This is a genomic window from Microbacterium sp. LjRoot205, from assembly GCF_056175745.1.
The window spans coordinates 286,283-342,550 of the sequence record NZ_JBGFFH010000002.1; the positions used below are offsets into that span (position 1 = coordinate 286,283).

The 56,268-nt window shown below is 67.5% G+C and carries 57 protein-coding genes and 1 tRNA gene (1 of these 58 running past the window's edge); 38 read left to right on the top strand and 20 right to left on the bottom strand.

Features of this window, described 5'->3' with window-relative positions; genetic code table 11:
• The first annotated feature begins 170 nt into the window (after positions 1-170).
• The 3 genes from lepA to hemW all read left to right on the top strand — a co-directional run bounded on the left by lepA (position 171) and on the right by hemW (position 3,984).
• The gene (gene lepA / locus AC04ME_RS07160; protein ID WP_079112964.1) at positions 171-2,024 is read left to right on the top strand and encodes a translation elongation factor 4; all 1,854 of its coding nucleotides are present in this window, start codon (positions 171-173) and stop codon (positions 2,022-2,024) included.
• A 72-nt stretch (positions 2,025-2,096) separates the two neighbouring features.
• On the top strand, positions 2,097-2,750 hold the full coding sequence (locus AC04ME_RS07165) for a DUF1990 family protein (protein ID WP_475434298.1): 654 nt from the start codon (positions 2,097-2,099) through the stop codon (positions 2,748-2,750).
• Positions 2,751-2,766: 16 nt separating this feature from the next.
• Positions 2,767-3,984: a radical SAM family heme chaperone HemW gene (gene hemW / locus AC04ME_RS07170; RefSeq protein ID WP_475434300.1), complete on the top strand. Its 1,218-nt coding sequence runs from the start codon at positions 2,767-2,769 to the stop codon at positions 3,982-3,984.
• A gap of 13 nt (positions 3,985-3,997) precedes the next feature.
• On the opposite strand, the gene AC04ME_RS07175 is transcribed toward hemW, so the two are convergent.
• Positions 3,998-5,413, bottom strand: coding sequence for a carboxylesterase/lipase family protein (locus AC04ME_RS07175; RefSeq protein ID WP_475434303.1), 1,416 nt, complete (start codon positions 5,411-5,413; stop codon positions 3,998-4,000).
• A gap of 91 nt (positions 5,414-5,504) precedes the next feature.
• Between AC04ME_RS07175 and hrcA the strand changes: the two genes are divergently transcribed.
• The 12 genes from hrcA (at position 5,505) to AC04ME_RS07235 (ending at position 15,573) form a co-directional block, all read left to right on the top strand.
• Positions 5,505-6,536 (top strand): heat-inducible transcriptional repressor HrcA, encoded by a 1,032-nt coding sequence (hrcA, locus tag AC04ME_RS07180; RefSeq protein ID WP_042537651.1) that lies wholly within the window; start codon positions 5,505-5,507, stop codon positions 6,534-6,536.
• A gap of 39 nt (positions 6,537-6,575) precedes the next feature.
• Positions 6,576-7,691 carry a molecular chaperone DnaJ gene (dnaJ, locus tag AC04ME_RS07185; protein WP_042537649.1) on the top strand — a complete coding sequence of 372 codons (1,116 nt, stop codon included), beginning with the start codon at positions 6,576-6,578 and terminating at the stop codon, positions 7,689-7,691.
• 14 nt (positions 7,692-7,705) lie between these two features.
• On the top strand, positions 7,706-8,434 hold the full coding sequence (locus tag AC04ME_RS07190) for a 16S rRNA (uracil(1498)-N(3))-methyltransferase (protein WP_079112960.1): 729 nt from the start codon (positions 7,706-7,708) through the stop codon (positions 8,432-8,434).
• Between the two features lie 45 nt (positions 8,435-8,479).
• A complete protein-coding gene (locus AC04ME_RS07195; RefSeq protein WP_475434306.1) occupies positions 8,480-8,827 on the top strand; it encodes an HIT domain-containing protein in 348 nt (115 codons plus the stop codon).
• A 64-nt stretch (positions 8,828-8,891) separates the two neighbouring features.
• On the top strand, positions 8,892-9,917 hold the full coding sequence (locus tag AC04ME_RS07200) for a PhoH family protein (protein WP_228385705.1): 1,026 nt from the start codon (positions 8,892-8,894) through the stop codon (positions 9,915-9,917).
• Between the two features lie 16 nt (positions 9,918-9,933).
• Positions 9,934-10,392, top strand: coding sequence for an rRNA maturation RNase YbeY (ybeY, locus tag AC04ME_RS07205; RefSeq protein ID WP_056307252.1), 459 nt, complete (start codon positions 9,934-9,936; stop codon positions 10,390-10,392).
• Entirely contained in the window at positions 10,389-11,684 is a 1,296-nt protein-coding gene (locus tag AC04ME_RS07210) for a hemolysin family protein (protein WP_475434307.1), read from the top strand. Before ybeY ends, AC04ME_RS07210 begins: the two co-directional genes overlap by 4 nt.
• Positions 11,677-12,573: a GTPase Era gene (gene era / locus AC04ME_RS07215; RefSeq protein WP_042537636.1), complete on the top strand. Its 897-nt coding sequence runs from the start codon at positions 11,677-11,679 to the stop codon at positions 12,571-12,573. Before AC04ME_RS07210 ends, era begins: the two co-directional genes overlap by 8 nt.
• Before the next feature lie 51 nt (positions 12,574-12,624).
• Positions 12,625-13,152: an RNA polymerase sigma factor gene (locus AC04ME_RS07220; protein WP_042537635.1), complete on the top strand. Its 528-nt coding sequence runs from the start codon at positions 12,625-12,627 to the stop codon at positions 13,150-13,152.
• Positions 13,142-14,125, top strand: a complete 984-nt coding sequence (locus tag AC04ME_RS07225; protein ID WP_042537632.1) for a hypothetical protein — start codon at positions 13,142-13,144, stop codon at positions 14,123-14,125. The genes AC04ME_RS07220 and AC04ME_RS07225 overlap by 11 nt, the downstream gene beginning before the upstream one ends.
• Positions 14,122-14,607, top strand: coding sequence for a hypothetical protein (locus tag AC04ME_RS07230; protein WP_042537630.1), 486 nt, complete (start codon positions 14,122-14,124; stop codon positions 14,605-14,607). The genes AC04ME_RS07225 and AC04ME_RS07230 overlap by 4 nt, the downstream gene beginning before the upstream one ends.
• 15 nt (positions 14,608-14,622) lie before the next feature.
• Positions 14,623-15,573 carry a quinone oxidoreductase family protein gene (locus tag AC04ME_RS07235; RefSeq protein WP_475434310.1) on the top strand — a complete coding sequence of 317 codons (951 nt, stop codon included), beginning with the start codon at positions 14,623-14,625 and terminating at the stop codon, positions 15,571-15,573.
• Here AC04ME_RS07235 and AC04ME_RS07240 read toward each other — a convergent pair.
• Entirely contained in the window at positions 15,570-16,208 is a 639-nt protein-coding gene (locus AC04ME_RS07240; protein WP_475434312.1) for a hypothetical protein, read from the bottom strand. The genes AC04ME_RS07235 and AC04ME_RS07240 overlap by 4 nt on opposite strands.
• Positions 16,209-16,405: 197 nt before the next feature.
• Here AC04ME_RS07240 and leuA point away from each other — a divergent pair, with 197 nt between their 5' ends.
• Positions 16,406-18,160, top strand: coding sequence for a 2-isopropylmalate synthase (leuA, locus tag AC04ME_RS07245; RefSeq protein WP_042537624.1), 1,755 nt, complete (start codon positions 16,406-16,408; stop codon positions 18,158-18,160).
• Positions 18,161-18,322: 162 nt separating this feature from the next.
• Here leuA and AC04ME_RS07250 read toward each other — a convergent pair whose 3' ends face one another.
• Positions 18,323-19,018 carry a trimeric intracellular cation channel family protein gene (locus tag AC04ME_RS07250; protein ID WP_042537622.1) on the bottom strand — a complete coding sequence of 232 codons (696 nt, stop codon included), beginning with the start codon at positions 19,016-19,018 and terminating at the stop codon, positions 18,323-18,325.
• Between the two features lie 34 nt (positions 19,019-19,052).
• Between AC04ME_RS07250 and recO the strand changes: the two genes are divergently transcribed.
• Positions 19,053-19,799: a DNA repair protein RecO gene (gene recO, locus AC04ME_RS07255; RefSeq protein ID WP_475434314.1), complete on the top strand. Its 747-nt coding sequence runs from the start codon at positions 19,053-19,055 to the stop codon at positions 19,797-19,799.
• Entirely contained in the window at positions 19,796-20,599 is an 804-nt protein-coding gene (locus tag AC04ME_RS07260) for an isoprenyl transferase (RefSeq protein ID WP_079112953.1), read from the top strand. The genes recO and AC04ME_RS07260 overlap by 4 nt, the downstream gene beginning before the upstream one ends.
• Here AC04ME_RS07260 and AC04ME_RS07265 read toward each other — a convergent pair.
• Positions 20,539-21,153 (bottom strand): P-loop NTPase family protein, encoded by a 615-nt coding sequence (locus tag AC04ME_RS07265; RefSeq protein WP_475434316.1) that lies wholly within the window; start codon positions 21,151-21,153, stop codon positions 20,539-20,541. The two genes, AC04ME_RS07260 and AC04ME_RS07265, sit on opposite strands and share 61 nt — an antisense overlap.
• Before the next feature lie 53 nt (positions 21,154-21,206).
• On the opposite strand from AC04ME_RS07265, the gene AC04ME_RS07270 reads away from it, so the two are divergent.
• Complete coding sequence (locus AC04ME_RS07270) at positions 21,207-21,899, top strand: DsbA family oxidoreductase (protein ID WP_475434318.1); 693 nt, start codon at positions 21,207-21,209, stop codon at positions 21,897-21,899.
• On the opposite strand, the gene AC04ME_RS07275 is transcribed toward AC04ME_RS07270, so the two are convergent.
• Positions 21,896-22,390 (bottom strand): glutathione peroxidase, encoded by a 495-nt coding sequence (locus AC04ME_RS07275; protein WP_475434321.1) that lies wholly within the window; start codon positions 22,388-22,390, stop codon positions 21,896-21,898. The genes AC04ME_RS07270 and AC04ME_RS07275 overlap by 4 nt on opposite strands.
• A gap of 59 nt (positions 22,391-22,449) precedes the next feature.
• Here AC04ME_RS07275 and dusB point away from each other — a divergent pair, with 59 nt between their 5' ends.
• From dusB to AC04ME_RS07300, 5 genes are all read left to right on the top strand, one after another.
• On the top strand, positions 22,450-23,604 hold the full coding sequence (gene dusB, locus AC04ME_RS07280; protein WP_042537612.1) for a tRNA dihydrouridine synthase DusB: 1,155 nt from the start codon (positions 22,450-22,452) through the stop codon (positions 23,602-23,604).
• The gene (locus tag AC04ME_RS07285; protein WP_042537611.1) at positions 23,594-24,988 is read left to right on the top strand and encodes a deoxyguanosinetriphosphate triphosphohydrolase; all 1,395 of its coding nucleotides are present in this window, start codon (positions 23,594-23,596) and stop codon (positions 24,986-24,988) included. The genes dusB and AC04ME_RS07285 overlap by 11 nt, the downstream gene beginning before the upstream one ends.
• Positions 24,988-26,853, top strand: a complete 1,866-nt coding sequence (gene dnaG / locus AC04ME_RS07290) for a DNA primase (protein ID WP_042537609.1) — start codon at positions 24,988-24,990, stop codon at positions 26,851-26,853. Before AC04ME_RS07285 ends, dnaG begins: the two co-directional genes overlap by 1 nt.
• 36 nt (positions 26,854-26,889) lie before the next feature.
• Positions 26,890-27,663 carry an ATP-binding cassette domain-containing protein gene (locus AC04ME_RS07295; protein WP_042537607.1) on the top strand — a complete coding sequence of 258 codons (774 nt, stop codon included), beginning with the start codon at positions 26,890-26,892 and terminating at the stop codon, positions 27,661-27,663.
• Positions 27,664-27,759: 96 nt separating this feature from the next.
• Positions 27,760-27,835: transfer RNA gene (locus tag AC04ME_RS07300), tRNA-Asn, on the top strand.
• Between the two features lie 145 nt (positions 27,836-27,980).
• Here AC04ME_RS07300 and AC04ME_RS07305 read toward each other — a convergent pair.
• Positions 27,981-28,496 carry a septum formation family protein gene (locus tag AC04ME_RS07305; RefSeq protein ID WP_367819885.1) on the bottom strand — a complete coding sequence of 172 codons (516 nt, stop codon included), beginning with the start codon at positions 28,494-28,496 and terminating at the stop codon, positions 27,981-27,983.
• Between the two features lie 118 nt (positions 28,497-28,614).
• Positions 28,615-29,181 (bottom strand): peptide deformylase, encoded by a 567-nt coding sequence (gene def / locus AC04ME_RS07310; RefSeq protein WP_455905066.1) that lies wholly within the window; start codon positions 29,179-29,181, stop codon positions 28,615-28,617.
• Positions 29,182-29,230: 49 nt separating this feature from the next.
• Here def and AC04ME_RS07315 point away from each other — a divergent pair, with 49 nt between their 5' ends.
• Positions 29,231-30,232 carry a DMT family transporter gene (locus tag AC04ME_RS07315; RefSeq protein WP_153302303.1) on the top strand — a complete coding sequence of 334 codons (1,002 nt, stop codon included), beginning with the start codon at positions 29,231-29,233 and terminating at the stop codon, positions 30,230-30,232.
• A 23-nt stretch (positions 30,233-30,255) separates the two neighbouring features.
• Here the strand turns inward: AC04ME_RS07315 and pgl are convergent, their stop codons facing one another.
• Genes pgl through tkt form a run of 6 tightly spaced genes read right to left on the bottom strand, consistent with a single transcriptional unit; the run spans position 30,256 to position 38,355 of the window.
• On the bottom strand, positions 30,256-31,041 hold the full coding sequence (gene pgl, locus AC04ME_RS07320) for a 6-phosphogluconolactonase (protein WP_194285928.1): 786 nt from the start codon (positions 31,039-31,041) through the stop codon (positions 30,256-30,258).
• The gene (locus AC04ME_RS07325) at positions 31,041-31,976 is read right to left on the bottom strand and encodes a glucose-6-phosphate dehydrogenase assembly protein OpcA (RefSeq protein WP_079112947.1); all 936 of its coding nucleotides are present in this window, start codon (positions 31,974-31,976) and stop codon (positions 31,041-31,043) included. Before AC04ME_RS07325 ends, pgl begins: the two co-directional genes overlap by 1 nt.
• The gene (gene zwf, locus AC04ME_RS07330; protein WP_042537594.1) at positions 31,973-33,523 is read right to left on the bottom strand and encodes a glucose-6-phosphate dehydrogenase; all 1,551 of its coding nucleotides are present in this window, start codon (positions 33,521-33,523) and stop codon (positions 31,973-31,975) included. Before zwf ends, AC04ME_RS07325 begins: the two co-directional genes overlap by 4 nt.
• Positions 33,524-33,545: 22 nt before the next feature.
• Positions 33,546-35,153, bottom strand: coding sequence for a glucose-6-phosphate isomerase (locus tag AC04ME_RS07335; RefSeq protein ID WP_475434325.1), 1,608 nt, complete (start codon positions 35,151-35,153; stop codon positions 33,546-33,548).
• Entirely contained in the window at positions 35,150-36,262 is a 1,113-nt protein-coding gene (gene tal / locus AC04ME_RS07340) for a transaldolase (protein ID WP_042537591.1), read from the bottom strand. Before tal ends, AC04ME_RS07335 begins: the two co-directional genes overlap by 4 nt.
• A complete protein-coding gene (tkt, locus tag AC04ME_RS07345; protein WP_042537773.1) occupies positions 36,259-38,355 on the bottom strand; it encodes a transketolase in 2,097 nt (698 codons plus the stop codon). The genes tal and tkt overlap by 4 nt, the downstream gene beginning before the upstream one ends.
• Positions 38,356-38,715: 360 nt before the next feature.
• Here tkt and AC04ME_RS07350 point away from each other — a divergent pair, with 360 nt between their 5' ends.
• Positions 38,716-39,630, top strand: coding sequence for a heme o synthase (locus tag AC04ME_RS07350; RefSeq protein ID WP_376708833.1), 915 nt, complete (start codon positions 38,716-38,718; stop codon positions 39,628-39,630).
• On the opposite strand, the gene AC04ME_RS07355 is transcribed toward AC04ME_RS07350, so the two are convergent.
• The gene (locus AC04ME_RS07355) at positions 39,576-40,016 is read right to left on the bottom strand and encodes a hypothetical protein (protein WP_475434327.1); all 441 of its coding nucleotides are present in this window, start codon (positions 40,014-40,016) and stop codon (positions 39,576-39,578) included. The two genes, AC04ME_RS07350 and AC04ME_RS07355, sit on opposite strands and share 55 nt — an antisense overlap.
• A gap of 99 nt (positions 40,017-40,115) precedes the next feature.
• Positions 40,116-41,219, bottom strand: a complete 1,104-nt coding sequence (locus AC04ME_RS07360) for a COX15/CtaA family protein (protein WP_475434329.1) — start codon at positions 41,217-41,219, stop codon at positions 40,116-40,118.
• 232 nt (positions 41,220-41,451) lie between these two features.
• Between AC04ME_RS07360 and sufB the strand changes: the two genes are divergently transcribed.
• From sufB to AC04ME_RS07395, 7 genes are read left to right on the top strand one after another with little or no spacing between them, the layout of a single operon-like run.
• Positions 41,452-42,870, top strand: a complete 1,419-nt coding sequence (gene sufB / locus AC04ME_RS07365; RefSeq protein ID WP_042537589.1) for a Fe-S cluster assembly protein SufB — start codon at positions 41,452-41,454, stop codon at positions 42,868-42,870.
• Positions 42,871-44,076, top strand: a complete 1,206-nt coding sequence (gene sufD, locus AC04ME_RS07370; RefSeq protein WP_042537587.1) for a Fe-S cluster assembly protein SufD — start codon at positions 42,871-42,873, stop codon at positions 44,074-44,076.
• Positions 44,073-44,399 (top strand): non-heme iron oxygenase ferredoxin subunit, encoded by a 327-nt coding sequence (locus AC04ME_RS07375; RefSeq protein ID WP_042537584.1) that lies wholly within the window; start codon positions 44,073-44,075, stop codon positions 44,397-44,399. The genes sufD and AC04ME_RS07375 overlap by 4 nt, the downstream gene beginning before the upstream one ends.
• The gene (gene sufC, locus AC04ME_RS07380) at positions 44,400-45,170 is read left to right on the top strand and encodes a Fe-S cluster assembly ATPase SufC (protein ID WP_042537582.1); all 771 of its coding nucleotides are present in this window, start codon (positions 44,400-44,402) and stop codon (positions 45,168-45,170) included.
• Positions 45,171-45,180: 10 nt separating this feature from the next.
• Positions 45,181-45,510, top strand: a complete 330-nt coding sequence (locus tag AC04ME_RS07385; protein ID WP_042537580.1) for a metal-sulfur cluster assembly factor — start codon at positions 45,181-45,183, stop codon at positions 45,508-45,510.
• Between the two features lie 2 nt (positions 45,511-45,512).
• Complete coding sequence (locus AC04ME_RS07390; RefSeq protein WP_475434332.1) at positions 45,513-46,667, top strand: MalY/PatB family protein; 1,155 nt, start codon at positions 45,513-45,515, stop codon at positions 46,665-46,667.
• Positions 46,664-48,037, top strand: coding sequence for an MFS transporter (locus AC04ME_RS07395; RefSeq protein WP_475434333.1), 1,374 nt, complete (start codon positions 46,664-46,666; stop codon positions 48,035-48,037). The genes AC04ME_RS07390 and AC04ME_RS07395 overlap by 4 nt, the downstream gene beginning before the upstream one ends.
• Here AC04ME_RS07395 and AC04ME_RS07400 read toward each other — a convergent pair.
• On the bottom strand, positions 48,000-48,599 hold the full coding sequence (locus tag AC04ME_RS07400) for a TetR family transcriptional regulator (RefSeq protein ID WP_042537574.1): 600 nt from the start codon (positions 48,597-48,599) through the stop codon (positions 48,000-48,002). The two genes, AC04ME_RS07395 and AC04ME_RS07400, sit on opposite strands and share 38 nt — an antisense overlap.
• 56 nt (positions 48,600-48,655) lie before the next feature.
• On the opposite strand from AC04ME_RS07400, the gene AC04ME_RS07405 reads away from it, so the two are divergent.
• The 3 genes from AC04ME_RS07405 to AC04ME_RS07415 are packed head-to-tail and all read left to right on the top strand — an operon-like array spanning position 48,656 to position 50,515.
• Positions 48,656-49,243, top strand: a complete 588-nt coding sequence (locus tag AC04ME_RS07405) for a biotin transporter BioY (protein WP_042537572.1) — start codon at positions 48,656-48,658, stop codon at positions 49,241-49,243.
• Positions 49,233-49,925 (top strand): energy-coupling factor ABC transporter ATP-binding protein, encoded by a 693-nt coding sequence (locus tag AC04ME_RS07410; RefSeq protein WP_475434336.1) that lies wholly within the window; start codon positions 49,233-49,235, stop codon positions 49,923-49,925. Before AC04ME_RS07405 ends, AC04ME_RS07410 begins: the two co-directional genes overlap by 11 nt.
• Positions 49,922-50,515, top strand: a complete 594-nt coding sequence (locus AC04ME_RS07415) for an energy-coupling factor transporter transmembrane component T family protein (RefSeq protein WP_042537570.1) — start codon at positions 49,922-49,924, stop codon at positions 50,513-50,515. Before AC04ME_RS07410 ends, AC04ME_RS07415 begins: the two co-directional genes overlap by 4 nt.
• Here the strand turns inward: AC04ME_RS07415 and AC04ME_RS07420 are convergent.
• The 4 genes from AC04ME_RS07420 to AC04ME_RS07435 form a co-directional block, all read right to left on the bottom strand.
• On the bottom strand, positions 50,462-51,778 hold the full coding sequence (locus tag AC04ME_RS07420) for an acyltransferase family protein (RefSeq protein WP_475434337.1): 1,317 nt from the start codon (positions 51,776-51,778) through the stop codon (positions 50,462-50,464). The two genes, AC04ME_RS07415 and AC04ME_RS07420, sit on opposite strands and share 54 nt — an antisense overlap.
• 109 nt (positions 51,779-51,887) lie before the next feature.
• Positions 51,888-52,559, bottom strand: coding sequence for a response regulator (locus AC04ME_RS07425; protein ID WP_042537568.1), 672 nt, complete (start codon positions 52,557-52,559; stop codon positions 51,888-51,890).
• Positions 52,556-53,812, bottom strand: a complete 1,257-nt coding sequence (locus AC04ME_RS07430) for a sensor histidine kinase (protein WP_475434340.1) — start codon at positions 53,810-53,812, stop codon at positions 52,556-52,558. Before AC04ME_RS07430 ends, AC04ME_RS07425 begins: the two co-directional genes overlap by 4 nt.
• A 5-nt stretch (positions 53,813-53,817) precedes the next feature.
• Positions 53,818-54,438, bottom strand: a complete 621-nt coding sequence (locus AC04ME_RS07435; protein ID WP_475434342.1) for a DedA family protein — start codon at positions 54,436-54,438, stop codon at positions 53,818-53,820.
• 111 nt (positions 54,439-54,549) lie between these two features.
• On the opposite strand from AC04ME_RS07435, the gene AC04ME_RS07440 reads away from it, so the two are divergent.
• Positions 54,550-54,852 carry a CHY zinc finger protein gene (locus AC04ME_RS07440; RefSeq protein ID WP_475434343.1) on the top strand — a complete coding sequence of 101 codons (303 nt, stop codon included), beginning with the start codon at positions 54,550-54,552 and terminating at the stop codon, positions 54,850-54,852.
• A 75-nt stretch (positions 54,853-54,927) separates the two neighbouring features.
• Positions 54,928-56,268, top strand: partial view of an ABC-F family ATP-binding cassette domain-containing protein gene (locus tag AC04ME_RS07445; protein WP_042537558.1) — the 5' portion only. The gene runs 258 nt beyond the window's last position; only the first 1,341 of its 1,599 coding nucleotides appear in the window; it begins with the start codon at positions 54,928-54,930; its stop codon lies beyond the right edge, outside the window.

Here is a 56,268-nt window from a genome sequence, read left to right on the forward strand (position 1 = left end):
CAATCACCATCAGCCGATCTGCGCGACACGACGCCTCCACTTGGTCTGTGACGGAGTCTTGTCGCTCACGGGATCCGGTGTCACGGATGGCTCCCGGGCAACCTCGGCAGAATATCACCGGATCGGACGAAGCGGGCATTAGTCGCGCCTCACCGTAGAATCGTCAGGACATGTCACCACGCGCCCTCACTCCGCTTCAGCCTGCCGCGACGCCTTCGGCGCAGATCCGCAATTTCTGCATCATCGCGCACATCGATCACGGCAAGTCGACCCTCGCCGACCGCATGCTCCAGATCACCGGCGTGGTCTCGGACCGCGACATGCGCGCGCAGTACCTCGACCGCATGGACATCGAGCGCGAGCGCGGCATCACCATCAAGAGCCAGGCCGTGCGGATGCCGTGGGAGATCGACGGCGAGACCTTCGCGCTCAACATGATCGACACCCCGGGGCACGTCGACTTCACGTACGAGGTGTCACGTTCTCTCGCCGCGTGCGAGGGAGCGATCCTGCTCGTCGACGCCGCCCAGGGCATCGAGGCCCAGACGCTCGCGAACCTCTATCTGGCGCTCGAGAACGATCTGCACATCATCCCCGTGCTGAACAAGATCGATCTGCCGGCGGCCGATCCCGACAAGTACGCCAAGGAGCTGGCATCGCTCATCGGCGGCAAGCCGGAGGACGTGCTGCGGGTTTCGGGCAAGACCGGTGTGGGGGTCGAGGAACTGCTCGATCGCCTGGTCAAGGAGATCCCGGCGCCCGTCGGCGATGCCGATGCCCCGGCCCGCGCCATGATYTTCGACTCSGTCTACGACGCCTATCGAGGCGTGGTCACCTACGTCCGCATGATCGACGGAAGTCTGTCCCCGCGCGAGCGCATTCAGATGATGTCCACGGGTGCTACCCACGAGGCGCTCGAGGTCGGCGTGTCGAGCCCGGAGCCGGTGCCCACCAAGGGTCTGGGTGTCGGCGAGGTCGGCTACCTCATCACCGGCGTGAAGGACGTGCGGCTCTCCAAGGTCGGAGACACCGTCACGACGGCGCGCAGGCCCGCGACCGAGGCCCTCGCCGGCTACACCGACCCGAAGCCCATGGTCTTCTCGGGCATCTACCCGATCGACGGCAGCGACTATGCGGAGCTGCGCGAAGCGCTCGACAAGCTGAAGCTCTCCGACGCCTCGCTCCAGTACGAGCCCGAGACGTCGGTCGCCCTCGGGTTCGGATTCCGATGCGGTTTCCTCGGCCTGCTGCACCTCGAGATCATCACCGAACGTCTCGAGCGCGAGTTCGGTCTCGACCTCATCACGACCGCGCCCAGCGTGATCTACGAGGTGCTCACCAGCGACACCGGCGAGACCGTGACGGTCACGAACCCAAGCGAGTACCCCGACGGGCGCATCGGCTCCGTGTCCGAGCCCATGGTCAAGACGGCCATCCTGCTGCCCAAGGACTACGTCGGCACCGTCATGGAGCTCTGCCAGTCCCGCCGCGGCTCGCTTCTGGGCATGGAGTATTTCTCGGAGGAGCGCGTGGAGCTGCGCTACATGATGCCGCTCGGCGAGATCGTCTTCGATTTCTTCGATCAGCTCAAGTCCAAGACTCAGGGTTATGCGTCGCTCGACTACGAGCCCGCCGGACAGCAGGAAGCGGACCTCGTGAAGGTCGACATCCTGTTGCAGGGCGACAAGGTCGATGCGTTCAGCTCGATCGTGCATCGCGACAAGGCCTACGCGTACGGCACGCTCATGACGGAGCGACTGCGCAAGCTGATCCCTCGCCAGAACTTCGAGGTGCCGATCCAGGCCGCCATCGGCGCCAGGATCATCGCCCGCGAGACGATCAGAGCGCTGCGCAAGGACGTGCTCGCCAAGTGCTACGGCGGTGACATCAGCCGTAAGCGCAAGCTCCTCGAGAAGCAGAAAGAGGGCAAGAAGCGCATGAAGATGGTCGGACGGGTCGAGGTCCCCCAGGAGGCGTTCATCGCTGCGCTCTCGGGAGATGTCGAAGGCAAGGAAAAGAAGTAGGAGCTCTGCGGGTCGGGCGGTTCCGGCGCGTACAGGGTGATCCTCCAGGGAACGGGAAGTAGGCTCGAAAACATGCGGCGCGGGACTTTCCGAGACGACACGGTGGACTATGCGGCCGTGGGTGCGACCCACGCGCCCGACCTGATGCAGTACCCGCCGGAGCGCAGCATCCCTGCGGAGAACTCCTGGCGGATCGGCAGCGGTGTCGAGCGGTTCCGGTCTGCGGGCGAAGCACTCCTCACCTGGACGGCGCAGCGCGCCTCAGGTCTGAGCGTCGATGATGTCCGTCCGGCTCCCGGCCCCGCGTACGCCGGGGTGAGCTTCGATGCCGAGGGAAATCCGATCGCCCCGAGCAAGAACGACGTCGAGCAGCGTTTCGATGTCGAGGGAACTCCGTTCGCAGGGCCAGGGATGACTCTTCGTCTGCATGGGCGTGTGAGTGGGATGCGAGCGGATGCCGAGCTTCGCGTGATCTCGGTGACCGAGGAGAAGCGACGGATCGGCTTCGTGCTCGGCACCGTCGGCGGGTCGGTCGTGCGGGGCGAGGAGTCGTTCGACATCGACTGGCGCGAAGACAACGACGAGGTCTGGTTCACGGTGCGGGCATTCGACGCCCCCAACTCCCTGCTCTACCGCGTCATCCCGCCTCTCGTGAAGCGTCGCCGACGCGAGCTCTTCGCGCGCTATCTGCGGGCGATCTCGCCGCTGTACGCGACCCCCGTCTGATGGCCGCACCTCTCTGATGGCCGGCCCGCTTCCTCTCGGCGATCCGGCACCGGCCGACGGCCGTCTTCCGTCCGACCTGCCGATCGATCGCGCCGTGCCTTTCTCGGCCTATCTGCACGTCCCGTTCTGCCGGGTACGCTGCGGCTACTGCGACTTCAACACCTACACGTCCGGCGAGCTCCGAGGCGCGAAGCAGGAGGACTACGCCTCGACGCTGATCACGGAGATCGACCTCGCGAGACGCGTGCTCGCGGACGCGGGCGCGCTGCGCCCCATGGACACGGTGTTCTTCGGCGGAGGCACGCCCACCCTGCTGCCGGCCAGCGACCTCGCCCGCATGCTCGACGCTGCGACAGATGCGTTCGGGCTGGTCGACGGCGCAGAGGTCACGGTGGAGGCGAACCCCGATACGGTGACGCCGGAAGTCGCTCGAACCCTCGCGGATGCCGGGGTCACGCGGCTGTCGATCGGCATGCAGTCGGCCGTTCCCCATGTGCTCGCGGCTCTCGACCGCACCCACCGGCCCGAGAACGTGACGACAGCCGTCGCGGCAGCGAAGGATGCGGGTCTCGCGGTCAGCGTCGACCTGATCTACGGAGCGCCGGGGGAGTCGCTGTCCGACTGGGAATCTTCGATCGAGGCGGCGCTGGCGCTCGACTCCGACCACATCTCGGCCTATGCGCTGATCATCGAGGACGGCACCAAGCTCGCCCGGCAGATCCGCCGGGGCGAGGTGCCGTCGCCGGACGACGATCTGCAGGCCGACATGTACGAGCTCGCCGATGCGCGTCTCGCGGCGGCGGGCTTCGACTGGTACGAGATCAGCAACTGGTCTCGCAGCGTGGACCAGCGCTCGCGACACAACCTCGCATACTGGCGGGGAAGCGACTGGTGGGGGTTCGGCCCCGGCGCGCACAGCCATGTCGCTGGTCTGCGGTGGTGGAACGTCAAGCACCCGGCCGCCTACGCTCAGCGTCTCGCGGCCTCGGAGTCGCCCGCGGCGGGCACCGAGCGCCCCGACGAGGAGTCCACGATGCTCGAGCGGGTCCTGCTCCTGAGCCGGATCCGCGAGGGGATCGCGGTCGCCGACCTCCAGGCAGACAAACGCACCAGGGTCGCCGGCCTGATCGCGGACGGACTCGTCGACCCGGCCGCCGCCGTGCGCGGACGCGTTCAGCTCACTCTGCGCGGTCGGCTGCTCGCCGACGCCGTGGTGCGCGCACTCACCGACTGAGCAGAGACGCGCGCTACGGAAGCAAGTCGAGCGCGTCGGTCCGTCGCTGCGGCACCGTGGCGCTGTCGGTGTCGAACAGGCGGGTGGTGCGCTCCGCACCGAAGACCGGCCAGCCGGGGTCTCCGGTCTTGATGAAGGAGACCCACGCGGAGTGCATCTCATCGGCGAGCCCCTGCGGCGCCTCAGCGCCTGCGAGGCGCTTCGCCTCGGGGTCGCCGAGGCGATCGAAGACGAAGCCCAGCTCGAGCGCGTGCGCGGCACGCAGGTCGCGGACGGGACTCCGCCACGCGAACTCGTAGACGTAGGTCGGTGCCGTGCGCGCCCTCGCCAGCGTCGTCAGCGGCCCTCGCAGCATGATGTCGGTCGCGAGCTGGCCGAAGATCTCGCCCGTGGTCGCGCCGGGAAAGGCCGAGCGATAGGCGGCCACCGCTCGGCGGGGGATCCGCAGAGCGAGTCGTCCGAGCAGGAGCTTCATCTCGCTGATCCGGGCGAGGGCTGCGGGTGTGAACCAGAGCCGGTACTCGTCGGTGTTGCTCCCGATGAGGAGCGGCACGTCGGCGCCGGCGAGGACCTCGTGCGGAGAACGCGGCAGAGACCCGGCATCCACAGCGAACTGGAATCCTGGGGCTCCGCCGAGCGGAGATGACCCTGCGGCCTGCTGGCGCCGTGCCTCCAGCAGCTGCTCGGGGGAGACCGTAGCGAAACCCGCTCGGTCGGCGGCGACTCCGAGCCGCTTGGCGAGCTGCGCCGTGACGCGGCCGGCCTTCTTCGCCGTCTGCGCTTCGAGCGGCCCCGACTCGATGATGGCCCGCGCGATCCGCGCCCGAGACGAATCGTTCGCGAGGAGCCCCGCGACGATCGCACCGCCCGCGGACTCGCCCATGACCGTGATCTGCTCCGGCTCTCCGCCGAAGGAGGCGATCTCGCGGTGCACCCAGGCGAGTCCCGCTGCTGCATCCTGCAATCCGAGGTTCCGGGGAGCGTCCTCGAGCACGGAGAATCCCTCGGATCCCAGGCGGTAGTTGATCGACACGAAGACGATCCCGGCGCGTGCGAAGCCGGCGCCGTCATACAGCGGGATGGCTGCGGTGCCTCGTTCGAGCGCGCCACCGTGGATCCAGACGACGACCGGGGCGCGGTCGGCGTCCTGAGGCGTCCAGATGTTGGCGGAGAGGATGTCGTCGCCGGGAATCTCGACCGAGCCCAGCAGCTCGCCGATGGCACCGGGGTAAGGAAGCTGAGGCGCGGTCGGCCCGAACGCCGTGGCATCCCGGATGCCGTCCCATGAAGGAGCCGGCTGGGGCTCGCGGAAGCGATTCGGTCCGAAGGGCGCCGCCGCGTACGGGATGCCGAGGAAACGCCGAACACCATCGACCACCTCGCCGCGCACGATTCCGGCGGAGACCGCGACCTGTGGGGCGACACTCATACCCGTCATCGTATGGCGATCAGCATGTGGTCGGAACGGGCGGGTAGAATTGGCACTCGTAGCCAGTGAGTGCCAAAGGGAGGGAGTTGCGATGGTCAGTGAAAGAGGCCTCCGGGTTCTCCGCGCGATCGTGCAGGACTACGTCGAGACCCACGAGCCCGTCGGCAGCAGGTCGATCGTCGACCGCTACTCCTTCGGTGTGTCGGCTGCGACGATCCGCAACGACATGGCACTCCTCGAAGACGAAGAGCTGATCGCCGCCCCGCATACGTCGTCCGGTCGCGTCCCCACCGACAAGGGGTATCGCGTCTTCGTCGACCACCTCGCGCAGCTGCGGCCGCTCTCGGTCGCCCAGCGCACGGCGATCGAGTCCTTCCTCACCGCTCCCTCTGATTTGGACGACCTGATGGTGCGCACCGTCCGGGTGCTCACCCAGCTCACGGGTCAGGTCGCCCTCGCGCAGTACCCGTCGTTCGCCCGCGCGCACCTGACGCATCTCGAGCTCGTGGCGCTCGCTCCCAATCGGCTGCTCATCGTGCTCGTCACCGACGCGGGCGGCGTCTCGCAGCGGATCGCCCCCTTGCCCGTCGATGTGGATGATGCCGACATGGCGCTGCTCCGTGCGCGCCTGTCTGCGCTGATCACCGGGCGGGCGGTGAGCGATGCGGCTGAGCGGCTGCAGACGCTGCTCACCGACGATGAGCATTCGCACGACATCGTGCTTCGCGCACTCGCGACCATCGTCATCGACGAGCTCGGCGCGTTCCGTCAGGAGCGCCTGGTGATGGCGGGTGCGGCGACCCTCGCGAAGCGCGAGCAGGACTTCCGCGGCAGCATCCATCCCATCCTCGAGGCGATCGAAGAACAGGTGACCCTGCTGCGCCTGATGAGCGAGATGGAGGCGGACTCTCATGGCCTCGCAGCCAGCATCGGCACCGAGAACGCGTCATTCGGACTCGGCGAGGCATCGATCGTCGCCAGCAACTACGCCGCCCCCAGCGGCACGGCGCGCGTCGGCGTGATGGGGCCGACTCGCATGGACTATCCGAGCAATCTCGCGGCGGCACGGGCGGTTGCCCGCTACCTGTCGCGGATGCTCGACGAAGACGAGGCGGCCCGCTGACGCGGCCGCCCAGATGACAGCACACGCAGAAGGGCCATTGTGGCAGACCACTACGAGGTACTCGGCGTCTCTCGCGACGCCTCCACCGATGAGATCAAGAAGGCGTACCGGCGCCTCGCCCGTCAACTCCACCCCGACGTGAACCCGGGTGAAGACGCCGCCGAGCGGTTCAAGCTCGTGACGCACGCCTATGACGTGCTGAGCGACGACGACTCCCGCCGCCGCTACGACATGGGCGGGGGAGACGGAGCGGCGAACGACTTCGGCGGGTTCGGCGGCTTCGGAGACATCTTCGAGACGTTCTTCGGCGCAGGCCAGGGCGGCGGGCGCGGAGCGCGTCCGCGGTCACGGCGTGAGCGCGGCCAGGACGCCCTGGTGCGCGTGACCCTCGATCTCGGCGACGTCGTCTTCGGCGCGCACCGCGACATCGAGGTCGACACGGCCGTGCTGTGCGAGACCTGCAACGGCTCGTGCTGCCAGGAGGGAACGTCGCCYGTCACCTGCGACATCTGCGGCGGTTCCGGTCACGTTCAGCGTCAGGTGCGGAGCCTGCTCGGCAACGTCGTGACGTCTCAGCCCTGCGGCACCTGCGAGGGCTACGGCACCACCATCCCGTACCCGTGCGGCACGTGCGGAGGACAGGGTCGGGTGCGCTCACGCCGCACCGTCTCCCTCGACATCCCTGCCGGCGTCGAGACCGGACTCCGTCTTCAGCTTCCCGGCTCCGGCGAGGTCGGCAAGGCCGGCGGCCCGAACGGCGACCTGTACGTCGAGGTCTCCGTCAACCCGCACCCCTCCTTCAGCCGTGACGGCGACGACCTGCTCGCCACACTCGAGGTGTCGATGCCCGATGCCGTCCTCGGCACCGAGACGACCATCCAGGGGCTCGACGGCGAGGTCGATCTCGAGATCCGCTCGGGCGTGCAGTCGGGCGACGTCCTGACCATCAAGGGCCGCGGCATCACTCCGCTGCGAGGAAACCAGCGGGGCGACCTGCGTGTCGGCGTGCAGGTGGTCACCCCGACCAAGCTGGACTCTGCGCAGCGCGCGCTGATCGAGGACTTCGCGAAGAAGACGAAGGCGCCGGGTCCGCAGCTGGCGCAGTTCCAGCAGGGACTGTTCTCGAAGCTCCGCGACCGCTTCCGTTCGCACTGATCCGGACGGCGATCATGGCACTCCACTTCCTCGTCGAGAACTCCTCGGATGCTGCGGTCGGCGACCTCGTGTCGCTCACCGGGGCTGAGGCCAAGCACGCCGCGGTCGTCCGGCGGCTCCGCGTCGGCGAGGCGGTCACGGTCGGCGACGGTGCAGGGGTGTGGCTCACCGGCGTCGCCGAGGAGGTGTCACCGTCTCGCGTCGAGGTGCGCGTGTCGGCCCGATCCGAAGAATCCGCACCGCATCCGCGGATCGTCCTCGCACAGGCTCTGGCGAAGGGCGATCGCGACGAGCTGGCGGTGCAGGCGGCGTGTGAACTCGGGGTCGACGAGATCGTCCCGTGGCAGGCCAGCCGCAGCGTGTCCCGTTGGGAGGGGCCGAAGGCCGTCAAGGGGCGCGAACGCTGGTCCTCGATCGTCCGAGAGGCGGCCAAGCAGGCGCACCGCGCCTGGGTTCCCGAGGTCTCTCCTCCGGCGACGACGGCAGATCTCGCGGTGCGTGCAGCGTCTCAGCGCCTGCTGCTGCTGGATCCTGGCGCATCGACGCGATTGTCCGAGCTCGAGCCGGACGGCCGCGACATCGTGCTGGTCGTCGGCCCGGAGGGCGGGATCTCCGATGAGGAGCTCACGAAGCTCTCCGACGCCGGTGCGGAACGGGTCCTCCTCGGGGAGACGGTGCTGCGCACCTCCACCGCGGGTCCTGCGGCGATCGCCGTGCTCTCGGTGGCGCTCGGCCGCTGGTGAACGAGGGGACGGGCCGCGCCGGGCTGCGGTCAGTAGACTGAGAGCATGTCCGAGCCCTCGATCTTCACGCGCATCCTCAACGGCGACATCCCGGGTGAGATCCTGCTGGACACCGGCCGGGTGTTCGCGATTCGCGACATCAACCCGCAGGCACCTCTGCACGCGCTCGTGGTTCCCAAGACCGAGGACTACCGAGACGTCACCGAGCTGGCTCAGGGCGACCCGGGGCTTCTCGCCGAGATGGTCGCCGCGGCCAAGCAGCTCGCCGCAGATCATGCGAACGGCGAGTACCGCCTCATCTTCAACAACGGCGCGAGCGCCGCCCAATCCGTCTTCCACGTGCACGCCCATGTGCTCGCCGATATCGAGGAGAACAAGCTCGTTGGCTTCTGACGAAAACGACCCTGTCACCGCATCCGACACCGCTGTCGAGAAGATCTATGCCGACGGCGTCGCCATGGTGCAGCTGCTCGGACCGCAGGACCGCCTGCTGCGGATGCTCGAGAAGGAGCACCGCGACGTGCAGGTGCTCGTCCGTGGCAACGAGATCACGCTCACGGGCACGTCGGACGCCGTCGCGAAGGCGAAGAGTCTCGTCGACGAGCTGATGACCATGACCAAGGCCGGCCACGACCTCGCTCCCAGCGACGTCACGAGCTCGGCGCGCATGCTCCGCAACGACGGAGGACCCCGCCCGAGCGAGGTGCTCGGCGAGGCCATCCTGTCGACTCGCGGCAAGGTCATCCGGCCCAAGACCCTGGGCCAGAAGGAGTACGTGGACGCGATCGAGGAGAACACGATCGTGTTCGGCATCGGTCCGGCCGGAACGGGAAAGACCTATCTGGCGATGGCGAAAGCCGTCCAGGCGCTGCAGCGCAAGGAGGTCACCCGGATCATCCTGACGCGCCCCGCTGTCGAAGCAGGGGAACGTCTCGGCTTCCTCCCCGGCACTCTCACCGACAAGATCGACCCGTACCTGCGTCCGCTCTATGACGCGCTCAACGAGATGATGGACCCCGAGATCGTCCCTCGCCTGATGGCGACGGGCACCATCGAGGTCGCGCCGCTCGCGTACATGCGCGGCCGCACGCTGAACGACTCGTTCGTGGTTCTCGACGAGGCGCAGAACACGACGCCCGAGCAGATGAAGATGTTCCTCACCCGTCTGGGCTTCGGCTCGAAGATGGTCGTCACCGGTGACATCACTCAGGTCGACCTCCCGCAGGGATCCTCGGGGCTCCGCCTCGTGACCCGAGTGCTCGACGGCATCGACGACATCCACTTCGCACGACTCACGAGCGACGACGTCGTGCGGCATTCGCTCGTCGGACGCATCGTCGACGCGTACAGCGAGTACGACGAGCGCCGCACTGCGCAGCGGTTCGAGCGCGAGCAGGCCGCGGAGTTCGCCAATCGCGCCGACCGCCGAGGCGCACAACGACCAGGACCCCGGGACCGGATGCCGAAGCGAGGCCTCTCCTGATGAAACGAGCACAGTCATGATCGAGATCAACAACGAGTCGGCGATCGATGTCGACGAGACCGTGCTGCAGCGGCTGACCGACTTCAACCTGGCGCAGATGCACGTGAGCCCGGATGCCGAGGTCGCGATCGTCCTCGTCGACGAGGGCGCCATGGAGGCCCTTCACGTGCAGTGGATGGACGAGCCGGGTCCGACCGACGTTCTCAGCTTTCCGATGGATGAGCTGCGCCCCGGCACCGAAGATCGCCCCACGGCACCAGGGCTGCTCGGAGACATCGTGCTGTGCCCTCAGGTCGCCGAGGCCCAGGCGCAGGCAGCCGGCCACACTCTGATGGATGAGTTGATCCTGCTCACCACCCACGGGCTGCTGCATCTCCTGGGCTTCGATCACGCCGAGCCCGACGAGGAGCGCGAGATGTTCGGACTGCAGAAGGAGCTCATCCAGGGCTTCGCCGCGGCTGAACGTCGACGATGACCGCCGCTCTCCTGCTCGCAGGCGCTGTTCTGCTCGTCGCGTTCGGCGGTCTCATGGCGGCGATCGACGCCGCCTTCGGTGTCACGTCCCGCTCGGACATCGAGGAGATGGGAACCGAGGGGCGCAACGGCCCTCAGCTGGCGCGCATCGCCGCCGACCCGGACGCACACGTCAACGCGGTCGCATTCATCCGCGTGCTCGCCGAGACCGCGGCCGCCGTGCTCGTGACGGTCGCGTTCAGCATCCTGATCGACAACATCTGGTGGGCGATGCTCGCCGCCGCAGTGCTGATGACGGGCATCAGCTTCGTGCTGGTGGGGGCGAGCCCGCGTTCGTTCGGCCGGCATCACGCCGAAGGCATGCTCCGCGCGAATGCGCGGATCGTCCGCGGGCTTCGCATCATCCTCGGACCGCTCGCCCAGGGACTGGTGCTGCTCGGCAATCGGGTCACCCCCGGACGCGGCCGCAGCTCGTTCACGTCCGAGGAGCAGCTGCTCAGCATGGTCGACGAGGCCGCCTCGAACGACCTGATCGAGGCCGACGATCGCGACCTCATCCACTCGGTGTTCGACTTCACCGACCAGTTCGTCCGTGCCGTGATGGTGCCGCGGACCGAGATGGTGACGGTCGATGCGACCGCGACGACGAGCGAGGCCATGACGCTGTTCCTGCAGCGTGGTGTGTCACGCATGCCGGTCGTAGACGACGACGCCGACGACGTCGTCGGCGTGCTGTACCTGAAGGACCTGGTGCTGTTCGCCTTCCGCGATGAGAACGCCTGGCGCACTGCGTCCATCCGCCCCATCTCGCGTCCGGCCACCTTCGTGCCCGAGTCGATGCGCGCCGAGACGCTGCTTCAGCAGATGAAGCGCGACGCCGTGCACGTGTGCCTCGTGATCGATGAACACGGAGGCATATCGGGCCTCGTCACCCTGGAGGACCTCATCGAGGAGCTCGTCGGCGAGATCTCCGACGAGTACGATCAGGTATCAGCTGAAGTCGTCGAACTGGGCGACGGACGCTACCGCGTGAGCTCCCGACTCTCGCTGGAGGACGTCGGCGATCTGTTCGGTCTCGAACTTGAGGATGAAGACGTGGACTCCATCGGCGGTCTGCTGGGCAAGGCACTGGGCCAGGTTCCGCAACCGGGATCGACGGCGACGGTGGAGGGGCTGACCCTCACCGGCGGCGCGTCTCGAGGGCGCGGCCGTGGAATCGCGACCGTGTTCGTCGAACGCGCGGCAGACGACGCGGATAACGCCGCAGATGAGAGAGACAGAAACGATGACTGAGCAGACGCGAAGCGGGTTCGTGACCTTCGTGGGGCGCCCGAACGTCGGAAAGTCGACTCTCACGAATGCGCTGGTCGGCGAGAAGATCGCGATCACGAGTGAGAAGCCGCAGACGACCCGCCGTGCGATCCGCGGGATCGTGAACCGCCCCGCGGGGCAGCTCGTCATCGTCGACACCCCCGGCATCCACAAGCCCCGCACGCTTCTGGGCGAGCGCCTGAACGACCTCGTCGAGCAGGTGCTCGGCGACGTCGATGTGATCGGCTTCTGCGTGCCGGCGACCGAGAAGGTCGGACCGGGCGATCGCCGCATCGCTGCCTCGCTCGACGGATACCGTCGCGCCAAGAAGATCGCCATCGTCACCAAGACCGATGCCGCGAGCCGCGACGAGATCACCGAGCGTCTCCTGGAGGTCGATGCACTGCGCGAGGACTGGGATGCGGTGATCCCGATCTCGGCGCTCACGAACGACCAGCTCGAGGTCCTCGCGGATGAAGTCCTCTCCCTCATGCCGGTGGGCCCCGCCCTCTACGGCGAGGGAATCACGACCGATGAGTCGGAAGAGGATCGCATCGCAGAGATGATCCGCGAGGCGGCGCTCGACGGGGTCCGAGACGAGCTTCCCCACTCGATCGCGGTCGTGATCGACGACATCGCCCCCCGCGAAGGAACCGACCTGACCGATGTGCATGCGTCGATCGTGGTGGAGCGCGACAGCCAGAAGGCGATCATCATCGGTCACAAGGGCAAGCGTCTGGCTGACGTCGGACGCCGTGCCCGTGCCGGCATCGAAGAGCTCCTCGGCACGAGGGTCTTCCTGGGCCTGCACGTCAAGGTCGCGAAGGAATGGCAGCGCGACCCGAAGCAGCTCGGCCGCCTCGGCTTCTGACATGCGACTCCGAGACGCGACGCGGATCGGGTGCTCCGGCGGACGAGAGAGATGAGCGCCCGCGGTGAGAACCGTGAGACCCAGAGGGACGAAGCCTTCACCCGGCTCTTCGACGCCAACTGGGCGGCGGTCAGGCATCATGTCGAAGGAGTGGTCGAGGACCCCGCTGAGGTGACGGAGATCGTCTCCGAGATCTTCCTCCTGGCATGGTCCCGGCTCGTTCCGACGAAGCCGATGGATCGGATCTGGTTGATCCGCGCGGCCGATCGGGTGCTCGGAGGGCGATCGGGTCGGTCGACGCTGCGGCGCACGGCCATCGACGCCGTGCACGGTGGTGTGTCCGGAGAGAAGGACCCGCCTGCCCTGGCCACTCGCGCGAGGGTGCTCGCAGCTCTGGGTGTCCTCACCGGGCGTGAGCGGCGTATCATCATGCTGACGTACTGGGATGGGCTCGCAGTGGGGGAGATCGCCGAGTTGCTGCGCAGCCCGCGTGTCCGGGTACGGAAGACGCTCTCGCGTGCGCAGGCGAAGTTGTGTGCGGAGCTCGGACTGGAGGGGCGGAGGGATCATGACGGATGACCATGCTCTCCTCGAACGCGTCCTGACGGAGGCCGATCCCGCCCGGACGCCGCGCGATGCGAAGCCGGACCCCGCGGCGGAGCGGACAAGGGATCGGATCATCCGCACCGCTTCGAAGCCTCGGCCTCAGCGGAGGCGTGCTCTCGGATGGGCTTCCGGCATCGCGATGGCGGCCGCGGCCGTGGTCGTGGCCGTCGCCGTCCTGGTTCCCCAGGGGGCGGCGGTCGCAGGCTCGCCCGCACCCCTGGACTTCGCTGCGGGGGAGGGCACGGCAGAGACGCTCGACACGGCGCAGGCGACACTCATCGCGACGCCTGGACCTGCCGATCCGGAGCGCGTCGTGAGGTCGGCGACGTGGGGGCTGGACATCAACGGCAGCACCGGGGCGACGAAGGTGGTCCCGCAGCTCAACACCCTTCGCTGGGAATCCGACCTCTCGGGGCGGATGGTCTCGGTGAGGGGTGTGCCGTATGACCCGACCGACGCGTCTGCGAACGTCGGCGCGGAGATCAGCAGCTCGGGCGAGGTCGTCGTAGACCTGCCCATCGAGCCCGGTCAGTTCTCGACCCCCGTTCCCGACGTCTTCGGCGATTCCCGCGAGGACGTGTCCGCGGCCCTCATGGCGTTCGGTATGCCGTCGGATCCGACCGGGTCCGAAGTCGTCGCCGCCGCGACATCGGTGCTCGAGCAATGGACCCTCACGAACGCTCAGGAGTCGCAGGTGCTCGATATCCTCGCGGATGCGGACGGAGTGGAGGCGCTCGGCACGACTGCCGACCGCCTGGGACGGCAGGCCGCAGGACTGCGCGTGATCACGGCGGACGGGGCTGCGAGCGACCTCGTGCTCCTGTCTCTCGACACCGGGAGGATCATCGGCGTCGAGCGGACCAACCTCATCGCGAACGATCTGATGGCCGGTGGTGCGATCATCTCGTACACGATGTGGGACGTCGATGAGGATCTCGTGAGATGAGACGTCGGGGGGTGCTCGCCGCAGTCGTCGGCGGATTGCTCAGCATACTGATGCTCGGCGCACCGGCATTGGCGGACGCCGCAGCCGACACGGGCGAGAGCATCGACCCGCTGATCCTCGCCGTGATGGCGGAGGTTCCCGGCGGGGTGATCGTCGATGCGCAGCATGCCGTGTGGCCCAGGCTGGGGATGGATCTCGTCGTGCTGGAACAGCGCAGCGCTGTCTCGGCGGCGTCGGTGGGCAGCTGCGCCACAGGCACCGTGTGCGTCTATACCGGATCGTCGTTGAGCGGCGCGAAGTTGAGCTGGAGCATCTGCGGGATACTCTCGATCCCGTCGTCGTTCTCGGCGAAGTCGATCGCGGATGCGCGGTCGGCGGGCTATGCCCAGGCACGCAACAACTCCACGGTGCTCGCCACCGCACCCGCAGGAGGGTGGGCCAACATCGCCGGAACGGCGACCAATGTCCGGTGCGTCTTCTGAGGGTAGGGTCGCGACATGACAATCGCCGAGCATTGGATCGCGTCGTCGTGGGGCGCCCCTGACACATGGGAGTTCGTCGAGCACGAGGTCTCACCCCCGGGCCGCGGGGAGGTCACGATCCGGGTGCACGCGGCCGGCGTGAATCCGGCGGACGCCAAGCATGTCGCGTCCGCCCGCTCCGGGGCGCAGCTCCCGGTTCCGATCGGCTACGAGGTCTCCGGACGCATCAGCGCGCTCGGGCCGGACACCCGTATCGGATCCGGTGACGCGGCCGTGGGCGACGAGGTCGTCGCTTTCCGGGTGCGCGGGGGCTATGCGACCGAGCTGACCGTCCCCGCCGACAAGGTCTTCGCGAAGCCGACCACGCTCACTCACCCGGAGGCGGCGAACCTGCTGCTGGCCGGAACCACGGCGGCCGAGATGCTCTGGGTCACGGGCTCTGCCCCGGGCGAGACGATTCTGCTCCACGGCGCATCAGGTGCGGTCGGGGTGAGCGTGCTTCAGCAGGCGGCACTCCGCGGCATCCGCGTGATCGGCACCGCGAGTGCGAAGCGATTCGACGTCGTCGAGCGCTTCGGCGGCATCCCCGTCACCTACGGCCCGGGGCTGGCTGACCGCGTGAGAGCGGCAGCGGCCGGCGGCGCGGTGGTCGCGGCGCTCGACGCCGTCGGTACCGATGAAGCCATCGACGTGTCCCTCGAACTGGTCGACGAACGCCGCCGAATCGTGACGATCGCCGCGCCCCAGAGGGCCGGCGCCGACGGCATCCAGGTGATCGCAGGATCCATGCCTGAGAGCGCCCGGTTCCGCGACGACATCCGTGCCGAGCTGGTCGCGCTCGCGCAGAACGGCGACCTCRTCGTCCCCATGGCGCGCACCTTCCCGCTCGACGAGGCGCCTGCTGCACTGCGGCTGCTCTCCGGCGGTCACCCCGGCGGCAAGCTCGCGCTGATCCCGTCGTCCTAGTCGATCTGGCGCAGAGCCGACGTCACGAGGACGACTCCGTCGCCGTATGCCTCATCGACGGCATCCTGCAGCGTGCCGTCGTCCCAGACGACGCTGACCCAGACATAGCCGCGCTCGGTCCAGAGGGTCAGGGCATCGCGTCCCAGTGACGTCGACAGGTCATCCTGTACTCGCATCAGGTCGGCCTCGGAGCTCGTGCCGTCGACACCGTTCGCCGGGTCTTCCGGGCGGACGGGATCGTAGAGCGCGAGCATGATGGGCGGGTCGGTGACGGTGTACCGCTCGCCGTCGAAGGTGCCGTAGACGGCGTAGGTGCCCCACGTCGTGTCTCCGCTGGTCTCGCTGCCGTCGACACCCTCCCACGTCCAGCCATCGAGCGGGATCCCCGTGCACTGAGGCGGGTAGGACTCGGCGACGACTCCGAGACACAGCTGCGCCTCGCCGGCGACGTCGAGAACAGTGCCCGTGCCGATGACGCGGCCCTCCGGCGGTGCCGCGTTCGCGGCATCCCACGTGGGCGATCCCGAGCTCGTGGGCACGGGGGAGGAGCCGATGCCGGCGGTGCACGCGGCGAGGCCGAGTGCCCCCACGAGTGCGACGACGGCGAGAAGCATGCGACTGCGCGATGTGCTCATGTCTGACAGTGTCTCGTGTCGGTGGATCGTCTCAGCAGCGAGTCGGACGACTTCCGGATCCCTGCTACCATGGCCGCATGCCTTTCGGCGGTCTGCTTCTTCTTAGCTGCCGCGACGAGTCCTAAAGCTAGGGCCTTCCTCGTCGCGGCGCTTGTGTTGGCCCGTTCACATTTCTGACGAAGAGAAGAAGCCCCATCATGCAGAACACTCAGCGCCCGTCCGCGATGCCGATCCACAAGTACCGGCCGTACCACGAGCAGATCACGGTCAACCTGCCCGACCGCACCTGGCCTGACGCCCGGATCACCGAAGCTCCTCGCTGGTGCGCGGTCGATCTCCGCGACGGAAACCAGGCGCTCATCGACCCGATGTCGCCCGAGCGCAAGCGCGTCATGTTCGAACTGCTCGTCAGCATGGGCTACAAGGAGATCGAGGTCGGGTTCCCCTCGGCCAGCCAGACTGATTTCGACTTCGTCCGTCAGCTCATCGAAGAGAACCTGATCCCCGACGACGTGACGATCCAGGTGCTGACGCAGGCTCGCGAGCACCTGATCGCGCGCACCTACGAGTCGATCGCCGGCGCGAAGCAGGCCATCGTGCACCTCTACAACTCGACCAGCGTGCTGCAGCGTGAGGTCGTGTTCCGCACCGACAAGCAGGGCATCATCGATATCGCGCTCGAGGGTGCACGTCTGTGCCGTCAGTACGAGAAGACGATCCCTGACACCAAGGTCTACTACGAGTACTCGCCCGAGAGCTACACCGGCACCGAGCTCGAGTTCGCTGTCGATGTCTGCAACCAGGTGATCGAGGTCTTCGAGCCGACTCCCGACCGCAAGGTGATCATCAACCTCCCCGCCACTGTCGAGATGGCCTCGCCGAATGTCTACGCAGACTCGATCGAGTGGATGAGCCGCAACCTCGCACACCGCGAGAACGTCATCCTCTCGCTGCACCCCCACAACGACCGCGGAACCGCGATCGCCGCCGCCGAGCTCGGATACATGGCCGGCGCCGACCGCATCGAGGGCTGCCTGTTCGGCAACGGCGAGCGCACCGGCAACGTCGACATCGTGGCGCTGGGCATCAACCTGTTCACGCAGGGCATCGACCCGCAGATCGACTTCAGCGACATCGACCAGGTCAAGCGCACGGTCGAGTACTGCAACCAGCTGCCGGTGCCTGAGCGCAGCCCGTGGGCCGGCGACCTGGTCTTCACGGCGTTCAGCGGATCGCACCAGGATGCGATCAAGAAGGGCTTCGAGGCGATGGCCGCCCGGGCCGAGGCCGAGGGCGTCACGGTCGACGACATCGAGTGGGCCGTGCCGTACCTGCCCGTCGACCCGAAGGATCTCGGCCGTTCGTACGAGGCCGTGATCCGCGTCAACTCGCAGTCCGGCAAGGGCGGTGTCGCCTACCTGCTCAAGGCCGACCACGCGATCGACCTGCCCCGCAAGCTGCAGATCGAGTTCTCGGGTGTCGTCCAGACCAAGACCGATGCCGAGGGCGGCGAGGTCACGAGCGAGCAGATCTGGTCGATCTTCAACGACGAGTACCTGCCGGCGGCCGATGAGGCAGCCAAGTGGGGTCGCTTCGAGCTGCTGGCCACGCAGACCCGCAGCGACATGTCAGGAGATGTGGTGCTCGACGTCGTGCTCCGAGACGACGACCAGCAGGTGGCCGTCGCCGGCAACGGCAACGGCCCGGTCGCCGCGTTCGTCGAGGTGCTCCGCGGACAGGGCTTCGACATCACGGTCTACGACTACGTCGAGCACGCTCTCAGCGCCGGTGGCGATGCGCAGGCCGCTGCCTACGTCGAACTGCAGGTCGGCGACCAGCGCCTGTGGGGTGTCGGCATCGACGGTGACATCTCGACGGCGTCGCTCAAGGCGATCGTCTCCGGCGTGAACCGCTCGATCCGCACGCGTCAGCAGGAGCTCGCAGCCGTCTGATCCCCGGCTCGAGTAGGCACCTGTTGCCGGTATGTGTGCGTGATACCGGCAGCAGGTGCCATCTCTGCTTGAGGGGATCACCTCGACCTGACACCGGCGGTCGGAATACGCGTTCGATTCCGACCGGAGGCGCCCACTCGACGGCGGCGCAGCAGACGGGCTTCAGTCCGCGCTCGGCTTGACGACCTGGATGACTCCGGTCTCAGCGGCGACCTTGCGACGGTAGAGCCGCCTCTGCTCGGGCAGGGACACGTCGAAGCTCACGGCGAGCACGCGGATGACAGCGGTGACGATGATTCCCAGCACGGCGGCGAGGGTGATCGACATCCCCAGGCTGTTCGCGGTCGCGATGAAGACGCATCCGGCACCGGCGGCGACGGCGTAGAGCGAGCCGACATGCATGATCGACGTCGGGAGCCCCATGAGCATGTCTCGCAGCACACCGCCTCCGACGGCGGCGCAGACGCCGATGAAGACGGCGGGCACGGGAGGGATGCCGAACGCGATCGCCTTGCTCGTGCCGAACGCACCGAACATGCCGATCACGACGGCGTCGAGCACCACGATCACGGTGTTCAGTCGATTGAAGAGTCCCGCGAGCAGCATCCCCAACAGCGACGCGCCCGTGGCCGTCAGCAGATACCAGTTGCTCTGCAGCGTCGCGGGGGTCTGGCCGAGAAGGATGTCGCGGATGAGGCCGCCCCCCATGCCGATCATGATCCCGATGATCGCGACTCCGAGCCAGTCGAGGCGTCGCTGGCCCTGGAATCCCGAGGCGAACATCGCGCCCTGGACACCGCCGAGGCCTACGCCGAGCAGGTCCGCCCAGAGCGGAATGATGAAGAGCGGTTCGGTCACGCCTCTATTCTCCTGCACGGAGGATAATCGAACGGTGCCCACCTACCGAGACGAAGCGGTGATCCTGCGCACCCACAAGCTGGGTGAGGCCGATCGCATCGTCACCATGCTCTCTCGGCGACACGGCAAGATCCGCGCAGTCGCGAAGGGCGTGCGACGCACGTCGTCGAAGTTCGGGTCGCGTCTCGAGCCGTTCATGGTCGCCGATGTGCAGCTCTACCAGGGGCGCACTCTCGACATCGTCCAGCAGGCCGAGTCGCTCGGCTCGTACGGATCCGACATCGCGGCCCACTACGACCGATTCACCTCTGCGAACGCGATGGTCGAGACTGCCGACCGGCTCAGCGACTCCGAGGCGACGCCCGATCAGTACCTCCTGCTGGTCGGTGGCCTGCATGCGCTGTCTCGGGGCGAGCATTCGCCCCGCAGCATTCTCGACTCCTATCTGCTTCGGGTCATGGCGCTGTCGGGGTGGGCTCCGTCGCTCGGCGACTGCGCGCGATGCGCCAGCCCGGGGCCTCACGCGCATTTCGTCGGGCAGCTCGGCGGGGCCGTCTGCCCGAACTGCGCGCCGGCGGGCAGCCCGAAGGTCGCGGAGAAGACCCTGTCGCTGCTGCGGTCGCTCATGGCCGGTGAATGGGAAGCGATCGACGCTGCTCCGCACGCCGACAACGCCGCAGCATCCGGCCTCGTCGCCGCCTACGCCCAATGGCATCTGGAGCGCGGCATCCGCTCACTCGAGCACCTGGTGGCAGACATCCCCCGAGAAGGAGCACGGTGAGTCCCAAGCCCTACACGCACAAGGATGCCGTCGCGTATCGCCCGCTCGACTGGACGGGCGTCTATCCGCCGAGCTTCCGATCGGTTCCTGAGCACGTCGCGATCGTCATGGACGGCAACGGTCGCTGGGCCAACCGTCGGGGACTCAGCCGCGTCGAAGGGCACAAGGCAGGGGAGGAAGTGCTTCTCGACGTCGTCGCCGGTGCGATCCAGGCCGGCGTGAAGCACCTCTCCGTCTACGCGTTCTCCACCGAGAACTGGGCGCGCTCTCCTGACGAGGTGCGCTTCCTCATGGGATACAACCGAGATGTCCTGCATCGCAGACGCGATCAGCTCAACGAGTGGGGCGTGAGAGTCCGATGGGCCGGGCGCAAGCCACGGTTGTGGGGCAGCGTCATCAAGGAGCTGCAGTACGCCGAGCAGCTGACCAAGAACAACGACGTCCTCACACTCACCATGTGCGTGAACTACGGCGGCCGCATCGAGCTCGTCGACGCGATGCGCTCGATCGCCGCCGAGGTCGCGGCCGGTCGGGTGAAGCCGAACGCGATCTCCGAGAAGATGATCCGTCGCAACCTCTACGTGCCTGACATGCCGGACGTCGACCTGTTCCTGCGCAGCTCGGGTGAGCAGCGCACCTCGAACTTCCTGCTGTGGCAGGCGGCGTATGCCGAGATGGTGTTCCTCGACACTCTCTGGCCAGATTTCTCGCGCGAAGAGCTGTGGCGCGCGATCGGGGTCTATCTGTCGCGTGACCGTCGCTTCGGTGGAGCGATCGACGCGCCTGACGCCTCTGCCTGAGCGCGCAGCCATCTCTCCGTCTCGCGGGGATGCCGCAGCCGCACGATCGTGAGGTGCGGGAATCGTTCCTGCTTCTCAGGCATCTGAGTCGTCCAGAACATCCGCGTCTTCGACTGCCAGGAGAGGATGTTGCGCTCCGCATCCCGCGTGGCCAGCAGATGCCAGATGGGTTTCTCGACGTTCCCGTTGTACATCTCCGTTCGCAGGATGCTGCGGCTGAGAGTGCGTCGGACAAGCCGGCCGCGGACGACCGGCCAGGGATAGTCGAGCCAGACAGCCAGCTGCGCGCGAGGCGTCATGATCTCGTCGGTGCCCTTGCTCGTGTACTGCCACTCGGTGACCCAGCGGTCCGTGGCGGCGAACTCGCGGACGTCGTCGAGGAAGGAGGGACGCGGGGTCCAGTTCTCGCCGTGGAACAGTCCGTCGATCTCGATGTGTCGAAGCTGCCACAGCTCGGCAACGCGCCGCGTGAGCGTCGTCTTGCCCGACCCGGTGACGCCCGCGATCAGAACGCGCGCAGGCCGGAACGGCAGCGGATCGACGGCGGAGAGCATCTGAGAATCCTAACGACGGAATAGCCCATAGGTGCATACGGTTGGATGTCATTGTGAGTGAAGCCATCTCGATTGACATCTGGTCCGACATCGCCTGCCCCTGGTGCTACATCGGCAAGCGCAACCTCGAGAAGGGGCTCGAAGCCGTCGCCGGCGACGAAGACGCCCCACAGGTGAACATCACCTTCCACTCGTTCGAGCTCTCGCCCGACACTCCCGTCGACTTCGACGGCGATGAGATCGACTTCCTCGCAGGTCACAAGGGGATGCCGCGCGAGCAGGTCGAGCAGATGCTCTCGCACGTCACCGGCGTCGCCGAGAACGCCGGTCTCGCGTACCGCTTCGACCTGCTGCAGCACACCAACACCGTCAAGGCCCACGAGCTGCTGCACTTCGCCAAGGCGCAGGGACTGCAGCACGAGATGGAAGAGCGGCTCATGTCCGCGTACTTCACCGAGGGCAAGCACGTCGGCCGCATCGACGACCTGGTCGAGCTCGCCGTCGAGGTGGGTCTCCACCCCGATGACACCCGCGAGGCCCTCATCTCCGCCCGTCACCTTGCGGATGTCCGACAGGACCAGGCGCAGGCTCAGGCCTACGGCATCCAGGGTGTGCCGTTCTTCGTGATCGACGGGCAGTACGGCATCAGCGGCGCGCAGCCGCCTGCCGCATTCGAGAACGTACTGCGCGACCTCTGGGCCAAGCGCGGCGACGCCGAGGCCGAGCCCGAGGCCGAAGCCGTCTAGCGGGTCAGCGCGGCTTCGATCGCGCCGACGATCTCGGGGTCGTTCGGCTTCTGCTTCGGGCGGAACCGGACGACCTCGCCGTCGGGCAGAACGAGGAACTTCTCGAAGTTCCACTCGACGCGGCCGGCTTTGCCTCCGGCATCCGGAGTCTCCTTCAACGACTTGTAGAGGTCGGTGGCGTTCTTGCCGTTGACCTTCACCTTGTCGTTGATGGGGAACGTCACCCCGTAGGTGGTGGAGCAGAACTCGAGGATCTGATCGACCGAACCGGGCTCCTGACCGAAGAACTGATTGCACGGGAACCCGACGACGCTGAACCCGCGGTCGCCGTACAGACGCTGCAGTTCTTCGAGCTGCTCGTACTGCGGAGTGAGGCCGCACTTCGAGGCGACATTCACGACGAGCACCACGTCGGCACCGAGATCGTCGATCGTCTTCTCGTTGCCGTCGGCGTCGATGAAGGGGATGGAACGCACTGCGGGATCGGTCATATTCACAGCTTAGATCGGTGCGCCGATACCGGCTCCGGGTCTGGGAGAATGGAGGGGATATGACTGTCGCCACCGCATCCGCTCGCACCCTCAACATCGGCCCGATCGCTCTCGACGTGCCGGTCGTGCTCGCACCCATGGCGGGCATCACCAACACCGCGTTCCGTCGCCTCTGCCGCGAGTACGGTGCGGGGCTCTATGTGAGCGAGATGATCACGTCGCGGGCGCTGGTCGAGCGCAACGAGACGACGATGCGGCTGATCCGCCATCACGAGTCCGAGACCCCGCGGTCTATCCAGCTCTACGGCGTCGATCCGCACACCATCTCCGAGGCCGTCCGGATCATCGTCGCCGAAGACCACGCCGACCACATCGACCTGAACTTCGGATGCCCGGTGCCCAAGGTCACGCGCAAGGGCGGGGGAGCAGCCCTGCCGTGGAAGAGCTCCCTGTTCTCGCAGATCGTGACGCAGGCGGTCAAGGCAGCGGGCGACGTGCCGCTGACCATCAAGATGCGCAAGGGCATCGACCCCGACCACCTCACCTTCCTCGATGCGGGTCGCGCCGCCGAAGATGCGGGTGTCTCGGCGATCGCGCTGCACGCACGCACAGCGAGCGAGTTCTACTCCGGCTTCGCCGACTGGAACGCGATCGGCGAGCTCAAGCAGGCCGTCACGAGCGTTCCGGTGCTCGGCAACGGCGACATCTGGTCGGCCGACGACGCCGTGCGCATGATGCAGCAGACCGATTGCGACGGAGTCGTCGTCGGTCGCGGATGCCTCGGCCGGCCGTGGCTCTTCGGCGAACTCGCCGCGGCCTTCGGTGCGGAGTCGCACCCCGTCGATGCGACCCTCGGCTTCGTGGCCGATGCGTTCCGTCGTCATGCAGAGCTCCTCGTCGAGTTCTTCGAGGACGAGGATCGAGGATGCCGCGACGTCCGCAAGCACGTCGCCTGGTACTTCAAGGGCTACCCGGTGGGAGGCGACATCCGCACGGGGCTCGCGACGGCATCCAGCCTGGCTGAGATCGACGAGCTGCTCGGTCAGCTCGACCACACGGCGCCGTATCCCGGTGCGGATGCCGAGGGCCAGCGCGGTCGGTCCGGACGCCCGAAGCGACCGGCGCTGCCGGACAAGTGGCTGGAGTCGCGCGAGCTCGCGGCATCGGCATCCGAGATGATGCGAGGGGCGGAGATCGAGAACAGTGGCGGCTGATCCTCAGGCACACCCGGCGCGCGGTCGCTCGGACGGATACGACCCGCGCGATGCCGAGCGATTCTTCGCCGAGACCCATCGATCCGAACGCGACGACTTCGCCCGCGATCGCGCGCGCGTGCTGCACTCCGCGGCGCTTCGACGCCTGGCGGCCAAGACACAGGTGCTCAGCCCCGCGAGCACAGCGGATTTCGCCCGCAACCGTCTGACGCACTCGCTCGAGGTCGCTCAGGTCGGACGCGAACTGGCGACTGCGCTGGGTGTCTCGGCCGATGTCGTCGACACGGCCTGCCTCAGCCACGACCTCGGACACCCTCCGTTCGGTCACAACGGCGAGCGTGCGCTCAACGAATGGGCAGAGCCGATCGGCGGTTTCGAAGGCAACGCGCAGTCGCTTCGCATTCTGACCCGGCTCGAGGCCAAGGCGATCGACGACAACGGGCAGTCGGTCGGCCTCAACCTGACCAGGGCGAGCCTCGACGCGACCTGCAAGTACCCGTGGACCGTCGACAGTCCGGTTCCTGACCCGGGCGGGCGCCTCAAGTTCGGTGTGTACCCCGAGGACGAAGCCGTGTTCCGCTGGATGCGCGACGGCGTTCCCGGGCGTCGACGCTGCATCGAGGCCGAGATCATGGATCTGTCCGACGACATCGGCTACTCCGTGCACGACTTCGAGGATGCGATCCTCAACGGCTACGTCGACGTCTCCCAGCTCGCCGATCCGCAGGCGCACGACGCGCTGATCGATCGCATCCAGCAGTGGGTGGGCTACGACTTCACGCGCGACGAGCTCGCCGACGCGCTCTACCGGCTGGCATCGCAGCCCATGTGGCTGCAGTCCTTCGACCGGTCGCGGCGAGATCTCGCTCGACTCAAGAACCTCACGAGCGACTTCATCGGTCGCTTCGCGCGGGCAGCCGTCTCGGCCACGCGCGAGGCATATGCCGGCCCTGCGCTCGTGCGCTACAACGCGCACGTCGTCGTGCCGCGCGTCATCGAGGCCGAGATCGCCGTTCTCAAGGGCATCATGGGGCAGGCGATCGTCACCATCGAGGCCCGCAAGGGCGTCTACAAGGAACAGCGCCGTGTGCTCAAGAGACTTGCCGACGCGCTGTGGTCCACAGACACGCTCTGGTCGGCAGGCGCGGATGTGCTCGAGCCCGCCTTCTCCGCCGACTTCGTCGCCGCGACGACGGATGCCGAACGCGCACGCGTGATCGTCGATCAGATCGCGAGTCTGACGGATCAGAGCGCCATCGACTGGCACAACAGGCTGGTCGGCGAGATCGACCCCGCAGAGGTCGGCATCTGGACGCCACGACACGCGCGACCGGGTGCGCGGGAGCACACGCCGCGGCAGGCGGTCGTCGAAGGGGCCGGCTGATGCCCCGCATCCGCCAGGCCGACGTCGACGAGGTCAAGGCGCGCATCAACATCGCAGACATCGTCGGGGAGCGCGTCGCGCTCAAGTCCGCAGGCGTCGGCTCGCTCAAGGGCCTGTGCCCTTTCCACGACGAGAAGAGCCCGAGCTTCCACGTGCGGCCGCAGGTCGGCTACTACCACTGTTTCGGATGCGGAGAGTCCGGCGACGTCTACTCGTTCCTCCGCGAGATGGACCACGTCAGCTTCACCGAGGCCGTCGAGCGTCTCGCAGGCCGCATCGGATACTCACTGCACTACGAAGACGGCGGGTCGGCTCCGGAGACGAGTGGGCGCAGCCGTCTGTACGCCGCCAACACCGCTGCCGCGGAGTACTTCCGGGCGCAGCTGCTCACCGCCGACGCCGAGGCAGGACGACGTTTTCTCGGCGAGCGAGGATTCGACGCGGGTGCCGCCGCGCATTTCGGTGTCGGCTTCGCACCGCGCGGGTGGGACAAGATGCTGAAGGCTCTCACCGCGCAGGGGTTCACCCGCGACGAGCTGAGTGCCGCCGGTCTGGTGTCGACGGGGCAGCGCGGCGTCTACGACCGTTTCCGCGGTCGCCTCGTCTGGCCGATCCGCGACGTGTCCGGTCAGACCATCGGGTTCGGCGCGCGCAAGCTGTTCGACGACGATCAGGGCCCGAAGTACCTGAACACCCCCGAGACCCCGATCTACAAGAAGGCGCAGGTGCTGTACGGGCTCGACCTCGCCAAGCGCGACATCTCGCGGGGTGACCCTCGTCGGGTGGTGGTGGTCGAGGGATACACCGACGTCATGGCCTGCCACCTCGCGGGCCTCACGACCGCGATCGCGACCTGCGGCACCGCGTTCGGAACCGATCACATCAAGGTGCTGCGTCGCGTCATGGGCGACGACAACGCCTCGGGCGAGGTCGTCTTCACGTTCGACGGCGATGAGGCAGGCCAGAAGGCGGCTCTTCGGGCCTTCACCGAGGACGACCGCTTCAACGCCCAGACGTTCGTCGCGGTGGCGCCCGACGGGCTCGACCCGTGCGACCTCAGGCTGCAGCGCGGCGATGCCGCCGTGCGCTCGCTGATGGAGACGAAGCAGCCGATGTTCGAGTTCGCGATCGACAGGAAGCTCAGCGGCTTCGACCTCTCGACGGTCGAGGGTCGTGTCGGCGCTCTTCGCGCGGCAGCGCCGATCGTCGCCGAGATCCGCGATCGGCTGCTGCGCCCCGGTTATGAGCGCGTGCTGGCTCGGCGCCTGGGTATGGACCCCACCGAGGTGCGCAACGAGGTCGAGCGTGCCGCCCGAGGGGGATCGCAGTCGTCGAGACACGAGCCGACCAGGCGCGAGAGTGCGAGTGACTCCGCATCCGGTGTTCCAGGGGTGACTCCGGTCACCCTCGCGAGCCTGCCGCGCACTGCCGATGCCGCCGTGGAGCGCGACGCTCTGATGGGCGCGCTTCAGTACGGACATCAGATCGATCAGGCGCTGCTCACGCGGGCCCTCAGCGCGCCGTTCCGCACACCGGGGCTGGACGCCGTCCGCGAGGCCGTCGCGTCCGCGCCTGATCGGACTCGAGCCGGATGGGTGACGGACACCGTGAACTCGGTGCGGGAGCCCTACCGATCGCTCGCGGGCGAACTGCTGATGACCCCCTTCCCGGCGCGCAACGAAGAGGGCGCCGTCGCCTCGACGACCGACCTGGCCAAGCGACTCATCATGCGCATTCTGGAACACGAGAAGCAGGAGCTCCTCGGAGCGGTGCAGAGGGTTCCGGCGGACTCCGACGGCGGGCGTGCTCTGCGCATGCGCCTTCGTGACATCGACGTCGAGCGTCAGCGGTTCGCCGAGTCGTAACGGCGGCAGTCAGGCGCGGCAGGGCAGGATGGAGGAATGTTCTCTCGGCCCGAATCGACCAATGCGATCGACAGCTCAGATCTGGTGATCGACCGCATCGGGCACAGCGGCCCGACCCGCGCCATCGACGGGGTCAGCTTCTCACTCGCGCCGGGCGAGCTCATCTGCGTCGCAGGTCCGACCGGTTCGGGCAAGTCCACCCTGGTCGCCGCCTTGGCGGGTTCGACCGACCCGTCCGTGCGCGTCGTGGGCGGCAGTGCGCAGGTCTGTGGAGTCGACATCCGCCGCCCGGGGCGCAAGCATCGCCTGCTCACATATCGCACGGGCTTCGTGCCGCAGGGAGCCGGTGCCGACCTCCCTCCGCAGCTCACGGTCAACGAGGTCATCGCCGAGCCGATCCTGATCCGTGAGAAGCGGGTCAACACCAAAGCCCTGTCCATCCGAGTCGCGACGCTTCTCGACGAGCTGCACCTGCCTCTCGGAACAGCCTCGAAGTTCCCGTATGAGCTCAGCGCCGGAATGCGCCAGCGCGTCGCGATCGCCCGGTCGTTCGTTCTCGAGCCCCGGGTGCTCATCGCCGACGAGATCCTCGCGAACCTCGACCTCGAGGTGCGACCGGTGGTCTTCGACGCTATCACCCGCCGCCGCAAAGAGCAGGGGATGGGTGCGCTGCTGGTCACGAACGACGCCGATTTCATCCGCGAGCTCAACGCCGAGACCCTGATGCTGCGCGGTGGTCATGTGGTTGCCCGCGGCGTCGGCAAGGATCTGCTGTGGGCTCCCAATGCCGAGGCGGATTCCGGGCACTGACGGGGTCGCCGGCGACACGCCCGACCTGCGGCCGGTGTCACGAGCAGGGTCCGGAGTTTGCTAGGATTGACGAGTTGCCCGCGCAGCGGAGCACATTCCTCGGTAGCTCAATTGGCAGAGCAGCCGGCTGTTAACCGGCAGGTTCTTGGTTCGAGTCCAAGCCGGGGAGCCAATGAAAAGCCCCTCTTCGGAGGGGCTTTTCCCTTTGTGTGGCATGTCCTCGGTCGCCTCCATCGAGCGGGGTGGAATGCCGCCTCGATGAACGCGAACGAGGCCCCGTCGACTGACGGGGCCTCGTTGTGCGAATCCGAGTCAGATCAACGTGCAGCGCCCTTGAGCGAGCCGGTGGTCTGTCCAGCGGGGTCGGAGATGACACACTGCACGACGCGGTCGTTCAGTTCGTCCCAGGTCTGCTGGGTCGGCGTGATCGGGTAGACCTCGAGCACGGAGTCGTTGAACGCGATGCCGACGAAGCTCGTGTAGGCGTCGCCGATGCACTCCTGCGAAGCGGCGTCGATGTTCTCCTCCGAGTACTCGCCGTCGTCCATCGTGATCTCGTAGTAGACCTCTTCGTCGTGCGGCTGGTCGCACGGCACGACGTCGGCGTCCTCGATCAGGCCGGTGTCGCTGGCCATCTTGCAGTCACCGAGCTTCAGCGAGAAGATGTCGATGTTCGCACTCTCGGTGACCTGGCCGGATTCCTCGTCGCGGTCTGCGTCGCCGGAGCCTCCGCCCAGAATTCCGTTGAGCGCGCTACAGCCGGTCAGTGCGACCGACAGCGCTACGGCAGAACCTGCCAGCGCCAGTGCGCGTCGCGTGCGCATCTTCATCATTTCGTCCCCTCCAGAGCCTTCGTGAGCGGGCATATCGATATCCCGCCTCAAGCACGCTATCCGGCTCCGAGTCTGTGATGCAACTCCGAGAACGCTTTGACTGGGCTGAAAGGTTAGGTCAGCCTTCCAGATCGTCGATGCCGGGGACCCAGCTGGCGCCGGGCTTGCCCCATCCGCGCTTCTTGGCGATCTTCTGCACGGTCTTCCAATCGCCGTCCGAGAGGCGGTCGATGTAGAGGATGCCGTCCAGGTGGTCGAACTCGTGCTGCATGATGCGCGCACGCCAGCCATCGACGGAAATCTCGACAGGCGAGCCGTCGAGATCGGTTCCTATGACGCGCACCCGTTCGGAGCGACGCAGCGGGAATCGCTCGCCGGGGAACGAGAGACATCCTTCCGATTCGAGCTCGTCGTCAGGCTCGCCGGGCTCCAGCGGCACCATCCAGAGTTCGGGGTTGATGATGACTCCGCGCCACGGCTGGTCGTCGTCGTCGACGTACGCATAGGTGTAGATGCGCAGGGGCACGCCGACCTGGGGCGCGGCCAGACCGACGCCGGGAGCGGTGTCCATCGTCTCGAACATGTCGGCGACGAGCGTTCGGATGTCGTCGGTGATGTCCTCGACGACGGATGCGGGGGAGTGCAGGACGGGATCGCCCATGATGCGAATAGGAAGAACAGCCACGCCATAACCCTACTCGGCGCACATCGCCGGGTAGGGTCGAAGCGTGAGCATCTCCGTATGGACGACTGGGGCGGAAGACGTCACCGACCAGTTGGTAGGCGCGTTCCAGAACCCGGGACTGCTCCTCGGCATCCCCCTCGCACTCGCGGGTGCGGTCTTCATGTCGCTCGGTGCGCAGTATCAGCATCGCGGCGTGGAGAAGATGGAGCGACTGAGCGGCGCGGACGGCGCATCCGGCCTTTCGATGGCCCAGGTCCGCGGGTTGCTGACGCGGCCGTCGTGGCTCGTAGGGACGCTGATGCTCGGCTTGGCCATCGTGTGCCAACTCGCAGCTCTCACTGTAGCGCCCCTGATCGTCGTTCAGCCGCTCGGTGCGATCGCTCTCGTCATGACGACGCTGCTCAACGCCCGCATCTCAGGGCACTCACCGACCAAGCAGTCGATCACCGCGATCGTCTGCTGTGTAGGTGGAATCTTCCTCTTCGTCTTCTTCGCGGCGATCTTCGCCACCGAGAAGGAAGTCACCGACACCGAGCTGTTCACGATCCTGGCGATCCTGTTGGTCGTGATCATCATCCTCGGCGCATGCTGGCTCGTCCTTCGTCACCGCATGCGCGCGCTCTTCTACATCGTCGGTGCGGGCATCCTCTACGGATTCGTGGCTACGCTCGCGAAGGTCGTCATCAAGCGCGTCCAGGCGGGCAACTTCGACTGGATCACCATCGTGTGCGTGATCGCTCTGATCGCCGCTGCGGCTGTCGGAGCCTACTTCGTGCAGACCGCCTACAGCTCGGGCCCGCCGGATCTCGTCATCGCCGGCCTCACTGTCGTCGACCCTCTGATCGCCGTGCTCATCGGCATGGTCGTCCTCGGTGAGGCGGCCGCCGCGCCGCCGTGGGTTCTCGTGATCTTCGCGATCGCGGGAGCAATCGCCGTGTGGGGCGTCGTCGGACTGGCTCGCTATCACCCTCAGGTGCTCAGCGACAGCCAGGACCTCGGTATCACTCGCGGAAGCGACGACAGCACGGGCAGTGGGTCGAAAGACGCCTGAGATCGTTCGCTGGCCGGTCAGGCTCAGTAGGCGGGATCGATGAGGTCGGGTGAGACCTCTGAGGCTGCTGCCTCGTCGACGAAGAACACCGTGCGCTTGCGACCCTTGGCGCCGGCTGCCGGGACGTTCGTGTAGCTCGCACCGGCGAGGGCGAGGCCGAGCGCCGACGCCTTGTCTGCGCCCGTGAGAACGAGCCAGACACGCTTCGAGGCGTTCAGCACCGGTCGCGTCAGTGTGACTCGCTCAGGCGGCGGCTTGGGGGAGTCACGCACCGGCAGAGCGGCGGCATCGGTCACCGTGACCTCGGTGCGATCGGGGAAGAGCGAGGCGATGTGGCCGTCAGGCCCCACGCCGAGGAAGCAGACGGCGAACGATGGCCACGGGTGGTCCTCGGTGCCGTAGCGTGCGAGCTCCGCGGCATAGGCGGCGGCAGCCTCGTCGAGGGTCAGACCCTCGCCCGCGGCTGCGACCTCGTGAACGTTCTCCGCAGGAACCGGGATGTGGTCGAGGAGAGCCTCCCGCGACTGCACGGCGTTGCGGTCGGCGTCGTCGCGAGCGACGAAGCGCTCATCGCCCCACCAGAAGTGCACCAGCGACCAGTCGATCTGAGCCGACCGAGCGTCGTCGCGCGTCGCGCGCAGGACCGCGCCGCCCATCGAACCGCCCGTGAGGGCGATATGAGCGATGCGGCCGTTGCGCGTGCGGGCACGAAGGCGCGTCAGGAATCGGTCGGCCACGCTCGCGGCGAGTGCCGCCGGCGTCGGTTCGACCACGACCCGCTTCTCAGCGGATGCTGTCTGCGTCGACATCATTCTCCTGTCTCGGGCGGACCCAGCTTCTCCCAGCCCTCGGTGATCACTCGACCGTACAGGACGTCAGGGTCGAGGCGACGCAGCTCCTCGGCGAGGCACTCGCGCAGCGTGCGGCGAGGGAGGTGCAGATCGTGGTCGGGCTGATCAGGCTGCGTCAGCACCGCCACGCCGGGCGTCGGGCGCTCGAGCAGGATGTCTCCGGACGAGCGGTGCAGCCGCACCGACTTGATGCCCTCCTGCCAGTGCTCCGGGTCTTCGTACGACCACTTGACCGGCACGTCGAGGGCCATCTGCAGCCATGCTGCCAGCAGCGCGGTCGACGGCGAGGCGGATCCGCCACGCACCTCGACTGCGGTCACCTCTTGGAACGGTGGCTGATCGAGCACGGCTGCGAGCTGCTCGCGCCAGTGCGTCAGACGCGTCCAGGCGAGGTCGGTGTCTCCCGGAGCATGCGTCTCGCCGAGCTGCGCGAGGCGTTCGCGCACGTCGGGTGCCGTCGCGGCATCCGTGATGCGTCGCTGCGCGATCTTGCCGAGCGGCGACGCGGCGGGCGACGTCGGCGCCTCTTCGGGCCACCAGGCGACGACAGGGGCGTCGGGCAGGAGCAGTCCCGTGACGAGGCTCTCCTCGTTGCTCGCAGCGTCGCCGTAGGCGTGGAGGACGACCACCTCGGATGCTCCGGCGTCGCCGCCGACGCGGATCTGCGCATCGAGTCGCGATTCGCCGTCGCCCGTGGTGAGCACGATGACGCGCATGGGGTGCTCGCGCGAGGCGTCGTTGGCCGCGTCGATCGCGGCTTCAGCCACGCCGTTGCGGGCCGAGATGATCAGCGTGAGCACACGGCCGAGCGCGACGGCGCCGCCTTCTTCGCGCACCTTGACGAGCTGCTTGGCGACCTGGCTGACGGTCGTGTCGGGAAGGTCGATGATCATGGGCGTCTCCAGACTCGTCCGTCACGGGCAAGGAGGTCGTCGGCGGATGCCGGACCCCATGAACCGGGTGCGTACTGGTCGACCGGGCCGCCCTCGGCTGCCCAGTACTCCTCCACGGGGTCGAGGATCTTCCAGGAGAGCTCGACCTCCTCGTGACGCGGGAACAGCGGCGGATCGCCCAGGAGGACGTCGAGGATCAGCCGTTCATATGCCTCGGGGCTCGCCTCGGTGAACGCGTGGCCGTAGCCGAAGTCCATCGTGACGTCGCGCACGTTGGTTCCGTTGCCCGGCACCTTCGAGCCGAAGCGGATCGTGACGCCCTCATCGGGCTGCACGCGGATCACGAGCGCGTTCTGGCCGAGCTCCGACGTGTTGGAGCGGCCGAACAGATGCTCCGGAGCCTTCTTGAACACGACGGCGACCTCGGTGACACGTCGACCGAGACGCTTGCCCGTCCGGAGGTAGAACGGGACACCGGACCAGCGACGGGTGTCGATCTCGAGCTTGATCGCGGCATATGTCTCGGTGGCGGATTCCGGGTTCATCCCGTCCTCGTCGAGGAAGCCCGTGACCTGCTCGCCACCCTGCCAGCCGCCCGCGTACTGACCGCGGGCCGTGGCGAGTGCGAGGTCCTCGGGAACGTGCACCGCCGCGAGCACCTTCTCCTTCTCGGCACGCAGGTGCTCGGCGGACAGACTGATCGGCTCTTCCATCGCGGTGAGCGCCAGCAGCTGCAGCAGGTGGTTCTGGATGACGTCGCGCGCCGCGCCGACTCCGTCGTAGTAGCCCGCACGGCCGCCGACACCGATGTCCTCGGCCATCGTGATCTGCACGTGGTCGACGTAGTTGCGGTTCCAGATCGGCTCGTAGAGCTCGTTCGCGAAGCGCAGCGCCAGGATGTTCTGGACCGTCTCCTTGCCGAGGTAGTGGTCGATGCGGAAGATCGAGTCGGCCGAGAACGCCACTTCGAGGGCGGCGTTGAGCTCGCGCGCCGACTCGAGGTCGTGGCCGAACGGCTTCTCGATCACCACACGGCGCCAGCGCTCGTCGTCATCGTCGTTCGCCCCGACGAGGCCCGAGTCCTTGAGCTGCTTCGCGACGAGAGGGAAGTCCTTCGGCGGGATCGACAGGTAGAACGCGTGGTTGCCCATCGTGCCGCGTTCGACGTCGAGCTGGTCGACGGTCTCACGGAGCTTGCGGAACGACTCGGGGTTGTCGAACTCGCCCGAGACGAACCGGATGCCCTGGAGCAGCTGCGCCCACGTCTCCTCGCGGAACGGCGTGCGCGCGTGCTGCTTCACGGCGTCGTAGACGACCTGGGCGAAGTCCTGGTCCTCCCAGTCGCGTCGGGCGAAGCCGACGAGAGCGAACCCGGGTGGCAGGAGCCCGCGGTTGGCGAGGTCGTAGACGGCGGGCATGAGCTTCTTGCGTGACAGATCTCCGGTCACACCGAAGATCACGAGAGCGCTGGGCCCTGCGATCCGGTTGAGACGGCGATCATCGGGGTCACGCAGCGGGTTGTGCCCGCGCGAGATGGGAACAGACATCAGTGGGGGATTCTCCTGGCTGTTACTTCTGTGCGGCTTCGAAGAGGGTGAGGACGTCGGCCGACGAATCGGTGATCGTCAGGGAGACGACCGGGCGGCCGTGCTCGGCCAGGACGCCGGCATCGCCGGCCGCCTGTGCCTCGATGAGCTGGCCGAACGTGAACGGTCGCTCGGGGATCTCGAGATCGACGTCGGTGCGCTCCAGGATCTGCAGGAACACGCCCTGCGCCGGTCCGCCCTTGTGATACTGGCCGGTGGAGTGCAGGAACCGGGGTCCCCAACCGAAAGTCGTCGGCCGACCGGAGTCCGCGGCGACGAGCTCGCGGAGCCCCTGCAGCTGCGGGACGTCGAGCCGGTTGACGTATGCCTGGATCGACACGTATCCATCTTCCGGCAGTGCCGCCCACAGCGCGTCGAGCACGCCCTCGACGGTTCCGGACGCCGCGAGAGCGGGGTCGGATACGCGAACCTCGACGCCGTTCTCGACGAATGCGGGAGCGGTTGGCGCGGGACGGGCGTCGAGCAGGCCGCGAGCCGCCACCTTGGCGGACTCGACGTCGGGCTGGTCGAAGGGGTTGATGCCGAGCAGGTAGCCCGCGATCGCCGTCGCGTACTCCCACACGACGAGCTGAGCGCCCAGCGATCCGCTGACCAGGATCTCGCCCTCGTGCCGTTCGCGGAGGTGGAACTCGTTCGCGTCGTCGACCAGACGCACGATCTGCAGGTCCGACGGCTTCGCGTCGAGCTCGGGCGACACAGGCAGGAGGACGACGGGCAGGATGCCGGTGCTGTCCTTGCCGGTGGATTCGGCGATGAGCTGCTCGATCCAGTCGGGCAGGCCGTTGATGTGCGTGCCGTCGGTGATCAGACCCAGCTTGTCGCGGCGAGGCGACGTGGCGGAGATCGCGGCAGCGAGCCGCAGAGCCGGGTTGTCGGCGGAGTCGATCGCGACCTCGAGGAGCGAGGCGTCGGCCTCGTTCAGGAGCTCGTCGATGTCGGCTCCGGCGAGCCCGGACGGGACGAGACCGAAGGCGGTGAGCGCCGAGTAGCGTCCTCCGACGTTCGGGTCGGCGTTGAAGACGCGGTACCCCGCCTCGCGAGCCGAGACATCGAGCGGCGAGCCCGGGTCGGTGACCACGATGATGCGCTCGAGCGGATCGATGCCCACGTCGCGGAACGCGGCTTCGAACGTGCGACGCTGCGAGTCGGTCTCGACGGTCGAGCCCGACTTCGACGACACCACGAGTGCGGTGTTCTGCAGGCCCTCGTCGAGCGCGGCGAGCACCTGGCCGGGGGCGGTCGAGTCGAGGATCGTCAGCGGGACACYGGCGGTCTGGGCGATCACCTCGGGGGCGAGCGACGATCCGCCCATGCCCGCGAGCACGACGCGCGTCACGCCTTTCGCCTGCAGGTCGGCGCGCAGGGCGGYGATCTCGGCGACCAGGGGCCGCGAGACGGACACCGCCTCGACCCACCCCAGGCGGATCGACGCCTCCGATTCGGCTGCCGGGCCCCACAGGGCCGCGTCGCCGCCGGTCACACGCGAGGCGACGAGGTCGTGGACGAGAGCGGGGACCGTCTCGTCGATCGCGACCCGAGCCGCGCCGGAGGCGTGGATCGCAAAGGTCATCGCTGCGCCTCGAGGCCCTCGGCCACCTGCGTCAGCAGGTCGTGCCACGAGTCGATGAACTTGGCGACGCCCTCGTCCTCGAGCACCTGGGTCACGTCGGTGAAGTCGATTCCCAGAGCCTCGAGGCCGGCGAACACCGCTCGCGCGTCCTCGTAGCCACCGGTGATGGTGTCACCGGTGACGACGCCGTGGTCGAAGGTCGCTTCGAGCGTCTTCTCGGGCATCGTGTTGACGACGTCCTTCGCGACGAGCTCGGTGACATACAGAGTGTCGGGCAGCGCCGGATCCTTGACACCGGTCGAGGCCCAGAGCGGACGCTGAGTATTCGCGCCGAGCTTGATGAGGTCCTGCGCGCGCTTCTCGGCGAACTTCTGCTCGTAGAGCTCGTAGGCGAGACGCGCGTTCGCGAGTCCGGCCTTGCTCTTGAGCGCCTCGGCCTCGTCGGTGCCGATCGCCGAGAGGCGCTTGTCGGTCTCGGTGTCGACGCGCGAGACGAAGAACGAGGCGACGGAGTGGATGCTCGACAGATCGAAGTCGGCGCTGTGCGCGCGCTCGAGTCCGGTCAGGTAGGCGTCGATGACCTCGGCGTAGCGCTCGAGGCTGAAGATCAGGGTGACGTTGACGCTGATGCCCGCCGCGATCGCCTCGGTGATGGCCGGCAGGCCCGCCTTCGTAGCGGGGATCTTCACGAGCAGGTTCGGGCGGTCGACCTTGGCCCAGAGCTTCTTGGCCTGCTCGACGGTGCCCTCGGTGTCATGTGCGAGGTCGGGGGAGACCTCGATCGAGACGCGGCCGTCGACGTGACCCGACTTCTCCCACACGGGGCGGAAGATGTCGAGCGCGGCGGCGACGTCCTGCGTCGTCGCGGCGAAGACGGCTTCTTCGGCCGTCGCGCCGGACGCAGCGAGCTCGGTGACCTGTGCGTCGTACGAGGTGTTGTTCTTGTCGGTGATCGCGTTGGCGAAGATCGTCGGGTTGGTCGTGACGCCGACGACGTTGCGGGTCTCGATCAGCTCGGCGAGGTTGCCGGAGGAGATGCGGGTGCGTGACAGGTCGTCGAGCCAGATGCTGACACCGGCTGCTGCGAGGTCTGCGGTGGGGGTGCTCATGCGTTCTCCTTGATGGTCTCGCGTGCGGCCGCGATGACGGCCTCGGTGGTGATGCCGAACTTCTGGAACAGGGTCTTGTAGTCGGCGGAGGCGCCGAAGTGGTCGATGCCGACCGAGCGGCCCCGGTCGCCCACGATGCCGCGCCAGCTGAGCACGGAACCCGCCTCGACCGAGACACGCGCCGTGACGGCCTTCGGCAGGACCGACTCGCGGTATGCCTCGTCCTGCTCCTCGAACCATTCCAGGGACGGAGCGGAGACGACGCGCACGTTGACGCCCTCCTCGGCGAGTGCCGCGCGGGCGTCGACGGCGAGCTGCACCTCGGAGCCCGTCGCGATGATGATCACGTCGGGGGTGCCGTTCGGAGCCTCGGCGAGCACATAGGCGCCCTTCGCGACGCCGTCGGTCGATGCGAAGACATCTCCCTCCGCTGTGCCCTGTCCGCGCTCGAACACCGGGATGTTCTGTCGGGTCAGGGCGATGCCGGCCGGGCCCTCATGCCGACGGAGGATCTCGAGCCATGCGGCTGAGGTCTCGTTGGCGTCGGCAGGGCGCACCAGGGTGAAGTTCGGGATGGCGCGCAGCGTCGCGATCTGCTCGATCGGCTGGTGCGTGGGCCCGTCTTCGCCGAGTGCGACGGAGTCGTGCGTCCAGACGAAGATGCTGGGGACGTTCATGAGGGCGGCCAGACGCACCGGCGGGCGCATGTAGTCGCTGAAGATCAGGAACGTGCCACCGAAGGCGCGAGTCGGACCATGCAGCACGATGCCGTTGACGATCGCGCCCATGGCATGCTCGCGGATGCCGAAGTGCAGCACACGGCCGTAGGGGTCGCCCGACCACTCGTGCGTCGACCACTCGGCGGGGATGAAGGACTTGGAGTCCTTGATCGTGGTGAGGTTCGATTCGGCGAGGTCGGCCGAGCCGCCCCAGAGCTCGGGAAGCTCGGCGGCGAGGGCGTTGATGACCTGCCCTGACGCCGCGCGGGTCGAGACGTCCTTGCCGCTCTCGAACACGGGGAGCGCCGAGGCGATGTCGGCCGGCAGCTCCTTGGCCTCGAGGCGGTCGAGGAGGGCCTTGCGCTCGGGGTTCGCGGCGGCCCACGCATCGAACGACTGCTGCCATGCGGCACGGCTCTCGGCGGCACGCTCTGCCAGGCCGCGTGTGCGGGCGAGGACGTCGTCGGCGATCGCGAAGTGCTCGTCGGCGTCGAATCCGAGGACCTTCTTGGTCGCGGCGAGCTCGTCGCCACCCAGTGCCGATCCGTGGATCTTGCCGGAGTTCTGCTTGCCCGGCGACGGCCAGCCGATGATCGTCTTCAGGATGATGAGCGACGGCTTGGAGGTCTCGCCCTTGGCGGCCTCGATGGCGGCATGGAGCTCGGCGACGTCTTCGACGTACTCGCCCGACTTCTTCCAATCGACGGTCTGTACCTGCCAGCCGTAGGCCTCGTAGCGCTTCGCGACGTCTTCAGTGAAGGCGACGTTCGTGTCGTCCTCGATCGAGATCTGGTTGGAGTCGTAGATCGCGATGAGGTTGCCGAGCTCCTGGTGGCCCGCGAGCGAGGACGCTTCGCTGGTGACGCCCTCCTGGAGGTCGCCGTCGCCGGCGATCACGTAGACGAAGTGGTCGAACGGGCTGGTGCCCGCGGCCGCCTCGGGGTCGAAGAGACCGCGCTCGTAGCGAGCGGCGTAGGCGAAGCCCACCGCGGAGGCGAGTCCCTGGCCGAGCGGGCCGGTGGTGATCTCGACGCCCTTGGTGTGGCCGTACTCGGGGTGCCCGGGGGTGAGCGAGCCCCAGGTGCGCAGCGCCTTGAGGTCGTCGAGCTCGAGGCCGAAGCCGCCCAGGTAGAGCTGCACGTACTGGGTGAGGGAGGAGTGTCCGACCGAGAGGATGAAGCGGTCGCGGCCGAGCCAGTCGGTGTCGGTCGGGTCGTGACGCAGCACCCGCTGGTAGAGGAGATACGCGGCCGGAGCCAGGCTCATCGCGGTGCCGGGGTGGCCGTTGCCGACCTTCTCCACGGCATCCGCAGCCAGAAGACGCGCGGTGTCCACCGCGCGTCGGTCGATCTCATCCCACTGCAATTCCGACACTGTGAAGCCCTTCTGCAACTGTTCGAGAGCGCCCGGATTGCACGATCGCAGTCCGCAACGCTACGGAAGGGTGTGTGATGTGCGCTGGGCGCGCGAGTCATTTCAGCATAGCGCCGAGGTCCGACCCATTACCCCCCTTTACAACGCTCCGCCCTTCCAGTAATTCCATGGATCTGTGGTGGCTTCTGCAGCACGGTGGGACTGGGGATCATCGTTCCTGGAACGCGATTCCGTGACGGCCGCGTGAGGCGGACGCAGAGCGTGAACCGGGGCTGACGCCCGGACGGCGGGCGAGCCCATCGTCCCGCGTGCTCTAGACTGGGGAACGCTGTCGTGACGCGTGTGGAGGAGGCGATCGAGATCTCGACGATGTCTGATCAGACCGTTGTGAAGAAGTCCATCGGTCGCACCGTGAAGGCGTACGTCGCCCTCACCAAGCCGCGCGTCCTCGAACTGCTGCTGGTGTCGACCGTCCCGGTGATGTTCCTCGCCCAGGGCGGACTGCCCGACATGTGGCTGGTCCTCGCCACCGTCATCGGCGGATCGTTGAGCGCGGGCTCCGCCGCGGCGTTCAACATGTACCTCGATCGCGACATCGACGCCCACATGCACCGCACCGAGAATCGTCCTCTCGTGACGGGAGAGATCACGCCTCGCGGCGCGCTCATCTTCTCGTGGACCCTGGCCGTGGTCTCGACCGTGTGGCTGTGGTACACCACGAACTGGCTGGCGGCCACGCTGTCGGCATCCGCGATCTTCTTCTACGTCGTGATCTACACGATGATCCTCAAGCGCCGCACCGAACAGAACATCATCTGGGGCGGTATCGCCGGATGCTTCCCGGTTCTCATCGGCTGGGCGGCTGTCACCGGTTCGCTCGACTGGCCGGCGCTCATCCTCTTCGCGCTCATCTTCCTCTGGACTCCGCCGCACTACTGGCCGCTCTCCATGAAGTACAAGGACGACTACGAAGACGTCGACGTGCCCATGCTCGGTGTGACCCGCAACGCCTCGCAGGTCGGTCTCCAGGTCATCCTGTATGCCTGGGCGACCATCGCCTGCTCGCTGCTGCTGATCCCGATCGCGAACATGGGCCTCGTCTACACCGTCTCCGCCCTCGTGTTCGGAGGGTGGTTCATCTATGAATCGCACCGTCTGTACAACCAGGCGGTGCGGGGGAACGAGGCGCGGCCGATGCGCGTCTTCCACGCCTCGATCACCTACTTGACGCTGATCTTCGTCGCCGTCGCCGTCGACCCGCTGCTGCCGTTCTGAGCCTCGTCGTCCTCGGCGATCTGCTCGGCATCCGCGTGGGCCGGGCTGTTCTCGACCATCGTGGTCTCGTCGTCGGCGGCGTCTGATTCGGTGTCGCCGTCGATCGGCTCGACGACGACGGGAGCGGGGGAGGGCAGAAGCGCCTGCACGGCGCTCAGCGCCACCGCGACGAGGATTCCGATGACGCCCGCGCCCAGAAGTGCGGCGCCGACGACGACGAGCGACTGCCCGACGTAGACCTCGATGCCGGTGGCCGTCCCGTCGAGCAGAGTGCTCGTCATGGTGCCGATCTGACCGGCGATGAGCCACCCGCCCACACCAGCCGAGGCGAGCGAGAGCACGAGGAGGAGCCAGAAGCCGATGCTGCGTGTCAGTGACTTTTTCATGTCGGCCACGATGCACGACCAACTGATGAGCCTCTGATGCCTCAGCTGTGCATCCACTGTGCCGAGGGCTCGGAGCGCGCCGACCTCACGGCGGGTTCGTCACTCCCTGGGCGCGACGGGCTTCTTCAGATGCAGCACCACGACCGTGTACGTCGCCGCCGAGAGCGACGCGAGCACCATGTGGATGCCGACGAGCAGGGGAGGGAGGCCCTCACGCGCCTGCCAGATGCCGACACCGACCTGCACGAGGATCGCGAGCACGAGCACGAGCAACCACTTGCGGGGATCGAGCCGCAGCACCCATGCGGAGATCGTGAGCGTGGCGACGAGCGCGGCGAGGATGTATCCGGGCCAGGCGTGGACGTGCGCCAGCACGGTGGCGTCGAACCCGTGACGGAGCACGTCGGCATCACCAGAATGCGGGCCCGAACCGGTGGTGAGCACACCGAAGACGATCGTGACGGCGAGAGCCAGGCCCGTGACGTGGCTCAGGATCGCGAACCACTTCGGGACCGCGCGCTCCCTCGGACCCGGCTGCCCGTACAGGCGCACCAGGAACGCCGCGGTGACGCACACCAGCAGCAGGGAGGAGACGTAGTGGAACCCGACGATGAGGGGGTTCAGGCCGGTGAGCACGGTGATGCCGCCGACGAGCGCCTGTGCGACGACTCCGAGCAGGACGATCCAGGCGAGGACGACGAGATCACGACGGTCCGTCGTCAGACGGAAGGATCGCACCATCGCCGCGATCACGGCGATCAGCAGAGCGCCCATGGCGAACGGAGTCGCGGGAAGCGAGAACAGCGACACGATCACGAAGGTGATGACGGCCGCGAGAATGCCGGCGCCCGCGAAACGCAGGGCGGAGAAGACCAGCAGTCGGCCGCCGACACGCGCGAGCACGAGCAGCAGGACGGCGAGGGCGATGATGCCGACGACGCCCGTCATGACGCGGTTGCCGAACTCGATGATGCCGTGGATGCCCTGATCGGCATATATCGGCACGAGCGACTCGGGGGTGCAGAGCGGCCATTCCGAGCACCCGAGGCCGGAGCCCGTGAGGCGCACTGCGCCGCCGGTGCCGATGATGATCGTCTGAGCCAGGAAGGACAGCCAGGCGAACACGCGGAGAGCTCGTCCCCAGAGGATCGCATGAGCCGAGGCCGGTGCGTTCACGGGGGAGGAGATCGAGGGCTGGGGCATAAGTCTTCTCCGAACCGCCCGGACACGGCGGGCGGCCCTGTCTTCAGGCGGAACCTGTAGAATCGGATTGTTGTGATGAGCGCTTACCGCGCTGAAGCATCACTAACAGTTTAGGCGCGATGGATGCGCCGGTGATGAGGGCCCACCAACGGCACCCGCTCCCGCAGACTCGACGGGGATCAGGTGTGTCGGGGCGGATGACACCGTTTGGGACCTGTGAGGAGAGTGTGTGATGTCGGATGTGCTGATCGACCGCCCGGAGCTTGACGGCCTGGGGGTGTACGAATTCGGATGGCATGACGAAGATGCCGCCGGAGCCATCGCCAAGCGTGGAATCTCCGAAGAGGTGGTTCGCGGGATCTCGGCGCTCAAGCACGAGCCCGAATGGATGCTGAAGACCCGTCTCAAGGGTTATCAGCTCTTCGGACGCAAGCCGATGCCGACGTGGGGTGCAGACCTCAGCGAGATCGACTTCGACAACATCAAGTACTTCGTGCGCTCCACGGAGAAGCAGGCGCAGTCCTGGGAGGACCTCCCCGCGGAGATCCGCGAGACCTACGAGCGCCTCGGCATCCCCGAGGCCGAGCGCCAGCGCCTCGTCGCGGGCGTCGCCGCTCAGTACGAGTCCGAGGTCGTCTACCACCAGATCCGCGAGGACCTGGAGGAGCAGGGTGTCATCTTCATGGACACCGACACCGCTCTGCGCGAGCACCCCGAGTTCTTCGAGGAGTACTTCGGCTCGGTGATCCCGGCCGGTGACAACAAGTTCGCCGCCCTGAACACCGCCGTGTGGTCCGGAGGCTCGTTCGTCTACGTCCCCAAGGGCGTGCACGTCGAGATCCCGCTCCAGGCCTACTTCCGCATCAACACCGAGAACATGGGTCAGTTCGAGCGGACGCTGATCATCGCCGACGAGGACAGCTACGTCCACTACATCGAGGGCTGCACGGCTCCGATCTACAAGTCGGACTCGTTGCACTCGGCCGTGGTCGAGATCATCGTGAAGAAGAACGCCCGCGTTCGGTACACGACGATCCAGAACTGGTCGAACAACGTCTACAACCTCGTCACCAAGCGTGCGGTCGCGCACGAAGGCGCGACGATGGAATGGGTCGACGGCAACATCGGCTCCAAGGTGACGATGAAGTACCCGTCGATCTACCTGATGGGCGAGCACGCCAAGGGCGAGACGCTCTCGGTCGCCTTCGCAGGCCCGGGGCAGCACCAGGACGCCGGCGCGAAGATGATCCACATGGCGCCGTACACCCAGTCGTCGATCGTGTCGAAGTCGATCGCCCGTGGTGGCGGTCGTGCGGGATACCGCGGCGAGGTCCGAGTGGACGCCAACGCGCACCACTCCGCGAACACCGTGCGCTGCGACGCCCTGCTGGTCGACACCAAATCGCGCTCCGACACATATCCCGCGATCGACATCCGTGTGGACGACGTGCAGCTCGGCCACGAGGCGACAGTCTCGAAGGTCAGTGAGGAGCAGCTCTTCTACCTGCAGTCTCGCGGCATGCCCGAGGACGAGGCGATGGCGATGATCGTGCGCGGCTTCATCGAGCCGATCGCACGGGAACTGCCCATGGAGTACGCGATGGAACTGAACAAGCTCATCGAAATGGGCATGGAAGGATCGGTCGGCTAAATGGCGGCCTCGACGACAGCGCCCAGCGAGGCGCAGCACACGAACGCGCACATCGACCCCGCAGCACAGGTCTCCTCCGCCGGATTCGTCCCGGTGCAGACCCGCTCGGAGCGCCCCCACTCCTTCGACCCGGATGACTTCGGTGCTCCCACCGGTCGCGAGGTCAACTGGAAGCACACCCCGGTCGCCAAGCTCTCGCCTCTCTTCGAGGTCGCGGGCGCGGGCGACGGCGTGAGCTACTCCTTCAACTCGGGAGAGCAGTACGTGTCGGCGCCGCTGGCCGCCGGCGACGCACCGCGCGGGGAGGTCTTCCTTGCGGAGGACATCACCGCCGCGATCGCGTGGCAGGGCGCAACCGAAGCGCTCCACATCCGCATCCCGCGTGAAGAAGAGGTCGCTGAGCCGGTCTTCCTCGCGATCGACGGACTCGGTGCAGACCGACGGGCCGACGCCCACATCGTGATCGAGGCGCTCGAGCACAGCTCCGCAACCGTCGTGCTCCAGCACACGGGCGCGGCGCAGTACTCGCAGAACGTCGAGATCATCGTGCGTGACGGAGCGAAGCTCACCGTCATCAGCCTGCAGCAGTGGCAGGACGAGGCCGTGCACACGTCCGCTCACCAGGCTCGCGTCGACGCGGATGCCACGCTCAAGCACTTCGTCATCAGCTTCGGCGGCGGCGTCGTCCGTGTGAACCCGAGCGTCGAGCTCGCGGGTGCGGGCTCGGAGGGATACCTCTACGGCCTCTCGTATGCCGACGCAGGCCAGCACCTCGAGAGCCAGGTCTTCCTGCACCACAAGGGGCCGCACACCAAGGGCGACGTCCTCTACAAGGGTGCGCTCCAGGGCCAGGGCGCGCACAGCGTCTGGATCGGCGACGTGCTGATCGGCGCCGACGCGAACGGCACCGACTCGTACGAGGCGAACCGCAACCTGGTGCTCACCGAGGGCGCTCGCGCCGACTCGATCCCGAACCTGGAGATCGAGACCGGAGACATCCTCGGCGCGGGCCACGCCAGCGCCACCGGTCGTTTCGACGACGAGCAGCTGTTCTACCTGCAGGCCCGAGGGATCAGCGAAGAGGAAGCGCGCCGCCTCGTCGTGCTCGGCTTCCTCACCGACATCGTCCAGCGTCTGGGGATCCCCGCGCTGGAGGCCGAGCTTCTCGCCGCGATCGAGACGGAGCTCGCCGAGGTGAACGCATGACCGCAGAGCGCGTCTGCGGCGTCGCCGAGCTCGAGCAGGACATGCCGCTGCGTGTCGAGCCGAACGGCGTGCCGATCACCGTCATCAAGGACTCCGAAGGCGTCATCCACGCCATCGGAGACACCTGCACCCACGGTGACATCTCACTCTCCGAGGGCTTCGTCGAAGGAGAGACAGTGGAATGCTGGGCCCACGGCTCCGCGTTCTCGCTGCTCACCGGCAAGCCCCAGAATCTCCCTGCTTATGAGCCCGTTCCGGTCTACGTCGTCGAGATCGACGGCGACGACGTGCTCATCGACCCGACTGTGACGAAGGAAGTCTGAATGTCTGTTCTCGAAATCCGCGACCTCTACGTGACGGTCGAGACCGAGGCGGGAATCACCCCGATCCTCAACGGAATCACCCTCACGATGAACACGGGTGAGACGCACGCGATCATGGGCCCCAACGGCTCAGGCAAGTCGACGCTCGCCTACACGATCGCCGGTCACCCGAAGTACACGGTGGCGTCCGGCTCGATCACGTTCGACGGCCAGGACGTCCTCGCGATGAGCGTCGACGAGCGAGCTCGTGCGGGACTCTTCCTCGCGATGCAGTACCCGGTCGAGATCCCCGGCGTGACGGTGACGAACTTCCTCCGCACTGCCAAGACCGCGATCGACGGCGAGGCGCCGGCGATCCGCGGGTGGACGAAGGACGTCAAGACGGCCATGTCCAACCTCCGTATGGACCCGAAGTTCGCCCAGCGCAACGTCAACGAGGGCTTCTCCGGCGGCGAGAAGAAGCGTCACGAGATCCTTCAGCTCGAGGTGCTCAAGCCCAAGTTCGCCGTCCTCGACGAGACCGACTCCGGCCTCGACGTCGACGCGCTGAAGATCGTCTCCGAGGGCGTCAACCGCGCCAAGGAGGCCACGGGTCTCGGCGTGCTGCTGATCACGCACTACACCCGCATCCTCCGCTACATCCGCCCTGACTTCGTGCACGTGATCGTTGCGGGCAAGATCGTCGAAGAGGGCGGCCCGGAGCTCGCCGACCGGCTCGAGGACGAGGGATACGACCGTTTCCTCGACCCCGCAGCCCCGATCGAGGCGTAGGCTGATTGGCATGACAGCCACCCTCACCGACGAGAAGTACGACGAGGTCACCGAGGCTCTCAAAGACGTCATGGACCCGGAACTCGGGATCAACGTCGTCGACCTCGGCCTCATCTACGATCTTGCGTGGGATGACGAGAACGATGCTCTCGTCATCCACATGACGCTCACCAGCGCAGGCTGCCCGTTGACCGACGTGCTCGAGGACCAGACCGCTCAGGCTCTGGACAGCGTCGTCGATCGCTTCCGCATCAACTGGGTGTGGATGCCGCCGTGGGGCCCGGAGAAGATCACGGACGACGGGCGCGACATGATGCGCGCTCTCGGCTTCGCCATCTGAGGATGCTCGAGGTCAAGGCCCTGCCTCTGGCAGAGCTTCGCGAGCGCAGCAGCGAGAAGTGGCGGGAGTATCCCGCCGATGTCCTGCCGCTCTTCGTCGCGGAGACCGACTTCCCGTTGGCGCCGGCGATCTCCTCGGCTCTTCGACGCGCTGTCGACAACGGCGACACCGGATACATCGCATCGCGGACGCCTCTTCCCGAGACCTATGCCGCCTTCGCGATGCGTCGCTACGGCTGGCATGCGGATCCGTCGCGGATGCGCACGACCGCCGATGTGAGCATGGGGATCGTCGAGATCCTGCGCCGCGTCACGCAGCCGGGGGAGCGCGTGGTCGTCACCACACCGGTGTACCCACCGTTCTTCGACCTGGTCTCCGAGGCCGGGGCAGAGGTCGCGCGGGTGCCGCTGCTCGACACCGGCACGGCGTGGGAACTCGATCTCGACGGCATCCGCGCGGCTTTCGACGACGGCGCCACGGCCATGCTGCTCTGCAATCCGCACAACCCGACCGGCACGGTGCACAGCCGCGACTCGCTGACCGCTCTCGCCGAGATCGCCGATGAGTTCGGTGCTGCGGTGATCTCGGATGAGATCCATGCACCGCTCGCGCAGCCGGGCACCGGGTTCACGCCCTTCCTCGACACGGGCGAAGCTGCGGAGCGCGTGGGCTACGCCGTCGTGAGTGCGAGCAAGGCCTTCAATCTCGCGGGTCTCAAGTGCGCGCTCATGGTGACTGCGTCCGATCGCACCAGCGCCATCGTGCGCGGGCTTCCTATCGAGGTCGAGTGGCGCACCGGGCAGTTCGGCCTCCTCGCGGCTGTGGCCGCATTCTCGGAGGAGAGCGACGAGTGGCTCGATGGGCTGCTCAGAACGCTCGACGAGAATCGCGTGCTGCTCGAGGATCTGCTGGCGTCGAAGATCTCTGCCGCGCGCTATCGGATCCCCGATGCCGGATACCTGGCCTGGATCGACCTCTCGGGACTGGAATGGGGAGACAACCCCGCGCGACGGATCCTGAAGGAGGCCGGAGTCGCCCTGCACTTCGGCCCCGCCTTCGGCGAGCCGGGCAGGGGTTTCGTCCGACTGAACTTCGGCACGAGCCCGGAGATCATCACCGAGGCCATCGAGCGCATCGCGACGCTCGTGGGCCGATGAYGACCGAGCAGCGGCCGACCGCCTCGATCTGGGACCGAGAACGACTCTGGGTCACTGCCGGTGCGTTCGCGCTGATCTTCCTCGCCGCAATCGAGGCGCTGGCTGTCACGACCGTCATGCCGATCGTCAGTGAGGCGCTCGACGGACGCGATCTGTACGCCGTAGCCTTCGCCGGCACGCTCGCGACAAGTGTGATCGGGATGGTCGCCGCGGGTGCCTGGTCGGATGCTCGAGGGCCCCGTGGTGCCCTGTACGCCGCGGTGTCGCTGTTCATCGCCGGTCTGCTGCTGTCGGGCTTCGCCGTGACGATGGACCAGTTCCTCATCGGGCGCCTGGTGCAGGGGCTCGGCGCGGGAGGACAGACCGTGGCGCTGTACGTCGTGGTCGCTCGGCTGTATCCACCGCAACTTCACGGCAGAGTGTTCGCGGCGTTCGCCGCCGCATGGGTGGTGCCGTCGATGATCGGTCCCTTCCTCGCCGGGGCGGTCGCCGAGTACCTCGATTGGCGCTGGGCCTTCCTCGGCGTCGCCGTGCTGACGGGCGTCGCCTTCGTGATCGTCGTGGCGCGGCTGCGAGGCGTCGACCTCGGACGCGGCGAGCCGCAGAATCGCCGGGCGCTCGTCATCCGCCTTGTTCTCGCGGTGGTCGTCGCTGTCTTCGCCGTGCTGATCGGCTTCACGGCGGAGATGACCGTGCGCCTCGCATGGCCGGTGGCGATCGGATCCGTCATCGTGATCGGTGTCGCGCTGCTGCCGCTCGTTCCCCGGCGCACCCTCCGTGCCGGGCGCGGTCTGCCGAGCGTCGTCCTCATGCGCGGCATCGCCGCAGGCGCGTTCTTCGCGGCCGAGGCATACGTCCCCTATCTGTTGATGGAGCGCTTCGACTTCACGGCGACCTGGGCGGGGATCGCGCTCATGCTCGCCGCCTTCGCATGGGCCGGAGCTTCGCAGCTGCAGGGGGCCTTCGGAGAACGACTGGGCAACACCCGCATCACCGTGATCAGCCTGTCGCTCCTCCTCGTGGCGCTCGTGCTCGTGCTCGCTGCGGCGCAGTGGGGAGTGTCGCCGGTATTCGTCGTCGTGGGGTGGGGCTTCGCCGGCGGCGGCATGGGGCTGCTGTATCCGCGCCTCACTGTGCTCGCCCTCGCCTATTCGAACGAGGGCAATCAGGGCTTCAACTCGTCGGCGCTGTCGATCTCCGACGCCGCGGGCTCAGCTGTGGCGATCGCGCTGGCCGGATTGCTCGTCGCTACGCTGGGCGGCGAGGCCGCATCGTTCGGGGTGGTGTTCGCGTTCTGCCTCGGTCTGGTGCTGCTGGCGTCGGTGCCGGGGCTCAGACTGGGCCATGCCGCGGAGTCGTCCGAGGGCTGACCACTGCACCGAGCGAGTCCCCTGCGAGCGCGGTGACGCCCAGGTCGAAGACCCGATCGAGGCCGGCGGTGACATCGTCCGTGCCGTCGGTGAGAGCGGCCCCGTGGCTGTCGGCGTGCATGCGCTGCTGAACGAGTGTCGCGTGCCCGAGCACGAAGTGCAGCATCGCCGCTGCCCGATCGGCGGCTTCTGCGTGCCCGTGGCGCGCGAGCGCGGCCTCGAGCGCGGTCTGGGCATACGACGAGCCGAGCCGCAGGGCATAGGTGCTGAGCACGAGCTCCGCACCGTCGCGGTAGGTGAACAGGGCGTCGCGGATGCCGCGCGCGGTGGTCAGCACGTCGGCATCGTCGCGGGGGATCCCCGCGGTGATCCGGTCGGCGAGCTCTGCCAGCAGTTCCTGCTTGCTCGAGAAGTGCCAGTAGAGAGCGCTCGGCTGAACATCGAGCCTGCCTGCGATCCGGCGCATCGACAGGTCGGCGAGGCCGACCTCGTCGAGGAGGGCCAGCGCCACGCGTGCGACGCCATCGCGGTCGTGACGGGCGGAGTTGTGCTCTGGGCTCATGTGATCACTATAGTGAACACCGTTCAGGTGAACAATGTTCAGGAAGGTGTCGGATCATGACCCAGCAACGCGATGACCTCGGTCGCGAACTAGCAAGAGTGGCGATCTTCGCCGCGCTCATCATCGTTCTCGGCATGGTGACGGTGCCGATTCCCGGCGGTGTGCCGATCACCGCGCAGACATTGGGGGTCATGCTCGCCGGTGCGGTGCTCGGACCCCGACTGGCTCCGCTCTCGATTCTTCTGGTGCTCGCTCTCGCGGCGATCGGACTGCCCGTCCTCGCCGGTGGGCGCGGCGGCCTCGGTGTCTTCGTCGGCCCGACCGCCGGATATCTGCTCGGGTGGGTGGCAGGCGTCATCGTGATCGGTCTCATCGTGGGCCGCGGTCGGCTCAGCTGGTGGCGAATCGCCCTCGGCGTCGTCGTCGGAGGCATCCTGGTGGTGTATCTCTGTGGGATCCCCGTGACAGCGCTCGTTCTCGGGCTCGAACTCGGCCCGACCGCGCTCGCGAGTCTGGTGTTCCTCCCCGGCGATCTGCTCAAAGCGGCCGCGGCGACGGCGCTCGTTCTCGCGCTGCGACGCGCGTACCCCCGGGCGTTCGCCGCGCGTTCGATCGCAGCGCCCGCATCCGTCCGTGCGATCTGAGACTGCGGTCGGATCGATCTCGCTCGACGGTGTCGCCGTCGAGAGGGAAGGGCGGGCGATCCTGCGCGACGTGAGTGTCGAGCTCACGGCGCAGAGGATCGCGGTGATCGGCGCGAACGGGTCGGGGAAGTCCACCTTCGCGCGTCTGCTGAACGGCCTCGTGCTGCCGGATGCAGGGCGAGCCACGGTTCACGATCTCGATTCGCGGCGGGACACGAAGGCTCTTCGACGTAGGGTCGGTTTCGTCTTCACCGACCCTCAGTCGCAGATCCTGATGCCGACGCCCGCTGAGGATCTCGCGCTCTCGCTGCGCGGTTCGCCCCGCACGGAGATCGCCAGCCGGGTGGCCSGGGCACTCGCCGAGCACGGGCTGACCGACAGGGCGGACGTGCCCGCGTCCGACCTGTCCGGCGGTCAGAAGCAGCTGCTGGCTCTCGCGTCGGTTCTGATCGCCGAGCCGCGCCTGATCGTGGCCGATGAGCCGACCACGCTGCTGGATCTGCGCAACTCCCGAAGGGTCTCCGACCTGCTGCTGGCACTGCCGTCGCAGGTCGTCATCGTCACCCACGACCTCGACCTCGCGGCGAGATGCGACCATGCGGTGCTCTTCGACGCGGGTTCGCTCATCGCAGCGGGCACCCCGGACGAGGTAATCGCCGAGTACCGCGGGCGGTGCGGATGATCCAGTCGTACCGGCCAGGGGCCAGCATCTTCCACCGGATGTCGGCGGGGCCCAAACTCGCGCTCTTCGCGGCGCTCGCGCTCGTGTCGTCCGCGTACCCGCATGACGGATGGAGCGTCACCGTCTCGCTCGTCGTCGTGTGCACGCTCTATCTCGTCGCCGGGCTTCCGGTGAGGGTCCTGATCGTCGAGATGTGGCGGCTGCGCTGGCTCGTGCTGGTGCTCGGGACGGCGCTGTGGATCTTCGTGTCGCCGCTGACCGCGTGGATCAGCACGAGCAGAGTCGCGTCGCTGCTCCTGCTGGCTGCGCTTCTCACGATCACCACCCGGATGGGTGATCTGCTCGCCGTTCTGCATCGGATGCTGCGGCCGCTGCATCGGCTGGGTGTCGATGCCGATGCGGTCGCGATGACGATCTCGCTGACGCTCACGATGATTCCGGTGGTCGCCGGATTCGCCCATGCTGTGCGGGAGGCGCAGCGGGCTCGCGGCGTTCGTCCGGGCCTTCGAACCACCGTGCCGCTGATGGTCAGGACGCTACGCCACGCGGACGAGGTCGGCGACGCTCTCGCCGCCCGCGGTCTGGTGTGATCGGCGTGCGAGGCGTTGGGAGAGCAGCATTCCGCCGGCGGCGAGTGCGGACGTCAGAACCGTCGTTCCTGCTACGAGAAGCAGCACGACCGAGGCGACGCCGAGTGCGGCTGCGATCGCGATCCGGCGAGTCGAGTCAGCGGCTGGTGGTGACGGCTGCGTCTCGACGCGCGTGAACGCCACCGCGATCGCCGCGGTGAGAGTCAGCGCGGAAGCGAGCCAGAGCGGGCGAGACACCCACCACGCGAGGGTGCTCGGCTCCGGCAGCGCGATGCCGCTGCCGAGCGAGGCCATGGCGCAGATCCCGGCCATGGCGAGCAGTGTCGGCATGTGCCACAGGTAGATCGTCATGGTGCGTCTGTTGACGAACGCGGCGAGTGCGGCCGGGGCTGGGCGGCGGCTGAACGCATCGATGCGATCGCGGAGAAGCGAGACGGCGCTCAGGTGCACGACTCCGACGAGAAGCAGGGCACCTGTGGGCGGGTTGATGTTGGCGATGAGGTCAGGGGAGTACACGCCGGTGGTGAAGGCACCGACGAGTGTGATCGACGCGACAGCTCCCGCGATCGCCCGTGCTCGTCGGCTCAGTCCGTCGATCGTGCCATCGGCGAGGAAGAAGCCGATCTGCTGCAGCGCGAGCCAGACGAACGCGAGATTCAGGAAGCCCACCCACTCGAATCCGGTGATCGCCCGGAGCGCGTCGACGGCGAGCGCTGCCGCGACCAGCGAGGTCACCGTGATCAGCGGCCTCTGGGAGTGAGCCTTCGCGAGTGCGGGAAGAAGCGCCTGGCACCCCAGGAAGACGGCGAGGAACCACAGCGGCTGGCTGTATCGGAAGCCGGCGACGGCGATGATGTCGGCCGGGACGCCGGCGATGCTCAGCGCCGCGAGCGCCGCGCCCACGATCCCGATCGCGAACAGGGCCGGCCGCAGCAGCCGGTGCACCCGGGCGGCGATGAAGGAGGCCGCGGCGCCGCCGCGCGCCTGCGTGCGCCGGAAGGAGATGTAGCCGGCGAACCCGCCGATGATGAAGAAGAGCGGCATCACCTGGAGCACCCAGCTGACGGGCACGATCCACCACGATCCATCGCTGGCGTTCGCGAACACCGGGCTGCCATCGACGACGGTGACTCCGACCATGATGGCGTGGAGGAGCACGACGCCCGCGACGCAGACCGCACGCAGGAAGTCGATCGCGGTGTCGCGACCTGCCGGCAGCGGGTCTCGAAGTGCGGTGAGGGATGGTGCCTCGACGATGGTCATGAAGTCCTCCTCGGATGGGGTGTCCGAGGAGCGTATGAACGCGGTGCCGTGTGGGGGATCACCCCCAGGGCTGGTTCGCACCCCTACCGGGGTGTGATCCTGGCGAGGCTCAGGATGCGGGTTCGACCAGGCCGGCGTCGTACGCGAGGATCACGGCGTGCACACGGTCGCGGAGCCGGAGCTTCGCCAGCACCTTGCCGACGTGGGTCTTCACGGTCTGCTCGGCGATGAACAGATCGGCGGCGATCTCGCTGTTCGATCTGCCACGCCCGATGAGCACGAGCACCTCTCGCTCTCGGTCGGTGAGCTCGGCCAGCGAGGTCGCGGCTCGCGGTGTGCGCGGCCGCCGCCCTGCGAACTGCTCGATCATGCGCCTCGTCACGCTGGGGGCGAGCAACGCGTCGCCGCCGGCGACCACGCGCACGGCGTGGACGAGTTCTTCCGGAAGAGCGTCTTTCAGCAGGAACCCGCTCGCCCCGGCCTCGAGCGCGTCGTACACGTAGTCGTCGATGTCGAAGGTCGTGAGCATGAGGATCCGCGGCACATGGGCTGCGGGGTAGCCGGGACCGAGGATGCGACGGGTCGCCTCGATGCCGTCGACCTCCGGCATCCGCACGTCCATCAGGATGACGTCCGGATCGAGCCGCGCGGCGAGAGCGACGGCCTCGGCGCCGTCGGCCGCCTGCCCGGCGACACGGATGCCGTCGTGAGCGTCGAGGAGCGCGGCGAATCCGGCCCGCACCATGGCCTGGTCATCGGCGATGAGGACGCTGATCGTCACGGGGTCTCCTCGGGTTGCTCTGGGGTGTTGTCCCGCGGTAGTGCGTCTCTGCGCGGCAGCGAGGCCATGACTTCCCAGCCGCCGCCCGTCGTGGGGCCCGCGTCGAACGAGCCGCCCAACAGCTCGACGCGCTCGCGCATGCCACGCAGCCCGTATCCGCCGCCGGGAGACGCGGGTGAGCCCGAGGCACGGCCGTTGCGGACGCGGATTCCGACCGCGTCGGGGTCGGCCTGCACGCGCACCGTGACGGCGGCACCCGATGCATGTCGCACCGCGTTGCTCAACGCCTCCTGGGCGATCCGGAAGGCCGCGATCTGGACGGCCTGCGGCGCATCCGTCACGGAGCCCGTGATCTCGAGGCCGACGGTCACTCCGGCTCGACGGATGGTGTCGACGAGGGCCGGGATGTCGTCGATGCCCTGCTGCGGTGCGAGCTCGGCCGTCTGGTCTTCGGTGCGGAGAACCCCGAGCATCCGTCGCATCTCGGTCAGCGAGGTGCGCGCCGTGGCCGCGATGCTGTCGAACTCCACGGACGCGGCATCTCCGATCTCGGGCAACCGGTAGCGTGCGGTCGACGCCTGCACCTGGATCACGGACATGCTGTGCGCGATCACGTCGTGCAGCTCGCGAGCGATGCGGGTGCGCTCCTCGACGAGAGCTCGTCGTGATTCCTCGAGGGCGGAGTGCTCACGCTCGCGGGTGAGCTCGGCAGACACCCGAACGCGTCCGGCGACGAGGACCGCCACCAGGAACATCGCCGCGGCCAGGGAGGTCGTGACGATGAGGTCGGCGGTGACGCTGCCGGCCGTCTCGGGAGTGGCGACGACTTCGGGGCGCAGCAGCGGCGCCGTGAGGGAGAGCAGAGCTCCGATGGCCAGGGGGAAGACGCCCGCTCTGGCCCCGTGCACGAAGGTCACGACGCCGACCAGGATCACGAACGTCAGCAGCGCGGGCACAGACCACGGCCAGGGGGCCTCCGTCGCGAGAGCCGGGACGACGAGAAGCGGAAGAGTGAACGCCGCAGCGCAGAACAGCGCGATCGCCCATCGCGGGTGACGCAGCGACATCAGTGGTGCGGCGCACAGAGCGGCACCGAGGATGAACGAGAGCGGCAGCGAGGTGCCGTACAGCACGGTCTGCACCGGCACGAGCACCGAGAACAGCACGAGGCTCGCAGCGCCGAGCGCCGTGAGCGCGGCGGTGCGACGGCTGATGCGGGGAGCGCGCTCGGTGCGCGGCCGACGACGTGCCATGTCTGTCATCCTGCCAGTTGCAGAACACGGGTGCGTCGCCGACGGGATGCCGTGACGCGGTCGATCACCAGCCCGATGACGAGAGCCACGGCGATGCCGATGCCGGCGCTCACGAGCGGCTGGTCCTTGATCCACGAGCCCGCGAGAAGTCCGATGGCGAGGCTCAGGGCGCTCCAACTGATGCCTCCCACGATGCTCAACGGGAGGAACCTCCGCCAGGGGAAGCGCAGGGCACCGGCTGACATGTTGACGGCGACGCGGCCGACCGGGATGTACCGGGCGCCCAGAATGAGCGCCGCACTGCGGTGCGCGAGTGCTCTCTCTGCATGAGCGAATGCGGAGGCGACCCGCGGACGACGCATCCATGCCCACCGGGTCGTGCCCAGCCCGCGGCCGAGGGCGAACGCGATGTTGTCGCCGATCGTCGCCCCCACAGCGGCGATGAGGCCGAGGGGCAACAGCGTCCAGAACTCACCGGTCGACGCGAGCACCGCGGCGGCTGCCACGAGGACTGTCTCGCTCGGCACCGGCGGGAAGAAGCCGTCGATGATCGTCACCGCGAGCAGCACGGCGTACAGCCAGGGAGAGGCGACGGTCTGCAGGATCAGCTCGTTGATAACATCCACCTCAGAAGGCTAGGAAGCAGGTGGCTGGTGGGGCATCACCCTGAGGTATCGACCGCGTCCCTCTGGAGAGGTAGATCCGACGATCGCCCGACCGAGGTCGGGGCGACCACCGTGCACGGCCTGCTGGTCGACGCCCAGACCCGGTGCGAGCACTATCAGGGGCCGCTCGACGTCATCGCCCTCAAGTTCGCGTGCTGCCGCGACTGGTACCCGTGCCACCTGTGTCACGCGGAGCTCGCCCGGCACGATGCGCGCCGGTGGTCGACGGACGAGCGTTCGACGCAGGCGGTGCTCTGCGGCGTCTGCGGTTCGCTGCTGAGCATCGACGCCTACCTCGAGACATCGGAGTGTCCGACGTGCTCGGCGGTCTTCAATCCGGGCTGCCGGCTGCATCACGATCTGTACTTCGACTGAACACACAGCCGGGCGATCTATACTGGGAGTTTGGCCCCTCGGCCTGAATCCCCTTGAACGAACGGACATCCCGCTGTGCTTGCCGTGCACGAACTCGAGATCCGCGTGGGCGCACGCCTCCTGATGGAGAACGTGTCGTTCCGCGTGAGCGACGGAGACAAGATCGGTCTCGTCGGCCGCAACGGTGCAGGCAAGACCACGCTCACCAAGGTGCTCGCCGGTGACGTTCTGCCGTCGGGCGGAAGCGTGACCCGCTCGGGCCAGCTCGGCTACCTGCCGCAGGATCCCCGATCGGGCAACCCCGAAGACCTCGCCCGCACGCGCATCCTCGACGCCCGCGGACTCGGCCAGCTCAACCTCGGGATGAGCGAAGCCGCACTCGCGATGGGGTCGGACGACCCCGCGGTCGCCGACAAGGCGATGAAGCGCTACGCGCGACTCACCGAGGAGTTCGAAGGTCAGGGCGGGTACGCGGCCGAGGCTGAGGCAGCCTCCATCGCGAACAACCTGTCGCTGCCCGACCGCATCCTCGACCAGCCGCTCTCGACGCTGTCCGGTGGTCAGCGCCGTCGTATCGAGCTGGCCCGCATCCTCTTCTCCGACGCGGAGACGATGATCCTCGATGAGCCGACCAACCACCTCGACGCCGACAGCGTCGTGTGGCTGCGCGAGTTCCTCAAGAACTACAAGGGCGGGCTGATCGTGATCAGTCACGACGTCGAGCTCGTCGGCGAGACCGTCAACCGGGTGTTCTACCTCGACGCGAACCGCCAGATCATCGACACCTACAACATGAACTGGAAGAACTACCTGCGTCAGCGGGTGGCCGACGAGGAGCGCCGCAAGAAGGAGCGCGCCAACGCCGAGAAGAAGGCCACGACCCTGCAGCTGCAGGCGGCCCGCTTCGGGGCGAAGGCGTCGAAGGCCGCCGCCGCTCATCAGATGATCGCGCGTGCCGACAAGCTGCTCGCCGGACTCGATGACGTCCGCCAGGAAGAACGCGTCGCCAAGCTGCGCTTCCCGAAGCCCGCACCGTGCGGCAAGACCCCGATGATGGCGACCGGACTCTCGAAGTCCTATGGCTCACTCGAGATCTTCACCGACGTCGACCTCGCGATCGACCGCGGATCCAAGGTCGTCGTGCTCGGACTCAACGGTGCAGGAAAGACGACGCTGCTGCGCATGCTCGCGGGCGTCGACCAGCCCGACACCGGTCAGCTCGAGCCCGGACACGGTCTCAAGGTCGGGTACTACGCGCAGGAGCACGAGAACCTCGATGTGAATCGTTCGGTGCTCGAGAACATGGTGTCGGCTGCTCCGCACATCACCGAGATGGAAGCGCGCAGAGTGCTCGGCTCGTTCCTGTTCACCGGAGATGATGTGCTCAAGCCCGCCGGGGTGCTCTCCGGCGGAGAG

Excerpts from the sequence above, each read along its gene's own strand:
- AC04ME_RS07165 (WP_475434298.1), top strand. The coding sequence starts at position 2,097 with ATGCGGCGCGGGACTTTCCGAGACGACACGGTGGACTATGCGGCCGTG.
- hemW (WP_475434300.1), top strand. The coding sequence starts at position 2,767 with ATGGCCGGCCCGCTTCCTCTCGGCGATCCGGCACCGGCCGACGGCCGT.
- AC04ME_RS07175 (WP_475434303.1), bottom strand. The coding sequence starts at position 5,413 with ATGAGTGTCGCCCCACAGGTCGCGGTCTCCGCCGGAATCGTGCGCGGC.
- hrcA (WP_042537651.1), top strand. The coding sequence starts at position 5,505 with ATGGTCAGTGAAAGAGGCCTCCGGGTTCTCCGCGCGATCGTGCAGGAC.
- AC04ME_RS07190 (WP_079112960.1), top strand. The coding sequence starts at position 7,706 with ATGGCACTCCACTTCCTCGTCGAGAACTCCTCGGATGCTGCGGTCGGC.
- AC04ME_RS07195 (WP_475434306.1), top strand. The coding sequence starts at position 8,480 with ATGTCCGAGCCCTCGATCTTCACGCGCATCCTCAACGGCGACATCCCG.
- AC04ME_RS07200 (WP_228385705.1), top strand. The coding sequence starts at position 8,892 with ATGGTGCAGCTGCTCGGACCGCAGGACCGCCTGCTGCGGATGCTCGAG.
- ybeY (WP_056307252.1), top strand. The coding sequence starts at position 9,934 with ATGATCGAGATCAACAACGAGTCGGCGATCGATGTCGACGAGACCGTG.
- AC04ME_RS07210 (WP_475434307.1), top strand. The coding sequence starts at position 10,389 with ATGACCGCCGCTCTCCTGCTCGCAGGCGCTGTTCTGCTCGTCGCGTTC.
- era (WP_042537636.1), top strand. The coding sequence starts at position 11,677 with ATGACTGAGCAGACGCGAAGCGGGTTCGTGACCTTCGTGGGGCGCCCG.
- AC04ME_RS07220 (WP_042537635.1), top strand. The coding sequence starts at position 12,625 with ATGAGCGCCCGCGGTGAGAACCGTGAGACCCAGAGGGACGAAGCCTTC.
- AC04ME_RS07225 (WP_042537632.1), top strand. The coding sequence starts at position 13,142 with ATGACGGATGACCATGCTCTCCTCGAACGCGTCCTGACGGAGGCCGAT.
- AC04ME_RS07230 (WP_042537630.1), top strand. The coding sequence starts at position 14,122 with ATGAGACGTCGGGGGGTGCTCGCCGCAGTCGTCGGCGGATTGCTCAGC.
- AC04ME_RS07240 (WP_475434312.1), bottom strand. The coding sequence starts at position 16,208 with ATGAGCACATCGCGCAGTCGCATGCTTCTCGCCGTCGTCGCACTCGTG.
- leuA (WP_042537624.1), top strand. The coding sequence starts at position 16,406 with ATGCAGAACACTCAGCGCCCGTCCGCGATGCCGATCCACAAGTACCGG.
- AC04ME_RS07265 (WP_475434316.1), bottom strand. The coding sequence starts at position 21,153 with ATGCTCTCCGCCGTCGATCCGCTGCCGTTCCGGCCTGCGCGCGTTCTG.
- AC04ME_RS07275 (WP_475434321.1), bottom strand. The coding sequence starts at position 22,390 with ATGACCGATCCCGCAGTGCGTTCCATCCCCTTCATCGACGCCGACGGC.
- dusB (WP_042537612.1), top strand. The coding sequence starts at position 22,450 with ATGACTGTCGCCACCGCATCCGCTCGCACCCTCAACATCGGCCCGATC.
- dnaG (WP_042537609.1), top strand. The coding sequence starts at position 24,988 with ATGCCCCGCATCCGCCAGGCCGACGTCGACGAGGTCAAGGCGCGCATC.
- AC04ME_RS07295 (WP_042537607.1), top strand. The coding sequence starts at position 26,890 with ATGTTCTCTCGGCCCGAATCGACCAATGCGATCGACAGCTCAGATCTG.
- AC04ME_RS07305 (WP_367819885.1), bottom strand. The coding sequence starts at position 28,496 with ATGATGAAGATGCGCACGCGACGCGCACTGGCGCTGGCAGGTTCTGCC.
- pgl (WP_194285928.1), bottom strand. The coding sequence starts at position 31,041 with ATGTCGACGCAGACAGCATCCGCTGAGAAGCGGGTCGTGGTCGAACCG.
- AC04ME_RS07325 (WP_079112947.1), bottom strand. The coding sequence starts at position 31,976 with ATGATCATCGACCTTCCCGACACGACCGTCAGCCAGGTCGCCAAGCAG.
- zwf (WP_042537594.1), bottom strand. The coding sequence starts at position 33,523 with ATGTCTGTTCCCATCTCGCGCGGGCACAACCCGCTGCGTGACCCCGAT.
- tal (WP_042537591.1), bottom strand. The coding sequence starts at position 36,262 with ATGAGCACCCCCACCGCAGACCTCGCAGCAGCCGGTGTCAGCATCTGG.
- AC04ME_RS07355 (WP_475434327.1), bottom strand. The coding sequence starts at position 40,016 with ATGAAAAAGTCACTGACACGCAGCATCGGCTTCTGGCTCCTCCTCGTG.
- AC04ME_RS07360 (WP_475434329.1), bottom strand. The coding sequence starts at position 41,219 with ATGCCCCAGCCCTCGATCTCCTCCCCCGTGAACGCACCGGCCTCGGCT.
- sufB (WP_042537589.1), top strand. The coding sequence starts at position 41,452 with ATGTCGGATGTGCTGATCGACCGCCCGGAGCTTGACGGCCTGGGGGTG.
- sufD (WP_042537587.1), top strand. The coding sequence starts at position 42,871 with ATGGCGGCCTCGACGACAGCGCCCAGCGAGGCGCAGCACACGAACGCG.
- AC04ME_RS07375 (WP_042537584.1), top strand. The coding sequence starts at position 44,073 with ATGACCGCAGAGCGCGTCTGCGGCGTCGCCGAGCTCGAGCAGGACATG.
- sufC (WP_042537582.1), top strand. The coding sequence starts at position 44,400 with ATGTCTGTTCTCGAAATCCGCGACCTCTACGTGACGGTCGAGACCGAG.
- AC04ME_RS07385 (WP_042537580.1), top strand. The coding sequence starts at position 45,181 with ATGACAGCCACCCTCACCGACGAGAAGTACGACGAGGTCACCGAGGCT.
- AC04ME_RS07390 (WP_475434332.1), top strand. The coding sequence starts at position 45,513 with ATGCTCGAGGTCAAGGCCCTGCCTCTGGCAGAGCTTCGCGAGCGCAGC.
- AC04ME_RS07400 (WP_042537574.1), bottom strand. The coding sequence starts at position 48,599 with ATGAGCCCAGAGCACAACTCCGCCCGTCACGACCGCGATGGCGTCGCA.
- AC04ME_RS07405 (WP_042537572.1), top strand. The coding sequence starts at position 48,656 with ATGACCCAGCAACGCGATGACCTCGGTCGCGAACTAGCAAGAGTGGCG.
- AC04ME_RS07415 (WP_042537570.1), top strand. The coding sequence starts at position 49,922 with ATGATCCAGTCGTACCGGCCAGGGGCCAGCATCTTCCACCGGATGTCG.
- AC04ME_RS07420 (WP_475434337.1), bottom strand. The coding sequence starts at position 51,778 with ATGACCATCGTCGAGGCACCATCCCTCACCGCACTTCGAGACCCGCTG.
- AC04ME_RS07430 (WP_475434340.1), bottom strand. The coding sequence starts at position 53,812 with ATGGCACGTCGTCGGCCGCGCACCGAGCGCGCTCCCCGCATCAGCCGT.